Origin of the sequence: Phyllobacterium chamaecytisi (genome assembly GCF_020164455.1) — a bacterium.
Lineage (GTDB): Bacteria > Pseudomonadota > Alphaproteobacteria > Rhizobiales > Rhizobiaceae > Phyllobacterium > Phyllobacterium chamaecytisi.
Window position 1 is genome coordinate 1 of record NZ_JAIQWW010000019.1, and the last position, 57,671, is coordinate 57,671.

General features: G+C 55.9%; 50 protein-coding genes and 1 pseudogene (1 of these 51 running past the window's edge). 27 read left to right on the forward strand and 24 right to left on the reverse strand.

Annotated elements, in window-relative coordinates:
• Together LB462_RS23950 and LB462_RS23955 are read left to right on the forward strand one after the other, a co-directional pair.
• Positions 1–432 (forward strand): tripartite tricarboxylate transporter TctB family protein (locus LB462_RS23950; protein ID WP_224513196.1); only part of this gene is annotated, 432 nt, incomplete at its 5' end.
• A 9-nt stretch (positions 433–441) separates the two neighbouring features.
• The gene (locus tag LB462_RS23955; protein ID WP_224513198.1) at positions 442–1,959 is read left to right on the forward strand and encodes a tripartite tricarboxylate transporter permease; all 1,518 of its coding nucleotides are present in this window, start codon (positions 442–444) and stop codon (positions 1,957–1,959) included.
• A gap of 28 nt (positions 1,960–1,987) precedes the next feature.
• Here the strand turns inward: LB462_RS23955 and LB462_RS23960 are convergent, their stop codons facing one another.
• Positions 1,988–2,152: a hypothetical protein gene (locus LB462_RS23960; protein ID WP_181872304.1), complete on the reverse strand. Its 165-nt coding sequence runs from the start codon at positions 2,150–2,152 to the stop codon at positions 1,988–1,990.
• A gap of 268 nt (positions 2,153–2,420) precedes the next feature.
• Here LB462_RS23960 and rimP point away from each other — a divergent pair, with 268 nt between their 5' ends.
• From rimP to LB462_RS24005, 9 genes and pseudogenes are all read left to right on the forward strand, one after another.
• Complete coding sequence (gene rimP, locus LB462_RS23965) at positions 2,421–3,089, forward strand: ribosome maturation factor RimP (protein WP_224513200.1); 669 nt, start codon at positions 2,421–2,423, stop codon at positions 3,087–3,089.
• A 64-nt stretch (positions 3,090–3,153) separates the two neighbouring features.
• Positions 3,154–4,755, forward strand: coding sequence for a transcription termination factor NusA (nusA, locus tag LB462_RS23970; RefSeq protein WP_224513202.1), 1,602 nt, complete (start codon positions 3,154–3,156; stop codon positions 4,753–4,755).
• Positions 4,756–4,772: 17 nt separating this feature from the next.
• Entirely contained in the window at positions 4,773–5,426 is a 654-nt protein-coding gene (locus tag LB462_RS23975) for an RNA-binding protein (protein WP_224513204.1), read from the forward strand.
• Complete coding sequence (gene infB, locus LB462_RS23980) at positions 5,423–8,146, forward strand: translation initiation factor IF-2 (protein WP_224513206.1); 2,724 nt, start codon at positions 5,423–5,425, stop codon at positions 8,144–8,146. The genes LB462_RS23975 and infB overlap by 4 nt, the downstream gene beginning before the upstream one ends.
• A 96-nt stretch (positions 8,147–8,242) precedes the next feature.
• Entirely contained in the window at positions 8,243–8,704 is a 462-nt protein-coding gene (gene rbfA / locus LB462_RS23985) for a 30S ribosome-binding factor RbfA (RefSeq protein WP_224513208.1), read from the forward strand.
• A gap of 1 nt (position 8,705) precedes the next feature.
• Positions 8,706–9,677: a tRNA pseudouridine(55) synthase TruB gene (gene truB, locus LB462_RS23990; protein ID WP_224513431.1), complete on the forward strand. Its 972-nt coding sequence runs from the start codon at positions 8,706–8,708 to the stop codon at positions 9,675–9,677.
• A 74-nt stretch (positions 9,678–9,751) separates the two neighbouring features.
• A pseudogene (gene rpsO, locus LB462_RS23995) lies at positions 9,752–10,100 on the forward strand (30S ribosomal protein S15).
• 217 nt (positions 10,101–10,317) lie between these two features.
• Positions 10,318–12,459: a polyribonucleotide nucleotidyltransferase gene (pnp, locus tag LB462_RS24000; RefSeq protein ID WP_112526584.1), complete on the forward strand. Its 2,142-nt coding sequence runs from the start codon at positions 10,318–10,320 to the stop codon at positions 12,457–12,459.
• A gap of 81 nt (positions 12,460–12,540) precedes the next feature.
• Positions 12,541–13,557, forward strand: a complete 1,017-nt coding sequence (locus tag LB462_RS24005) for a class I SAM-dependent methyltransferase (RefSeq protein ID WP_224513210.1) — start codon at positions 12,541–12,543, stop codon at positions 13,555–13,557.
• Between the two features lie 149 nt (positions 13,558–13,706).
• Here LB462_RS24005 and fabI read toward each other — a convergent pair whose 3' ends face one another.
• The 3 genes from fabI to fabA are packed head-to-tail and all read right to left on the reverse strand — an operon-like array spanning position 13,707 to position 16,308.
• Positions 13,707–14,522: an enoyl-ACP reductase FabI gene (gene fabI, locus LB462_RS24010; protein WP_224513212.1), complete on the reverse strand. Its 816-nt coding sequence runs from the start codon at positions 14,520–14,522 to the stop codon at positions 13,707–13,709.
• A 7-nt stretch (positions 14,523–14,529) separates the two neighbouring features.
• The gene (gene fabB / locus LB462_RS24015) at positions 14,530–15,756 is read right to left on the reverse strand and encodes a beta-ketoacyl-ACP synthase I (protein ID WP_224513214.1); all 1,227 of its coding nucleotides are present in this window, start codon (positions 15,754–15,756) and stop codon (positions 14,530–14,532) included.
• Between the two features lie 36 nt (positions 15,757–15,792).
• Positions 15,793–16,308: a 3-hydroxyacyl-[acyl-carrier-protein] dehydratase FabA gene (gene fabA / locus LB462_RS24020; RefSeq protein WP_008122449.1), complete on the reverse strand. Its 516-nt coding sequence runs from the start codon at positions 16,306–16,308 to the stop codon at positions 15,793–15,795.
• Positions 16,309–16,768: 460 nt separating this feature from the next.
• Here fabA and irrA point away from each other — a divergent pair, with 460 nt between their 5' ends.
• Together irrA and LB462_RS24030 are read left to right on the forward strand one after the other, a co-directional pair.
• A complete protein-coding gene (gene irrA, locus LB462_RS24025) occupies positions 16,769–17,200 on the forward strand; it encodes an iron response transcriptional regulator IrrA (RefSeq protein ID WP_112526576.1) in 432 nt (143 codons plus the stop codon).
• Positions 17,201–17,591: 391 nt separating this feature from the next.
• Positions 17,592–18,305, forward strand: coding sequence for a DNA helicase (locus tag LB462_RS24030; RefSeq protein WP_224513216.1), 714 nt, complete (start codon positions 17,592–17,594; stop codon positions 18,303–18,305).
• A gap of 236 nt (positions 18,306–18,541) precedes the next feature.
• Here the strand turns inward: LB462_RS24030 and LB462_RS24035 are convergent, their stop codons facing one another.
• On the reverse strand, positions 18,542–19,303 hold the full coding sequence (locus LB462_RS24035) for an SDR family NAD(P)-dependent oxidoreductase (RefSeq protein WP_224513218.1): 762 nt from the start codon (positions 19,301–19,303) through the stop codon (positions 18,542–18,544).
• 160 nt (positions 19,304–19,463) lie between these two features.
• Between LB462_RS24035 and LB462_RS24040 the strand changes: the two genes are divergently transcribed.
• Positions 19,464–20,075 carry a TetR/AcrR family transcriptional regulator gene (locus tag LB462_RS24040; RefSeq protein WP_224513228.1) on the forward strand — a complete coding sequence of 204 codons (612 nt, stop codon included), beginning with the start codon at positions 19,464–19,466 and terminating at the stop codon, positions 20,073–20,075.
• Here LB462_RS24040 and LB462_RS24045 read toward each other — a convergent pair.
• From LB462_RS24045 to LB462_RS24055, 3 genes are read right to left on the reverse strand one after another with little or no spacing between them, the layout of a single operon-like run.
• The gene (locus tag LB462_RS24045) at positions 20,072–22,114 is read right to left on the reverse strand and encodes an acyltransferase family protein (RefSeq protein ID WP_224513230.1); all 2,043 of its coding nucleotides are present in this window, start codon (positions 22,112–22,114) and stop codon (positions 20,072–20,074) included. The two genes, LB462_RS24040 and LB462_RS24045, sit on opposite strands and share 4 nt — an antisense overlap.
• Before the next feature lie 18 nt (positions 22,115–22,132).
• Complete coding sequence (locus LB462_RS24050) at positions 22,133–22,351, reverse strand: hypothetical protein (protein ID WP_370637279.1); 219 nt, start codon at positions 22,349–22,351, stop codon at positions 22,133–22,135.
• Complete coding sequence (locus LB462_RS24055; protein WP_224513232.1) at positions 22,351–23,103, reverse strand: COG4280 domain-containing protein; 753 nt, start codon at positions 23,101–23,103, stop codon at positions 22,351–22,353. Before LB462_RS24055 ends, LB462_RS24050 begins: the two co-directional genes overlap by 1 nt.
• Positions 23,104–23,432: 329 nt before the next feature.
• On the opposite strand from LB462_RS24055, the gene LB462_RS24060 reads away from it, so the two are divergent.
• Entirely contained in the window at positions 23,433–24,062 is a 630-nt protein-coding gene (locus LB462_RS24060) for a hypothetical protein (RefSeq protein ID WP_224513235.1), read from the forward strand.
• 173 nt (positions 24,063–24,235) lie between these two features.
• Positions 24,236–25,072 (forward strand): ornithine lipid ester-linked acyl 2-hydroxylase OlsC, encoded by an 837-nt coding sequence (olsC, locus tag LB462_RS24065; protein WP_224513237.1) that lies wholly within the window; start codon positions 24,236–24,238, stop codon positions 25,070–25,072.
• Between the two features lie 123 nt (positions 25,073–25,195).
• Here olsC and LB462_RS24070 read toward each other — a convergent pair whose 3' ends face one another.
• The gene (locus LB462_RS24070) at positions 25,196–26,470 is read right to left on the reverse strand and encodes a polysaccharide biosynthesis/export family protein (RefSeq protein ID WP_224513239.1); all 1,275 of its coding nucleotides are present in this window, start codon (positions 26,468–26,470) and stop codon (positions 25,196–25,198) included.
• 874 nt (positions 26,471–27,344) lie between these two features.
• On the opposite strand from LB462_RS24070, the gene LB462_RS24075 reads away from it, so the two are divergent.
• The 3 genes from LB462_RS24075 (at position 27,345) to LB462_RS24085 (ending at position 30,504) form a co-directional block, all read left to right on the forward strand.
• On the forward strand, positions 27,345–27,623 hold the full coding sequence (locus tag LB462_RS24075; protein ID WP_304610453.1) for an exopolysaccharide production repressor protein: 279 nt from the start codon (positions 27,345–27,347) through the stop codon (positions 27,621–27,623).
• Between the two features lie 330 nt (positions 27,624–27,953).
• The gene (locus LB462_RS24080; protein WP_370637283.1) at positions 27,954–28,967 is read left to right on the forward strand and encodes a glycosyltransferase family 2 protein; all 1,014 of its coding nucleotides are present in this window, start codon (positions 27,954–27,956) and stop codon (positions 28,965–28,967) included.
• Positions 28,968–29,169: 202 nt separating this feature from the next.
• On the forward strand, positions 29,170–30,504 hold the full coding sequence (locus tag LB462_RS24085) for a polysaccharide pyruvyl transferase family protein (RefSeq protein WP_224513241.1): 1,335 nt from the start codon (positions 29,170–29,172) through the stop codon (positions 30,502–30,504).
• Here the strand turns inward: LB462_RS24085 and LB462_RS24090 are convergent.
• From LB462_RS24090 to LB462_RS24115, 6 genes are all read right to left on the reverse strand, one after another.
• Positions 30,451–31,911, reverse strand: a complete 1,461-nt coding sequence (locus LB462_RS24090; RefSeq protein ID WP_224513243.1) for a lipopolysaccharide biosynthesis protein — start codon at positions 31,909–31,911, stop codon at positions 30,451–30,453. The genes LB462_RS24085 and LB462_RS24090 overlap by 54 nt on opposite strands.
• Positions 31,908–33,086 (reverse strand): glycosyltransferase, encoded by a 1,179-nt coding sequence (locus tag LB462_RS24095; protein ID WP_224513244.1) that lies wholly within the window; start codon positions 33,084–33,086, stop codon positions 31,908–31,910. The genes LB462_RS24090 and LB462_RS24095 overlap by 4 nt, the downstream gene beginning before the upstream one ends.
• 49 nt (positions 33,087–33,135) lie before the next feature.
• The gene (locus tag LB462_RS24100; protein ID WP_224513246.1) at positions 33,136–34,215 is read right to left on the reverse strand and encodes a glycosyltransferase; all 1,080 of its coding nucleotides are present in this window, start codon (positions 34,213–34,215) and stop codon (positions 33,136–33,138) included.
• Between the two features lie 36 nt (positions 34,216–34,251).
• Positions 34,252–35,583 (reverse strand): UDP-glucose dehydrogenase family protein, encoded by a 1,332-nt coding sequence (locus LB462_RS24105; RefSeq protein WP_224513248.1) that lies wholly within the window; start codon positions 35,581–35,583, stop codon positions 34,252–34,254.
• Positions 35,584–35,700: 117 nt separating this feature from the next.
• Positions 35,701–36,378, reverse strand: coding sequence for a sugar transferase (locus LB462_RS24110; protein WP_224513249.1), 678 nt, complete (start codon positions 36,376–36,378; stop codon positions 35,701–35,703).
• Positions 36,379–36,839: 461 nt separating this feature from the next.
• Entirely contained in the window at positions 36,840–38,090 is a 1,251-nt protein-coding gene (locus tag LB462_RS24115) for an O-antigen ligase family protein (protein WP_224513251.1), read from the reverse strand.
• A gap of 289 nt (positions 38,091–38,379) precedes the next feature.
• Between LB462_RS24115 and LB462_RS24120 the strand changes: the two genes are divergently transcribed.
• From LB462_RS24120 to LB462_RS24150, 7 genes are all read left to right on the forward strand, one after another.
• A complete protein-coding gene (locus LB462_RS24120) occupies positions 38,380–38,748 on the forward strand; it encodes a hypothetical protein (protein ID WP_224513252.1) in 369 nt (122 codons plus the stop codon).
• 251 nt (positions 38,749–38,999) lie between these two features.
• A complete protein-coding gene (exoK, locus tag LB462_RS24125; RefSeq protein WP_304610454.1) occupies positions 39,000–39,791 on the forward strand; it encodes an endo-1,3-1,4-beta-glycanase ExoK in 792 nt (263 codons plus the stop codon).
• Positions 39,792–39,938: 147 nt separating this feature from the next.
• Positions 39,939–41,114 (forward strand): glycosyltransferase family protein, encoded by a 1,176-nt coding sequence (locus tag LB462_RS24130; RefSeq protein WP_224513255.1) that lies wholly within the window; start codon positions 39,939–39,941, stop codon positions 41,112–41,114.
• Positions 41,115–41,164: 50 nt separating this feature from the next.
• Entirely contained in the window at positions 41,165–42,169 is a 1,005-nt protein-coding gene (locus LB462_RS24135; protein WP_224513257.1) for a glycosyltransferase family 2 protein, read from the forward strand.
• On the forward strand, positions 42,169–43,143 hold the full coding sequence (locus LB462_RS24140; protein ID WP_224513259.1) for a glycosyltransferase family 2 protein: 975 nt from the start codon (positions 42,169–42,171) through the stop codon (positions 43,141–43,143). The genes LB462_RS24135 and LB462_RS24140 overlap by 1 nt, the downstream gene beginning before the upstream one ends.
• A complete protein-coding gene (locus tag LB462_RS24145; RefSeq protein ID WP_224513261.1) occupies positions 43,133–44,062 on the forward strand; it encodes a glycosyltransferase family 2 protein in 930 nt (309 codons plus the stop codon). The genes LB462_RS24140 and LB462_RS24145 overlap by 11 nt, the downstream gene beginning before the upstream one ends.
• A gap of 53 nt (positions 44,063–44,115) precedes the next feature.
• Positions 44,116–46,446 (forward strand): polysaccharide biosynthesis tyrosine autokinase, encoded by a 2,331-nt coding sequence (locus tag LB462_RS24150; RefSeq protein ID WP_224513263.1) that lies wholly within the window; start codon positions 44,116–44,118, stop codon positions 46,444–46,446.
• A gap of 5 nt (positions 46,447–46,451) precedes the next feature.
• Here LB462_RS24150 and LB462_RS24155 read toward each other — a convergent pair whose 3' ends face one another.
• The 4 genes from LB462_RS24155 to LB462_RS24170 form a co-directional block, all read right to left on the reverse strand.
• A complete protein-coding gene (locus LB462_RS24155; RefSeq protein ID WP_224513264.1) occupies positions 46,452–47,144 on the reverse strand; it encodes a metallophosphoesterase in 693 nt (230 codons plus the stop codon).
• A 356-nt stretch (positions 47,145–47,500) separates the two neighbouring features.
• Positions 47,501–49,516, reverse strand: coding sequence for an acyltransferase family protein (locus tag LB462_RS24160; protein ID WP_224513266.1), 2,016 nt, complete (start codon positions 49,514–49,516; stop codon positions 47,501–47,503).
• 116 nt (positions 49,517–49,632) lie between these two features.
• Positions 49,633–50,364 carry a TylF/MycF/NovP-related O-methyltransferase gene (locus LB462_RS24165; RefSeq protein WP_224513268.1) on the reverse strand — a complete coding sequence of 244 codons (732 nt, stop codon included), beginning with the start codon at positions 50,362–50,364 and terminating at the stop codon, positions 49,633–49,635.
• A 210-nt stretch (positions 50,365–50,574) separates the two neighbouring features.
• Positions 50,575–51,057 (reverse strand): SH3 domain-containing protein, encoded by a 483-nt coding sequence (locus LB462_RS24170; protein ID WP_224513445.1) that lies wholly within the window; start codon positions 51,055–51,057, stop codon positions 50,575–50,577.
• A gap of 248 nt (positions 51,058–51,305) precedes the next feature.
• Between LB462_RS24170 and LB462_RS24175 the strand changes: the two genes are divergently transcribed.
• Complete coding sequence (locus tag LB462_RS24175) at positions 51,306–52,307, forward strand: 2-hydroxyacid dehydrogenase (protein WP_112551065.1); 1,002 nt, start codon at positions 51,306–51,308, stop codon at positions 52,305–52,307.
• 139 nt (positions 52,308–52,446) lie between these two features.
• Here the strand turns inward: LB462_RS24175 and LB462_RS24180 are convergent, their stop codons facing one another.
• The 5 genes from LB462_RS24180 to LB462_RS24200 form a co-directional block, all read right to left on the reverse strand.
• On the reverse strand, positions 52,447–52,851 hold the full coding sequence (locus LB462_RS24180) for an aconitase X swivel domain-containing protein (RefSeq protein WP_224513270.1): 405 nt from the start codon (positions 52,849–52,851) through the stop codon (positions 52,447–52,449).
• Positions 52,848–54,104, reverse strand: coding sequence for an aconitase X (locus LB462_RS24185; RefSeq protein WP_224513272.1), 1,257 nt, complete (start codon positions 54,102–54,104; stop codon positions 52,848–52,850). The genes LB462_RS24180 and LB462_RS24185 overlap by 4 nt, the downstream gene beginning before the upstream one ends.
• A gap of 3 nt (positions 54,105–54,107) precedes the next feature.
• A complete protein-coding gene (locus LB462_RS24190; RefSeq protein WP_224513274.1) occupies positions 54,108–54,878 on the reverse strand; it encodes a molybdopterin-synthase adenylyltransferase MoeB in 771 nt (256 codons plus the stop codon).
• Between the two features lie 194 nt (positions 54,879–55,072).
• Positions 55,073–55,387: a quaternary ammonium compound efflux SMR transporter SugE gene (gene sugE, locus LB462_RS24195; RefSeq protein WP_112526822.1), complete on the reverse strand. Its 315-nt coding sequence runs from the start codon at positions 55,385–55,387 to the stop codon at positions 55,073–55,075.
• Between the two features lie 147 nt (positions 55,388–55,534).
• Positions 55,535–57,671, reverse strand: partial view of a P-loop NTPase gene (locus LB462_RS24200; RefSeq protein WP_224513277.1) — the 3' portion only. The gene runs 446 nt beyond the window's last position; 2,137 of the gene's 2,583 nt are visible here — the last part of the coding sequence; its start codon lies off the right edge, out of view — the gene reads right to left on this strand; it ends in the stop codon at positions 55,535–55,537.

The following is a 57,671-nucleotide window of genomic DNA, read 5'->3' on the forward strand; positions in this document are numbered from 1 at the left end:
CTGGCGATTGCCGTCGGTATCGCAATTGTTGCTGCGATAATCGCCTATAGTACGGCCACCGCCGTTGGCGGCAGTGCGACACGCATCGGTCCGGCAGTTTTTCCTTACACGATTGCCGGCGGTCTTTTTATTCTTGCGATCTGGACCGCGTTTGAGGCTATGCGCGGTGATTTTCCCGAACGCGAAGAACAGCAGATCCAGCCTGTTGTCTGGATTGTAGGCGGTCTCGTCGCCCAGATGCTGCTTTTACATATAACGGGCTTCGCCATTGCGACAGGACTGCTTTTTGCCGCTACTGCGCGCGGCTTCGGCAAGGGACCGCTCTGGATGACAATCCCAGTCGGCATTGTTTTATCATTCATAATCTGGGTCATTTTTGCCAAGGGACTGCAGTTGTCCCTCCCGGCTGGACCGCTTGAACGTCTCATTTAAGGACCGGCTATGGATAGTTTTACTCTACTGGCACATGGTTTTGCCGTCGCATTCCAGCCGTTCAATCTGCTTTATGCGCTCATTGGCGTAACATTGGGAACCGCCGTTGGCGTTCTGCCCGGCATCGGACCAGCCCTAACGGTCGCTTTGTTGCTGCCGGTTACTTATAAACTCGATCCTGCAGGGTCGCTCATTATGTTTGCCGGTATCTACTATGGCGGCATGTATGGCGGGTCGACCACGTCGATTCTTTTGAACACGCCAGGGGAGAGCGCGTCGATCGTCACTGCGCTCGAAGGCAACAAGATGGCTCGTGCCGGGCGAGGTGGTCCCGCCCTGGCGACAGCCGCGATCGGTTCGTTCGTGGCGGGGTTGATCGCGACAATGGCATTGGCGCTTATTGCTCCGACCATTGTCAAATTTGCGCTTTCCTTTGGCGAGGCCGAATATTTTGCCCTTATGATGTTGGCCTTCATGACGGTTTCGGCAGCGTTTGGCGATTCCACCTTGCGCGGATTGACTGCGCTGTTCATTGGCCTTGCGCTTGGTTTGATAGGAGCCGACGGTCTGTCGGGACAAGTGCGCCTGGGTTTCGGCATCCCAGATCTGACTGATGGCGTCGAGATCACAACGCTTGCCGTTGCCCTGTTTGCGATTGGTGAAACATTGAGTGTCGCTGCATCGAAAAGCACGGGCGAAGGAAAAATCGAGCCCGTCAAAGGGTCAGTCTGGATGAACAGGGAAGATTGGTCACGCTCCTGGAAACCCTGGCTTCGGGGAACATTTATCGGTTTCCCGATCGGAGCGATGCCAGCGGGCGGGGCCGAGATCGGTACGTTCCTGTCTTATTCGGTAGAGAAGCAACTTTCGAAAAAGCCTGAAGAATTCGGCCATGGTGCCATTGAAGGTGTCGCCGGTCCCGAGGCGGCCAACAATGCATCGGCCGCAGGCACACTTGTTCCCCTGCTGACACTTGGTCTTCCCACAAGCGCGACCGCAGCCATCATGCTGGCAGGATTTCAGCAGTTCGGCCTGCAGCCAGGCCCGCTGTTGTTTGCAACCAATCCACAGTTGGTCTGGGGTTTGATCGCCAGCCTGCTCGTGGCCAATTTCATGCTGCTGGTTCTGAATTTACCGCTGGTCGGATTATGGGTCCGCTTGCTATCCATCCCAAGGCATTGGCTTTATGCCGGCATCCTGGTCTTTGCGACACTTGGAACCATAGGCGCCAATCCCTCGACGTTCGAGCTTGGGATGCTGCTGCTGTTTGGTCTGCTGGGATATTTCCTGCGGCTTTTCGGCTATCCGATTGCGCCGGTTGTCGTGGGTTTGATTCTCGGACCCATGGCGGAGATACATTTCCGCCGCGCACTACAGATCAGTCAGGGTGATTTCACCGTCTTTGTCGGCTCGCCGATCTCGGTGATATTGCTGTTGCTTGCAGTATGCGCAGTTGTCGTCCCGCTTATCCTGCGGGCGCGAGGCAAGGGTAAAGTCCTGGCCGCCCTCGCTGCGAACGAGGATTGAGAAGGTCTGCTACGCCATCTACCGGAGATTAACGCCGGTAGATGGATTTGAACTGTACTGGATCGATACCGAGCGCACGCAGGTCAGACGCGACAGGCTGGTGGCCAAGTCGAGTAGCTTCGGCGACAGCGACCGCACTTCCAAACGCACGGAAGAAGTTACCAATCTTTGAAAGCTGTTGAGTTTTGGACATTTTTTCATCCTTTAATCTATATTGCACTGCAGCATAGATAAGATGAACGTGCTGATAAAATTAGGGTCAACAATGCAGGGCAGCCATGCGAAAATGCATGACGAGATCGGCGTCTGTAAACAACTCAGCAGAAAATCACCTCTGCGCTTGAAACTCGCGCACCATTTCGGTATATAAGCCTCATATTCTTGGTCGATAGAACAGGAGTGGGTCCAGACCGGTCCCGCTCTTTTTTGTTTCTTAGGGCCGTAACAGGGAAAATCTTTGCGTGACAGACGACGCTAATACGAAACAGGAAACGGCCCCGATAGAGGGTGCGGACGAACGGATCATTACTGAAACGGGTATCGATGCCCGCGTTGCCGGTATCATTGAACCGGTGCTGCAGTCCATCGGCTTTCGGTTGGTACGCGCCCGGCTTTCCGGTCTCAATGGCTTGACGCTGCAGATCATGGCCGAGCGCCACGATGGCACGATGACTGTGGAAGATTGTGAACTCGTCAGTCGAACATTGTCGCCGGTGCTCGATGTCGAGGATCCAATCGACCGGAACTATCATCTCGAAGTCTCCTCACCGGGTATTGACCGGCCGTTGGTGCGCAAATCAGATTTTACCAAATGGATCGGTCATATCGCCAAGATCGATACATCGGCCGTTCACGAAGGACGCAAAAAATTTCGCGGCCGCATAGCCGAGGTTTCCGCCGAAGGTGTCACGGTCGAGAGCGACCAGGCGAGCTATGGCGACAAACCAGTCGTAGAGGTCCCGTTCGAGCTGATTTCGGATGCACGGCTTGTCCTGACGGACGACCTCATTCGTGATGCGCTGCGCCGCGACAAGGATTTGCGCGAAGGCCGGATCCCGGAAGATAGCACTGGCCAGGCAGACGAGGCGGAAGCTTCGACGGCTGGGCAGGAACAGACAAAACAGGATTGATATTTCATACGCCCGCAGAAGCAATGCGGCGATGAACCCCAAGGGGAACTTCAAGGAGAAGAACATGGCAGTCAGTGCAAACAGGCTAGAACTTCTGCAGATCGCCGATGCGGTGGCGCGCGAGAAGTCGATTGACCGCGAGATCGTGATTGCGGCGATGGCCGATGCCATTCAGAAAGCCGCGCGCTCGCGTTATGGCCAGGAAACCAATATCCGGGCCGATATCAACGCCAAGACCGGTGAGATCAAGCTTCAGCGCCTGCTTGAGGTGGTCGACCATGTCGAAGATCCGGTCACCCAGATCAGCATGGAAGCTGCGCGGGATCGCAATCCAGATGCGCAGCCCGGCGATTTCCTTGCCGACCAGCTGCCGCCAATGGATTTTGGCCGTATCGCTGCGCAATCTGCCAAGCAGGTCATCGTGCAGAAAGTGCGCGAAGCCGAGCGTGACCGCCAGTACGACGAATACAAGGATCGTGTTGGCGAGATCATCAACGGCAGTGTCAAGCGCGTTGAATATGGCAACGTGATCGTCGACCTCGGGCGCGGCGAAGCCATTGTCCGGCGCGACGAGCTGATCCCCCGCGAAACGTTCCGTTATGGCGATCGTGTCCGCGCTTATGTTTACGATGTGCGCCGCGAACAGCGAGGCCCGCAGATTTTCCTGAGCCGCACGCATCCGCAGTTCATGGCAAAGCTCTTCACCATGGAAGTGCCGGAAATTTATGATGGCATCATCGAGATCAAGTCAGTCGCCCGCGATCCAGGCTCACGCGCCAAGATCGCTGTTATCTCCCGCGATTCTTCGATCGACCCGGTCGGCGCCTGCGTTGGTATGCGCGGTTCGCGTGTTCAGGCGGTTGTTGGTGAGCTTCAGGGCGAAAAGATCGACATTATTCCATGGTCACCTGAGCCCGCTTCGTTCATCGTCAATGCGCTGCAGCCGGCAGAAGTTTCCAAAGTTGTTCTCGATGAAGACGCCGAACGTATTGAAGTTGTGGTCCCGGATGACCAACTATCACTTGCAATCGGTCGTCGCGGGCAGAACGTCCGTCTCGCTTCGCAGTTGACCGGTTGGGACATCGATATTCTTACGGAGCAGGAAGAATCCGAGCGCCGCCAGAAGGAATTCGTCGAACGCTCGAACCTCTTCATGGAAGCGCTTGATGTCGACGAGATGGTCGGCCAGGTCCTTGCCTCCGAAGGTTTTGCCAGTGTCGAGGAAATCGCGTATGTGGATGCCGACGACATTTCCTCCATCGATGGTTTCGACGAGGATACGGCAACTGAAATTCAGCAGCGCGCCCAGGAATATCTTGGTCGTATCGAGGAGGAACGCGACGCCCGCCGCAAGGAATTGGGTGTTGCGGACGAGCTTCGTGACCTGCCAGGCATGACCAACGCTATTCTCGTTGCTGTCGGTGAAGATGGCGTCAAGACGATCGAGGACTTCGCTGGCTATGCGGTCGACGAACTGACCGGCTGGCGTGAACGCAAGGATGGTGAGACAATCAACTATCCCGGTATTCTGTCTTCGTTCGAAGTTAGCCGTGCTGACGCGGAACAGATGGTTCTTGCTGCACGCCTGAAAGCCGGATGGATCACGGAAGAGGATCTTGCTGCTGCCGAAGCTGAACCAACGGCAGAAGAAGAGGTCGCTGGCTGATTTCGAGCGATCCAGACGTGGAACCGGAAATGAACGACAGAACGTGCATTGTCACGCGGACAAGTGGTTCTGTCGATGACATGATCCGGTTTGTCGCTGGTCCCGATGGTACGGTTGTCGCTGACCTGAAGCGCAATCTTCCCGGCCGAGGCTGTTGGGTGAAAGCCCAGCGGCGCTATATTGATGAAGCGGTCAAGCGAAAACTTTTTCCGCGCGGATTGAAAAGCGGCGTCACGGCTCCCGATAATTTGGGACAGACAGTGGACCAGATGCTTACAAAATCAGCGTTGGGCAGTTTTGGGTTGGCGCGAAAGGCCGGGGTTGTGGTAACAGGGGCCGCAAAAGTGGATATTGCGATCCGCAACGGCACCGCTGCACTCGTGCTTCATGCCTTTGAAGCAGCGGAAGATGGTGTCCGCAAACTTGACCAGGCCCGCCGTTCGGTTGTTTATGCGGGCGGACCTGAAATACCCGCCCTTTCATTGTTCGAAAGCAGTGAAATGGATTTGGCATTGGGCGGGGTAAATGTGATACATGCTGCCGTACTCAAGGGGAAGGCAGCTGCCGGGTTGATAAAACGAGCCTGGCTTCTACAGCATTTTCGCGATGGCCCCACGGATGTGGCCGACGCTAAAGCGGCGACTGTCGCGAAGGAAACGGAAACGGAATGAGCGATACAAAATCGACAGACGACAAGACGCTAGGCGTCAATAAGAAGACCCTGACCCTGAAGCGGCCTGGCGTTGAACAGAGCACCGTGCGTCAGAACTTCAGCCATGGGCGTACGAAGTCTGTTGTCGTTGAAACAAAGAAGCGCAAGTTCAGCCTCCCGGATCAGAAGCCGGAGGTTGCGCCTCCTGTTGCGGCGACCCCAGCCCCAACGCCGGCAGCTGCGCCCGTGCGCCCCGCGCCCCAGCCGGCTGCACCGCAGCCAAGTGCTGCTGCGCCGGCACCGCGTCCGGCGGCTCCAGCCGCGCCGGCACCAGCGCCCCAGACGAGTGCGCGTCCCGCTGCGCCAGCCCAGCAGCGCCCCGCCCAACAGCCGTATCGTCCTTCGGGTCAGCGCCCGAATGACCGTTCCGGTATGGTGCTTAATACGCTGTCCACAGCCGAGCTCGAAGCGCGCCGCAAGGCGCTCGAAGGTTCCAAGGCCCGTGATGCCGAAGATCGCGCCAAGGCAGCGATCGAAGCCGCCCGCCGTGCTGAAGACGACGCACTGCGTGCTCAGGAACGCGAAGCTTCTGCCCGCCGTCAGGCTGAGGAAGAAGAGCGCCTGCGCAAAGAGGCGGAGGCCAAGCAGCGGGCGGAAGAAGAATCTCGCAAGCGCCAGCCTGCCGAGTTGAAGACAGCCGACGACGCAACATTGAAGGCAGCGGCGCGCAAGCCGAATGCTGCCGAAGAAGACGACGATCGTCGTGGTCCTGCTGGCGCCCGCCGTGGCACCAGTGCTGCTCCGGCCAAGCCAGAAGTCCGGGCGCCAAAGGTCGTCAAGGGTGAAGATGAACGCCGCCGCGGCAAGCTGACATTGGGCACCGCGCTCAATGATGAAAGTCGCAGCCGTTCGCTTTCCGCCATGCGCCGCCGCCAGGAGAAATTCAAGCGCGGCATGCAGCAGGAAACCCGCGAGAAGATCGCGCGTGAAGTCATCCTGCCGGAGACGATCACGATCCAGGAACTCGCCCAGCGTATGGCCGAACGTTCCGTCGACGTCATCAAATTCCTGATGAAGGAAGGTCAGATGATGAAGCCGGGCGATTTGATCGACGCCGATACGGCTCAGTTGATTGCTGAAGAATTCGGTCACACGGTCCGCCGTGTTGCTGAGTCCGACGTTGAAGAAGGTATCTTCAATGTGCAGGACGACACGGCATCCTTTGTGTCGCGTCCGCCGGTTGTCACCATCATGGGTCACGTCGACCACGGCAAGACCTCGCTGCTCGATGCGATCCGCAAGGCCAACGTCGTTTCCGGCGAAGCTGGCGGCATTACCCAGCATATCGGCGCCTATCAGGTTGAGCAGAACGGCCAGAAGATCACGTTTATCGATACGCCGGGCCACGCAGCCTTTACAGCCATGCGTGCCCGCGGTGCGCAGGCAACCGATATCGCCATTCTAGTCGTTGCTGCCGATGATAGCGTCATGCCGCAGACGATCGAGTCGATCAACCATGCCAAGGCTGCGGGTGTTCCGATCATCGTCGCGATCAACAAGATCGACAAGCCGTCTGCTGATCCGCAGAAGGTTCGCAACGGTCTTTTGCAGCACGAAGTCTTCGTGGAATCCATGGGCGGTGAAACGCTGGACGTCGAGGTTTCGGCCAAGACCGGTGCCGGTCTCGACAAGCTTCTTGAAACGATCCTGCTGCAGGCGGAAGTTCTCGACCTCAAAGCCGATCCTACCCGGACTGCCGAAGGTGTCGTGATCGAAGCCAAGCTTGATCGTGGCCGCGGTTCGGTTGCTACCGTCCTGGTTCAGAAGGGCACTCTCAGGCCGGGCGATATCATCGTCGCGGGCAGCGAGTGGGGCCGTGTTCGTGCATTGGTCAATGACCGCGGTGAAAATCTCAAGGATGCCGGACCTGCAATGCCGGTCGAGGTTCTTGGTCTAGGCGGACCGCCGCAGGCTGGTGATCGTTTTGCTGTCGTTGAAAGCGAAGCCAAGGCGCGTGAAATTTCCGAATACCGTACACGTCTCGCCCGTGAAAAGGCTGTGGCACGTCAAGCCGGTTCACGCGGTTCGCTTGAACAGATGATGAGCCAGTTGCAGGTAACCGGACTGAAGGAATTTCCGCTTCTCATCAAGGGTGATGTGCAAGGCTCGATCGAAGCCATTGCCGGTGCCCTGGATAAGCTTGGAACCGACGAAGTGCGTGCGCGCATCATCCACTCGGGTGCTGGCGGCATCACCGAGAGCGATATCGCCCTCGCTGAGGCCTCTAACGCAGCGATCATCGGCTTCAACGTGCGTGCCAATAAGCAGGCCCGTGATTTGGCCGAGCGTGAAGGCATCGAAATCCGCTACTACAACATCATTTACGACCTCGTTGATGATGTGAAGGCAGCGATGTCGGGTCTTCTTTCGCCAGAACGCCGCGAAACCTTCATTGGTAACGCGGAAATTCTCGAAGTCTTCAACATCACCAAGGTCGGCAAGGTCGCTGGCTGCCGTGTCACGGAAGGCAAGGTCGAACGTGGTGCGGGCGTCCGCCTTATCCGCGATAACGTCGTCATCCACGAAGGAAAGCTCAAGACGCTCAAGCGCTTCAAGGACGAAGTTACCGAAGTCCCGGCCGGTCAGGAATGCGGTATGGCGTTCGAGAATTACGACGATATGCGCGCAGGCGATACGATCGAAGCTTTCCGCGTCGAACATGTGACCCGCACGCTCTAAGGAGCAGCGACCAAATCACTGATGATAGGATCGCCGGAATGAAAAGCCGGCGATCCATTGTTTATTGGGATGCGAATTTTTGGGATACAGCAATTAATGGCTCGCTTTGCTACAGGAACAGGCCCTTCTCAACGTCAGTTGCGCGTCAGTGAGCAAGTGCGCCATGCGGTTTCGCAAGTGCTTGCGCGTGGCGATGTTCGTGATGACACGCTGGAAAATGCGGTGATTGCTATTTCCGAAGTGCGCATGTCGCCAGATCTGAAAATCGCTACCTGCTTTGTGTCGCCGGTTGGTGCCATCGACAGCGAAGGCGTCATCAGCGCCCTTAACAAGAATGCCAAGTTCATTCGCGGCCGGGCCGCGGCTCATCTCAAGCAGATGAAATATATGCCGGAATTCCGGTTCCGCATTGACACCAGCTTTGACAATTACGCCAAGATTGACGCTCTGTTGCGCAAGCCGGAAGTCACCCGCGACCTCGTCGACGATGAGGATGACGACGGTGGTGATCCTAATCCGGGCGACGTGCCAGGCCATGACGGCGACGGTAACGACTGAGATGACACGGCAGCGCAAGAAAAAGGGCCGTCCGGTTTCCGGCTGGCTGATCTTCGACAAGCCGAAGGGCATGGGATCAACCGAGGCCGTCTCCAAGATTAAATGGTTGTTCAAGGCCGAGAAAGCCGGCCATGCGGGCACGCTGGACCCTCTGGCATCCGGCATGCTGCCGATTGCTTTGGGTGAGGCGACAAAGACGGTTCCCTATGTCATGGACGGAACAAAGATCTATCGCTTTACAGTAACCTGGGGTGCCGAACGCTCCACAGATGATCTCGAGGGCGAGGTGACTGTGACCTCGGACTCGCGTCCGGACGAAGCGTCAATCAAAGCACTGCTACCGAAATACATCGGCGTCATCCAACAAACGCCGCCCAAGTTCTCGGCCATCAAAATCGCCGGCGAACGGGCCTACGATCTCGCCCGCAGCGGCGAAGACGTCGAGATACCGTCCCGCGAAGTGGAAATTGACAGGCTGGAATTGATCGAACAGGCCGATGCCGCTACGGCGATCTTCGAAGTTGAATGCGGCAAAGGCACCTATGTGCGCTCTCTCGCACGCGACATGGGCCGCGATCTTGGTTGCTATGGCCACATTTCCGACCTGCGCCGCATTGAGGTTGCACCGTTCAACGAGTCCGATTTCGTCACACTCGCGGAGTTGGAAGCTGCCCACCCTCCTGTCCCGACGGAAGAAGAAGGTGAGGATCGATCTTATGAGCGGCTTGCCGAGCGCTTCTCGGTGATGGATGCTTTTCTGATCGATACGGGCGCAGCGTTGGAAAGCCTGCCGCAGGTTGCAGTCTCCGATGATCAGGCGCATCGCATTCGCATGGGCAATCCCGTGATCCTGCGCGGGCGCGATGCACCTGTTGAAGCCGATGAAGCTTGCGTGACTGCCAAGGGCAAACTTTTGGCCATCGGCTTTATTGAGAAAGGCCAGTTCCAGCCAAAGCGTGTGTTTACGGCCTGAAATGGCCAGAATCATTTGCGGCTGGTAATTTGTCACATTTTCGACTATACGGCCCGCAGCGACCAGCTTTTGCTATCGCTTTAACCGGCCCCCGCTGGACGACATCCCGGCCGTGGGCATCCTGTTTTTCCTCTTCAAAAGAAAGGATATACGATGTCGATAACCGCTGAACGCAAGCAGGCAGTGATCACTGAATATGCAACGAAGCCAGGCGATACCGGTTCTCCGGAAGTCCAGGTTGCCGTTCTGACAGAGCGCATTGTCAATTTGACCGAACATTTCAAGGACCACAAGAAGGATAACCATTCCCGTCGTGGTCTGCTCAAGCTTGTCTCGACGCGCCGCAGCCTTCTTGATTATCTCAAGAAAGTTGATCAGGGCCGTTACCAGACGCTGATCGAAAAGCTCGGCCTGCGCCGCTAATAACGGATTAAACCGGCGGATACGCATTGCGTTCCGCCGGTTTCTTTCATTCCGGTGAGGAATGAATTCTACCATGAGACAGGTCATGGGGCAGGATTGCTGGCAACTCGAAAGTGCGAGTTGCAAATTGTCTTGCCCGTGATTGGTCTAAATCGAAACGGGAGATCGATGCTGCTATCCAAAGGGAAGCGCGTCTTTCTCCACTGAAGGACAAGATATGTTTAATCAACACAAAGTTGAAATCGAATGGGGCGGACGTCCGCTCATTCTCGAAACCGGCAAGATCGCCCGTCAGGCTGACGGCGCCGTTCTCGCCACCTACGGCGAAACCGTCGTACTCGCGACGGTCGTTTCCGCCAAGGCACCGAAGGCCGGTCAGGACTTCTTCCCTCTGACCGTCAACTACCAGGAAAAGACCTACGCAGCCGGCAAGATCCCCGGTGGCTATTTCAAGCGTGAAGGCCGTCCGAGCGAAAACGAAACATTGGTTTCGCGTTTGATCGACCGCCCGATCCGCCCGCTTTTTGCCGATGGCTACAAGAACGACACGCAGGTTGTTCTGACCGTTATCCAGCACGATCTCGAAAACAACCCTGACATCGTCTCGATGATCGGCGCCTCTGCTGCCCTGACGCTTTCCGGCGTGCCTTTCATGGGCCCGATCGGCGGCGCGCGCGTCGGCTATATCGGTGGCGAATACAGACTGAACCCAACCGTTGACGAAATGCCGGAATCGAGCCTCGATCTCGTCGTTGCCGGTACGGGCGACGCGGTTCTCATGGTTGAATCGGAAGCCAAGGAATTGGCTGAAGACGTCATGCTCGGCGCCGTGATGTTCGGCCATCGCGCTTTCCAGCCGGTTATCGATGCGATCATCAAGCTCGCTGAAGTTGCCGCTAAGGAACCCCGCGACTTCCAGACGGACGACCTTTCGGCCGCAGAAGCAGCTGTTCTGAAGGTTGTTGAGGCTGATCTCCGCGATGCTTACAAGATCACCGACAAGCAGGATCGCTACAACGCCGTTGATGCCGCCAAGGCCAAGGTCAAGGCGCATTTCTTCCCGGAAGGCGTTGAAGAACCAGAGTTTTCTGCCGAAGAAATCGCAACGGTATTCAAGTCGGTTCAGGCGAAGATCGTTCGCTGGAACATTCTCGACACGGGCAGCCGTATCGACGGCCGTGATCTTTCGACAGTCCGTCCGATCGTTTCGGAAGTTGGTCTTCTGCCACGCACACACGGCTCGGCTTTGTTCACCCGCGGTGAAACACAGGCCATCGTCGTTGCCACGCTGGGTACCGGCGAAGACGAGCAATATGTCGACTCGCTGACAGGCATGTACAAAGAAACCTTCATGCTTCACTACAATTTCCCGCCCTATTCGGTCGGTGAAACAGGTCGCATGGGTTCTCCTGGCCGTCGCGAAATCGGACACGGCAAGCTCGCATGGCGCGCTATCCACCCGGTTCTGCCTGCCAAGGAACAGTTCCCCTACACGCTCCGTACGGTCTCCGAGATCACCGAATCCAATGGTTCGTCCTCGATGGCTACGGTTTGCGGCACATCGCTCGCCCTTATGGATGCTGGTGTTCCGCTGCTCCGTCCGGTCGCTGGTATTGCCATGGGCCTGATCCTCGAAGGCGAAAAGTTCGCTGTTCTCTCCGATATCCTCGGCGACGAAGATCACCTCGGCGACATGGATTTCAAGGTAGCCGGCTCGGAAAATGGTATCACTGCGCTGCAGATGGATATCAAGATCGACGGCATCACCGAAGAGATCATGAAGGTTGCTTTGGCGCAGGCCAAGGACGGCCGTCTGCACATCCTCGGCGAGATGGCGAAGGCTATCACCGAAGGCCGCTCGGAACTTGGCGAATTTGCACCGCGCATTGAAGTCATGAACATTCCAACCGACAAGATCCGTGACGTTATCGGTTCCGGTGGCAAGGTCATTCGCGAGATCGTCGAAAAGACTGGCGCGAAGATCAACATCGAAGACGATGGTACAGTCAAGATCGCATCGTCATCGGCCAAGGAAATCGAAGCTGCACGCAAGTGGATCCACTCGATTGTCGCCGAACCGGAAGTAGGCGAGATCTATGAAGGCACAGTTGTAAAGACTGCTGACTTTGGTGCGTTCGTAAACTTCTTCGGCCCACGCGATGGTCTGGTTCACATCTCGCAGCTTGCTTCGGATCGTGTTGCCAAGACTTCAGACGTGGTCAAGGAAGGCCAGAAGGTCTGGGTCAAGCTCATGGGCTTCGACGAACGCGGCAAGGTTCGCCTGTCGATGAAAGTCGTTGACCAGGAAACCGGCAAGGAAATCGTTCAGGAAAAGAAGGCTCAGGAAGACGCTGAGTAGTCTCCTGAATAGGCTATAATGAAAGCGCGCCCTTGTGGCGCGCTTTTTTCTTGTCACAACATATCTATAGATGGATCCCTTATGGCCAACGGCGCCCTGCAGACGCTCTTCCTGCCTTTTGAAGACGAGATACTGGCTTTGCCAGACAAAGGCTCCGCATGGCTTTTTCTCGGTGCTGAAGTAGATCGCGATGTAGGTGATGAGTGGAGGACAAGCCTGACTTGTCTTCAACCTTTCAAACCGGACTATTTGGCATTGCAGAAGGCAGGCTTTAGCGCTGTGCCAAGGTTACCTGGCAATGAGCAGTTTGATGGCGCGTTGATCTTGCTGGGCAAGCACAAAGGACGCAATGAGAACTGGCTTGCTCAGGCACTGAAGCACGTCAAACCCGGTGGCCAGATCGCGGTTTCAGGCGACAAGAAGCTTGGGGTCGACAGCTTCCGAAAGACAGTGGAAAGCATCGTTCCGGTCGTTGACAGGCTATCAAAACATCATGCTGTTGCCTTCTGGTTCATGCGGCCAGAAACAGTAAATACTGAGCAAATTGAAGAGCTTACGGGCGAGCCGACAAAGCTCGAAGATCGCTTCACGACGGCCCCCGGCATGTTCTCGCATGCCGCGATCGACAAGGGTTCGGCCATGCTGGTCAAGCACTTCGCCGGCCGCATCAGCGGGCACGTGGCAGACTTCGGCGCGGGTTGGGGTTACCTTGCCAGCGAAGTTTTGAAGCACCCGGAAAAGCTCAAATCGCTGGCGCTGTACGAAGCTGATTTCGAAGCACTGGAAGCTGCCAAATTGAACGTCAACGGGGGCGAGATCCCTGTAAGCTTCCATTGGCATGACGTGAATAGTGAAGCGATTACAGAGATTTACGATACGATCGTCATGAATCCACCCTTCCATGCAGGGCGCAGCGCTGATCCGACGATGGGGCAAGGTTTCATTGCAGCGGCGGCCAAACGACTGAAGCCGGGCGGCAAGCTGCTTCTCGTTGCCAACCGGCAGATGCCCTACGAGGCGGGACTGAAATCACTGTTCAAATCGGTGCTGCCGGTTGAGGATGATGCCGGCTATAAAATCATCGAAGCCAAGAAGTAATTTCTACCGGTCGCAACTAAAATGCCACTCGCGGTAGTAAAAAGCATGTCAGATTCGGCATTTCTTGCATCAGTTTCGCAAGTTCTTGCGTCATTTTTGCAAAAACTTGCGCAAAATCTGTTCCGGTTCCGGGTAGGGCCGTGTCAGAATCACTCCTTGCTGTCGTCGGACTTTTTCAGCTCTTCCAGAGTTGGCATCGATACGATGTTGTAGCCGGAATCCACGTAGTGGATTTCGCCGGTGACGCCGCTCGAAAGGTCCGACAGGAGGTAGAGGGCAGACCGGCCGACGTCTTCGATATCGACCGTCCGGCGTAGGGGAGCATTGCGCTTCTGGTAGGAGAACATGGCGCGGGCATCGCCGATACCGGCACCCGCCAATGTGCGCACAGGACCCGCAGAAATTGCATTAACGCGAATCCCTTCCGGACCATAGTCAGCGGCGAGATAGCGGACCATCGCTTCAAGAGCGGCCTTGGCCACGCCCATCACATTGTAGTTGGGCATGACCCGGGTCGAACCGCCATAGGTCAGCGTCAGGATGGAACCGCCGTCGGTCATCAGCTTTGCTGCGCGTTGGGCGACCTCGGTGAAGGAGTAGGCGGAGATGACCATGGTGCGGCTGAAATTGTCTCGCGTCGTCACATCGGCATAGCGGCCCTTGAGCTGCGACTTGTCAGAAAAGCCGATGGCATGGACGACGAAATCGATCGTGCCCCATTCTTTTTCCAGCGTCTCGAAAACCGCGTCGACCGTTGCGATATCCTCGACATCGCAGGGCAGCAGCAGTTTCGAGCCAAGTTGTTCTGCCAAGGGTGCGACGCGCTTGCCGAAGGCTTCGCCCTGGTAGGTGAATGCGAGTTCGGCACCATTGTCGGCCAATTCCTTGGCGATCCCCCAGGCAATGGAGTGGCTGTTCGCGACCCCCATGATAAGGCCGCGTTTGCCCTTCATTAAATCTGCCATTGTTTCCTCAACCCTCGTAACGCTGATAAACCAGCGAAGCATTCGTGCCGCCAAATCCGAAGGAATTGGTCAGGACTGTATTCAGTTTGATGTTATCTATCCGCCGGCGCGTAATGGGCATGTCTTCGAATGCCGGATCGAGTTCTTCGATATTAGCGCTCTCCGCGATGAAATTGTGATTCATCATCAGAAGTGAATAGATCGACTCGTGCACGCCGGTAGCACCCTGCGAATGGCCTGTCAGTGATTTGGTCGCCGAAATAGGCGGGCACTGGTTGCCCGAACCGAAGACTTCGCGGATGGCCTCGATTTCCTTGAGATCACCAACAGGCGTCGAGGTGGCGTGCGGGTTGATGTAGTCGACCGGACCCTTGACGTTGGCGATCGCCATACGCATGCAGCGCGCCGCGCCTTCGCCGCTCGGTGCGACCATGTCGGCACCATCCGAGGTCACGCCGTAACCGACAAGTTCGCCATAAATCTTTGCGCCACGCGCCTTGGCATGTTCAAGCTCTTCGAGAACGAGAACGCCCGCGCCACCCGAAATGACGAAGCCATCGCGGTTCTTGTCATAGGCTCGTGAGGCCACAGATGGCCGGTCGTTGAATTTGGAGGACATGGCGCCCATGCCGTCGAAAAGCACGGACAAGGTCCAGTCGAGATCCTCGCAGCCGCCGGCGAACATCATGTCCTGCTTGCCGTACTGGATCATCTCATAGGCGTTGCCGACACAATGGTTGGATGTCGCGCAGGCCGAGGAAATGGAGTAATTGACGCCCTTGATCTTGAACCATGTGGCGAGCGTTGCCGAGGCGGTCGAAGACATTGCTTTCGGCACGGCGAAGGGACCGACCTTCTTGCTGGAACCGGATTCGATGGTCTTTTCGGCAGCCTCGACGATCGTGCGGGTGGAGGAGCCGCCCGAACCCATGATGATGCCGGTGCGCTCATTGGAAATGAGATCCGTATCGAGCCCCGCGTCAGCGATGGCCTGATCCATGGCGACATGGTTCCAGGCGGTACCGCCACCGTGGAAGCGCATTGCACGACGATCTACCAGCGTTGACGGATCGAGTGTGGGTGCACCATGGACCTGGCTGCGGAAGCCGTGCTTCGCATATTCCTCAGCAAAGACGATGCCCGATTTCGCTGCACGCAGCGATTCCAGCACCTCCCCTACATTGTTGCCGATAGAGGACACGATACCCATGCCCGTCACAACCACTCGCCGCATCGCGATCTCCTTAAAGGTAATACGTTGCCAAATTTGTCAGGCAGCGCTTTCCTTGAATAGGCCAACCCGCAGGTCAGTTGCTTTATAGATAGTCTCGCCATCGACCTTTAACCAGCCATCGGCAATTCCAAGCACCAGACGGCCGCGCATGACGCGTTTGAAGTCGATGCCATATTCGACAAGTTTGTTTTTCGGCGTGACCATGCCGGTGAACTTGACCTCGCCGGTGGAGAGGGCGCGGCCCTTGCCGGGCTCACCGAGCCAGCCGAGATAAAATCCGGTCAATTGCCACATGGCATCAAGGCCGAGACAGCCTGGCATCACGGGATCGCCAATGAAATGGCACGGGAAGAACCACAGGTCAGGCTTGATATCGAATTCAGCACGGATATAGCCCTTGCCATTCTCGCCGCCTGTTTCAGAAATCTCGGTGATACGGTCGAACATCAGCATAGGTGGTGCTGGCAACTGGGCGTTGCCCTGACCGAACATCTCTCCGCGGGCACAGGCAAGGAGCTCTTCATACCCGTAGCTTGATTTCTGTTCTGGCATTCTTTCTCCCATCGGTAACGTCAAGGCTTGCGCCTGGATGTGTTCCGGCGCGAGCGGAACCTATCATAGTGTATTTCCGCCTGAAAACGCTGCATAGAGCAAACTACGGTCAAATGGAACCCTCGCTTTTGGGAGTGTCGATATTCATCCCATGGCGGCCTGCAAATGGCATTTTTCAGCGCTTCCGGTGCTCATGTACTTTATGTACATTGCGCTCCGGGTCTCGAAAACTACCATTTTCGGCGCACCCTGACCTGAATCTCGACACCCCCAGCCCAGATTAATGCGAATTTCGTATGACGGAATATTTTCAACGGCTCCAGCTTTTTCCTTAGACAAATGGTGTAAATGCTGCCTATTGATCGATTTCGCAAGACAGCATATATCAATCATGTAACACGACGGACAATGTGTCTGTGGTGGGACTTCTGATATGAGTTAACGGAGTGGCAGACGGGCCATGCATATTTCTTATGAAATTGACGCTGATGTATCCTTGCAGGAGCGCTTGCGCTTTGCAGGATTACGGCCGACCCGTCAGCGTATCGCGCTCGCCAGCCTGATCTTTGCCAAGGGTGACAGGCACCTTTCCGCCGAGGAACTGCACGAAGAGGCGCTTGGTGCCAATGTGCCGGTTTCGCTGGCGACGGTGTACAATACACTGCATCAATTTACCCAGGCCGGAATGCTCCGCATCCTCGCCGTCGAGGGCGCAAAGACCTATTTCGACACGAACGTTTCCGACCATCATCACTTTTTCGTCGAAGGCGAAAATGAGGTGATCGATATCCCCAGTGGTTCGACCATGGTCGGCAATTTGCCTCCGGTTCCGGAAGGCATGGAAATCGTCAACGTCGACATCATCATCCGCCTGCGCAAGAAGCGCGGCTGATCTAGCCGGAAAATTCGCCAAGGCGGGCTGCAAATGGCGCTTTCCTGCGCTCCGATGCTCACGTACCCAACGTACGCTGCGCTTCGGTGCTCGAAAATCACCATTTTCGCCACGCCCTGACGGATTTTCGGTCATGCTCTTATAGGCACGAGCGCCAACGCATCGGTTGTTGCGCCTTGGGACTCGTTGTCCGATCCGCGAGGCACAAAGCTGTCATTTGTGCTTGTCGCGAATCATGATGCCCTCTAACGTCTGCGACATAGGCTTGGCCCACGCCTCCTCCCTCCTTTCGGGAAGTATCGCACATACGGGGTGACATCATCATCGAACCATCTGTTCGAGCGACGCATAAGGAGGGGTTGCGTTTCTGGCTCGCAACGGAGGTCCTTTGATGAAGCTTTCTGCCCCAATTTTCCAATTGAAACGCCGTGCCAAGCTCCTGGTCCGGAAAAATAATGTTCCCTTGCACGAAGCGCTGGACCAAATTGCGCGAGAGGAAGGGTTTGCGAGGTGGAACCTGCTTTCATCCCGGATCGCAGCGGGATCACTGTCGAAAACAGTTCTATCCCGGCTCAATGACGGCGATCTGCTGCTGGTGGCCGGTCGCCCCGGACATGGGAAGACCACGCTTGGACTTCAGCTTTTGCTCGACGCTGCCCGAGACGGCAGAAAGGCGATATTCTTCACGCTGGAGTTTACCGAGCAGCAGGCACGGGAACACATCCGCTCGTTGGACGAAGGTTATCAGGATCTTGGCGACGCTCTGGAAATCGTGACGTCGAATGAAATCAGCGCGGACTACATTATTCGCCACTTGTCAGCCTCGGACCGAGGAACAGTTGCCGTTATCGACTATCTTCAAATACTCGACCAGCAACGAAGCAAGCCAGCACTCTCCGACCAGATTCTCGCTCTTCAGGATTTCACCAGAAAGACCGGCGTTGTAATGGGGTTTATCTCGCAGATTGATCGGTCGTTTGATCCATCAATCAGGCCTCTGCCGGATATTCGGGACATTCGCCTACCCAATCTTGTCAATTTAGGGCTCTTCACGAAGGCCTGCTTCCTGCACAATGGCAAGGCCCAGCTTCAGGACATAACTTAGAGCCGGTTTTGAAACTCTACTGCGGCGGTCATCTGACGCGGTTTTCTGCGCTTCCGGTGCTCACGTACTTAATGTACGCTGCGCTCCGGTTCTCGAAAACCACGCCATCTGACTCGCCGCAGCGACTTTCCAAACAGGCTCTTAGCCTGCTCGACTACCGCTATCCCATCTCGACCGGATCAACAGGTCCTGACCCGGTCGAGTACGAAAGTGGAATGGATTATTGCTTTCGACGCTCAGATTCCGAGACCACCGCCGACGTCGATTACACCGCCGGTCATGTAGCTGGCGTCTGGCCCGGCGAGGAAGGTGACGAGCGCGGCAACTTCCTCGAGCTTTGCGATGCGGCGGATGGGGTGAAGGTCGAGGAACGCGTCGGGAGCATCAACGTCGCCCATAACCTGCCTCATCATATCGGTCGGCATGGCACCGGGCTGGACAACGTTGACGGTGATGTTGCGTCCGCCCAGATCGCGGGCAATGCCCTTCGCATAGCCGTTGATGGCAGCCTTGGTTCCCACATAGTCCGCGAGGCCGGGGAACAGGGAGCGGGTGCCGCTCACAGAACCTATGAAGATAATCCGCCCGCCATCGGGGAGCGCCGGCGCTGCCGCGCGCGTGGTCGCCACCGCGCCCATGACGTTGGTCTGCCACAGACGGTCAAGATTGACCGTATCGAGTTCGGGATCGTCGACAGTCTTGCCCTGTACGACGATTGCCGCATTATTGACGAGGATATCGAGCTTGCCGAATTCAGCAATCACCGAGTCGATCAAAGGCTTGGCGGAAGTAAGGTCGGCCTGATCGCTCTTGATCGCAATCGCGCGAACGCCCTTGGCCCTGAGCTTCTCCACGACAGCTTCGGCTTTCTCGGCTGACGCGACGTAGCTTATTGCGACATCAGCCCCCTGATCGGCAAACGCTTCCGCGATGGTGGCGCCGAGCCCGCGCGAGCCGCCGGTAACAAGGGCGACCTTGCCCTTCAATATGTTCGACATGAGAATCCCTTTCTGTGGACGATCAGGGCGCCGCCTGATCCTGGTGAGCGAAAGCGGCCTGTTTTCATAACAAGCATTACGATAACGCTTGGTATGAAATTTGACAGAGGCGGTCAAGTGTTTTAATAACGATCATTATGAAAAAGATCGGTTTGCGCTGATGGGGCGCCATCGCGAATTTGATGTGGAGAAAGTGCTCGACGCGGCGCTGTGCGTTTTCTGGCGCAAGGGCTACGAGGGCGCATCTTACGCTGACCTGACAGAGGCTGCCGGCGTTGAGAGGCCCGCCCTCTATTCTGCATTCGGCAACAAGGAAGCTCTCTTCCGCCGAGCCCTGGATCGCTACTCCGAGCGATATGTGGGCTATATTCCAGTGGCGCTACAGTTACCCACGGCGCGAGAGGTTGCTGCGCACATCCTGTACGGTGCGGCCGATCTCAATACGCGTTACCCCGGCCACACGGGATGTCTCGGTATCAACGGGGCTGTAGCGGGATCGGATGAAGCGGAACCTGTGCGACAAGCGTTGATAGATTATCGCGCGGCTGGTCAGGCGCAGCTTCGTGAGCGCTTCGACCGGGCGAAGGCCGAGGGCGACCTACCGGAGACAGCAAAACCTGAAGCCCTTGCGGCGTTCGTAATGGCTGTCACTCACGGCATGGCGGTGCAGGCCAAGGCCGGCTTCAGCCGCGACATGCTGGAGGCTGTTGCCGAGCAAGCGCTTTCCGCTTGGCCTGCGGGTCGTCGCTCTGGCCATCAGCCCGGAAGCTAGTCGATAGGGATTCCCAAGGCGCCAGCCAGTGTCTTGAACACCGGGGTATAGAGGTAGCTCAAACTGCGGGCGGTCGTGGCGGTGATATGGTCTGAGTCCCTGTACAAGGGCAGGCCGTTTCGCATGCTGTCGCAGCGGCCATTGTCGCAGATACCCTGAAGCGCATCGACGGTTATTGCCCCGTATTTCGCAGCGTATTCGCTGAGCATGTCGCGGGAGGCCGCTTGCCGTTCGGAAGTGTAGGCCCATGACGGTGCGATATCGGTAGACGTGCCTCTCGTTGCCGCTTTGGCAAGAGCTTCCGGCATATAGTGCCCCATTTCCGGCACATCCATCACAAGCACCACCTGCGTGCCATGTCGTTTGAGGTCAGCGAGGGTCTGGTCCAGAGCGGTCGCAATGGGCGCCGATTCGTCGTCAAGCTGCGGGCGGATCTTGGGATCAAAATAAAGCCCCTGATTAGGCAACTCCGAGCGGAGGACGTATTTCGGCCAATAGGCAATCATGAAGACCAACGGTATGCGCTTGCTAACGATGAGGTCTCGCACCGCCGCATTGTAATCAACGCAGCGCAGCGTGTCTTTTTCGTCTTTCAGTTCCACATCCGGAAGCGGCGGACACGAGGCCCGTGCGGCCAAAATACCACTGGCACCGGCCTTCGTCGCTGCAAGGTCGATGGCGGGTGCCATGGAACCGGAGTGCGAGTCGCCCCAAACGAGGAAATTGACACTATCCGCTCTGGGGATTCCCAGGTGGCAAAGGTTGCCCGATTGGACGTCGGAAAGGGAAGGGCCTTTTCCACTGGTGTCCTGCATGCATTCGGGACTGGAAAACCGGCTTTCGTCATAGGTGGCGTTGTAGATTTTCTGGGCAACCGGAGTGAGGCGGCTGGGAAGCCCGACTTCGGTGATGATATAATTGCCGAAAGCCACGACCGCTACGATAACCGCCGTCGCAGCGGCAAAAACCGGTTTGCGGGGAACCGGGCCGGCATGCCCGCGGAACGGTCGCTCGATGAAGTGCCAGGAAAAAACAGCCACGATAAACGAAATAGCTACGAGCAGACCGTTTTGGATGAAGGTGAGTTCGTGACCATTCAGGTAGCGCGTGAAGACGATAATCGGCCAGTGCCAGAGATAAAGCGAATAGGAAATCAGGCCGATGAACACAAGCGGCGAGGATGTGAGAAACAATCCCGCCGGTCCGCGCGAGGCTCGCCCCTGAATGATGAGAGCAGCACCGATGCAGGGAACGAGTGCGGCAAGGCCGGGAAACAATGTTCCGTCATCATAAACGAAGACCGCAAAGCCTATCAGGATGAGTCCGACGGCAGCCAGGATTTCGCCGACAAATTGCTGTTTCGGCCGGGGCACGACGCCCAATGCGAGCAAAGCGCCGAGAAGCAGCTCCCAAGCGCGGTAAGGCGCCAGGTAAAACGCCTCGACAGGCCTGTGCTCAACGGCCCAGATACTCGCTGCGAGCGATCCGACAAACAGCAGAATGAGCGCCGGCTTTATCCATTCCCGGCTGATCCTGCTCAAAAGAAGGAGCAACAGCGGAAAGACGATATAGAACTGTTCTTCGATGGCGAGCGACCATGTGTGCAACAACGGCTTCAGCTGGGCGCTGATATCGAAATATCCGCTCTCCCTGTTGAGCTGGATGTTGGAAACAAAAAGAGCAGCTGCCTTCACACTTCGAGCAAAATATTCAAATTCGACCGGCATGAAAAATAGCCATGCCATCACCGCCGACGCTGCGATCATTGCGAAAAGCGCCGGAAAAATGCGGCGAATGCGGCTTTCGTAAAACCGCCAGAGGCTGAAATCGCCCTGGTCGATTCCTCCGATGATCCGCAAGGCCATCAGATAGCCGGAAATGACGAAGAAAACGTCGACGCCGACGAACCCGCCCTGAAAGCCCGACATGCCCGTGTGATAAAATACGACCGGTAAAATCGCGATGGCCCGCAAGCCGTCGATGTCGCGTCGATAGGTCAGGCTGTCGCGCGACTGCCCGGACGTCGGTGAGCTAACCAATTCCAGTTTACTCCAGCACTATCCGTGGGATTTTTTCCGCGCCGCACGGTACGTGCTCTCTGCGAGGATGAGGATGCAGCCTGCCAATAACAGGACACCACCGGCGAATCCAGACAATCCGGCATATTCCACAGCGGTCGCAATGACGCCAATCAATGCAATTGACCAGAGTGCCAGAGCGCCGTCATCGATGAACATGCCGATCAGTTCTCGTAGTGTGATGCGTAAGATGTTCATCAGGCGACTGCCTTTACGTTGGAGCTGTAATAGCCGCGCAGCATCCGCACGGCGACAAACGAGAAGATTGCAAGCACGGCAAGGATCGCGATCAGGGACAGATCGGCGCCCGGCCAATCGGCGCCAAGGCCTTCACCAACCCAGAAGACGCCGAATGCCGTAAGTAGAAGTCCAACCACGAATTTCAAGGTGTTCTCCGGCACCTGCGACAAGGGCTTGTGCACGACGAAACCGATTATCAGCACCAGGAGGCAGGCTATAACTGCGCCAAGGGCGGCATAACCGAGCATGCCGCGTCCCGCGCCAACGGCGATGACGATGAAAACCACTTCGATACCCTCGAGCAGTACCGCCTTGAACGCAGCGGTCCCAGCTATCCAGTCCGCGCGTCGTTCGGCGTCCTGACGCTTGAGCTGATCGGTCTCCCTGGCGAAGGCTTCTGCCTCATCGTGAAGGGCGATAAAACCGGATGCGCGGAGAATAGCTTTGCGCAGCCAGCGCATTCCAAACAGGATCAGCAGGGTTCCGATGACGAATTGCAGAAGTTCGATCGGGATCAGCCCGAGCAGCGGTCCGAGGATTATGACCAGAGCGGCCAGCACGATGAGTGCGAGCCCCGTGCCGATGAATGCGGGCTTCCAGCTGCGGGAAACCCCGACGGCGAGGATAATGGTGAAGGCTTCGACGACTTCGACGAAAGAGCCGAGGAAGGCTGCAGTCATAGTCGATACTATGGTCGTGATGTTGGACATGGAGGATTTCCGTTCAGGCAGAATGAGACAAAGACTACTCGATAAAAAGTCAAGATTCAGGCGGCCAGAAGGATGAAGCGTTCGGATGGAAAAGAAAACGTGACCCGGATGTCGTTGATCTTTCGCTTAGTACGGATTTGTTTTGCTTCGGTGGGGAAGTGCAACTTGTCACGACCATCAAACGTTTTGTTACCCGGTTATGTTTTGGGATCAGTTTTTTGTTGCTCTTTGCGTGAAGGTGCATTCTGGTTGCAGATGACAGAAAATAGTAAAATAGTCGGCGATAAACAGTTCTGAAGTCTTTCCCACTTTCGACCAGGATAATGCCCTTGAACACACGGATTGATCCGCATCTTAAAATGATCCTGATCGGCGGCTCGTCCAATGTCGGGAAATCAAGGGTGGCAGGCGCATTAGCGGGGAAACTCGGCTGGCGCTGTATTTCAACGGACAGCCTTGCCAGGCACCCCGGCAGGCCGTGGCGCCAATCGAACAAGAAAGTCCCCAACCACGTGGCCGAGCACTATCTTAGTTTAAAGGCCAACGAACTGCTGGAATCCGTCATTCTGCATCACCGCAAGATGTCGCCACTCGTCGCGGAACTTGTCCGGGCAACGGTGCACGATGTAGGCATGGAGAAATTGGTGCTCGAGGGATCGGCACTTTGGCCTTTCATCACGAGTGGACACCGCATGAAGGAAGTTGGAACTGTCTGGCTGACGGCCAGTTCCGATACGTTGCGCACACGGATCTATGAAGCAAGCGGTTTCCACAATGCCAGCGAACAGAACCGTGGAATGATCTCAAGATTTCTCGAACGCACACTGCTATTCGATCGAAAGACCGCCGAACTCGTTAGCGAGCACGGCTGCAAGGTCCTCGATGTTGACGAGTACAAAACGACAGAGGACCTGATTGACGGCATAGTCGCTAGCCTCAAGCCATCTCCGACCCGCTAACTTCTGATCCGGAGCAAAAATTGACGAATGATCGAGAGCCTCGTGCGGCAATATCGGCGCACGAGGCTCTAGCATACCGGTCTATCGTCGCCTAAATAGATTCCTGTCATCGGAACCGAACGTATCCGCCACTGCGTCCCGGTCCGCAAAGCCAGCAACGCATTGGAATGATCATGACCGAAGGAACGTTGAAGGAACCAAGTCTTCAAGACTCTGAGGCTGAAGAAGTCGAGCAGGAATTCGGGACAGCCGGAATTGCGCCAATGGCTCGCCCGAGCAAGACCACACGCTTTTTCATGGGCATCGTCTCCTGGGCAGAGAAGCTCAATCTCAAATATGCCAGATTTGGCAACCCTCCAGTCTATGACAATGCGGTCTTTCCCTGGACAAGCGAGATAGAAAAAGCTTGGCCGGACATTCGCATCGAACTCGACCGCGTTCTTTTGCGTCAAAGCGAACTGCCGGCTTTTCAGGATATTTCGACGGACGTCAAAACAATCTCGACGGACAGGCAATGGAAAACCTTCTTCCTCGTCGGATTCGGCGTGAAGTCAAAACACAACATTCAAGCATGTCCCAAGACATGGGCGGCGGTGCAGAAGATCCCCAACCTGAAGACAGCCATGTTTTCGATATTCGAACCCGGCAAACATCTGCCTGCCCATCGGGGGCCTTACAATGGCGTATTGCGGCTCCATCTCGGTTTGATCGTGCCGGAGCCGGGCGACAAGCTCGCCATCCGGGTCAAAGACAGGATATGTCATTGGCAAGAAGGCAAAGCCCTGATCTTCGACGATGCGTACGAACACGAAGCCTGGAATCATACTGACAAGACGCGCGTCGTCCTGTTCGTAGATTTCGTGAAGCCGCTAAAATTTCCCGCCAGTTTCATCAATTGGGCGCTTATGAACCTGGCGATCTTCACGCCATTTATTCGTGAAGGCCTCGACAACCACAAGGAATGGGAAAAACGTTTTTACGCTGAAGCCGAGACCTTGCGAAATCAGTGATGCGCGTTAGGCGAGCTAGAGCAATTCCGTTTTACTTCGAATCGCGGAATTGCTCTGACTCTTTGTTTTTACGCAATTCCGGACGGAAAACCGGTTCCCGCTTTTCCTGGAATTGCTCCAGGTTCATGAATGCTCGGTGTCGATTTTGACCTTGACCACATCGCCGGGCAGCAGAATGGTCCCTTCTTCAGCGGTCGTCTCTTCGGTTTTTCCGTTGGAGTTGCGGACAATGCTGTATTGCATGACAACGGGATCTGAGCCGTTGCCCGCGGCCGCCGGCGCGTTGACCAGCGCTTCGGTCATCAGGTTTTTGTTCATCTGAAGCTTCAGATTGCTTTCATCGAGCGTGGCCTGTGTCGCCTGCATCTCGGTTGCCAATTCCGACTTGCGCTCATTATCAAGGTCGGTCTCGTTCTGGGTCGATTTACTGATTTCCTGCTTGGCACGCAACGACGCGGTATCAAGATCCAGAAGTTTGCCTTCCATGTCTGCAACCGAGGTTTGCAACCCGAGGAGGCGCGAGTTCACGACAAGGCCCTGATCCGCCAGTCCGCCAATGCTTGTAAGCTCCTTGCGGGTTAGATCCAGCTGCCGGTTCTGCACGCCCATTTTCTTCTCAAGCGAACTGATTTCGTTCGTATAGAGCGTCTTGAGGTCGTTCAGCCCACTGATCTGGAGATCGAGGGAATTCTTCCTTGTCCGCATGATTGCCGTTTCATCGTCGACCAGTCTCTTGAGGTTCGACTTCTCGATCAAATCGTCCGGAACCTTGATTTCCTGCACATTGGCCAATTCGGCTTGCAGTCTTGCAAGTTTGACCACCGCCCGGTCATGCGCGGCTACTATCACATCATAGTCCCCGCGCGCATTGAAATAATCCCGCTCGAAGCGCTGCCCGGTCGTTCGCGGCATTCCGCCAGCAAGGCTGACGGCCTTGAGAACCGTCATTTCCGGCTCGAATGCATATCTGCCTGGCGTCTGCACGTCGCCTGAAACGAAAATCGGCCGAAACTCGGATATCTCGACGGAGGCTTCCGGAAGATCGCTTAGGCCGAGTTTCTGCCGGAGGTTCTCAGAGATCTCCTTGGCAATTTCGGATGTGGTCTTGCCGCCAGCGGCTATTTCACCCGCGAAGGGAAGAGACAAGGTGCCTGAGGGTCCAACCCTGTAATCACCTGTGATCGTGGGCCACTCGCGAAAGGTGCCTTCTGCGGTCTGCCATTCGATCACGCGTATGGTGACCTTGTCCATCGGGCCCAACGCGTAATCCGCAGCATGGGCACCCGGCGCAAACAGCATCATGAGAAGCAGCATGCAGCCATAAAAGAACCAGCGCGTTGCAGCGGTGAAACCGCGTGGCATGCCTGAGCACGCACTTGACGGGGAAATCGGGGTCATTTCCAACAATTACTCCTGTAAATCAATCGGGATCGGTGTGGCTATTTCCGCCCTAATCTCGGCAAAGCCACCCGGCCCAAGCCTCATAAGCAGGATCGTGTGACATATATGAGGCGGGAATGATCTTGCGAACGATCACAATGTCCTTCCGAAAAGGCCAATTTCGACGGAATGCTTGTCGAAAACAAGGCATTCGTCGAAGGTAACGCTGCTGCCCTCGTGTATCCGCTCCAGTCAGCCCGGAACGGACGCGAATGATTGTTCGGAAGATAACATAAAAATTGTGCGTTGCAACAGAACGCCGCTTGCAGCATGCGAGTTGAATGGCATTTTGGCTGCATTCTTTGGTCGTAATTGCCGGAAATGACGATGTATCTTACCGGAGTGTTATGTAATTTGTGATCGCAATTCCGCTCGTTCAGGCCAAAAACATAATTACATATGCTTATATAGTTTAGTGATTGTAATTAGTTTTGTCTCCTTCTAGACAATTGGATGGGTTGTATAGCCGCGAGATAGTGTGTAATTTTTTTATTTGCGCTGCAACATAGCGTGAAAATGTGTCGTGTTTCGTTATTTTTGAGTGAAGACAAGACGTGCTTCAGCCGTCCGCGTGCGTTGTATGCTGTATTAGCGAGTCTCAATACCTCGCCGGCTCCAAAAGCGCAGAAAAATTGTGGTTACAAGGTAAGAAAACTGTTATATTCCGGCTTAAAATTAGCCGAGGTGCTTTCATCTAAACTCAAGGGGTTTGGTATAGACAAATTGGCAGTCAAAAAAACATTCATGTACGCGCATTAGCGTGTGTGGGGGGAGACAAAATGACAAGAAACGATACGCCAGCTTTTCTCCGCATAAAGAACGGGAGCTGAGCATGAGATTTCCAAATTTTTTAATTGGAATGTTCGGCGTCCTTATTGCATTTGCGATCACGACCTACGTGCTTACGCAATCTTTGTGGGCAACAATCGTCCAGACGTTGATTTGTGCAGTGGTCATCCAGGTAGGATATTTCGCGGTGGTGCTTTTCCTTGTCGCGCGCGAAAAGCCGCGGACGTCCGAGTGGAAGCAGTCCGGGACCAATGAGCCAACCGGCATTGTCGCCAACAAGCAGCCTCCATTTAAGTCAATTACACCTACAGAGACGCACTAGGTCTGTTCATATTCACGCCATGGCGGCCTGCAAACGGCGTTTTTCTGCGCTCCGGTGCTCACATACCAACATGTACGCTGCGCTCCGGTGCTCGAAAACCACCGTTTTCGCCTCGCCCTGACATGAATCTCAACAGAGTCTTAAGCGATCCGGAGCAACTTCCGGGTGTCAGAACCTTGCTCTAGAAGTCTGCCTCTTGCGGGAGGCCGAAATAATTGTATCCTTGCTGCATCGGTCTGGTGCTGGCAATACGCCCACAGACCATACGTGGTGCGCGCTAATACGCCTTCGTGCACCCAGTAGAGACCCGCACAGTCGAGGGCAGGGGCAATTACAGATAATCCGGACAATAGTGTGTGTGTGATCGTCGCTGCGAAAAATGCAGCCGACACAATCGCGGCCGCCATATCCTCCGCCTTGGCGGATACATATGTGACAGAAGTGATCGTCGTCGACGATGGCTCGACCGATGGTACTTCGGACGCCGCTAGGGAGGCCGATGACGCGAGCGGGCGGCTGCGAATCATTCGTTTCGACGTAAACAGGGGGCCATCTTACGCACGCAATCACGCCATCTCCTGTTCGTCGGCGGCCCTGATCAGTATTCTCGACGCCGACGATTTCTTTATCCCGGGGCGCTTTTCCCATTTGTTGTCAACCCGGGACTGGGATATGGCCGCCGACAACATCGTCTTCGTCGATCAACGTTGGGTTAGCCACTTCAACACAGTCGCCATTGACAAGTTTTCTCCGGAAACCTGGTTTCTCGACCTGCCGACATTCGTCGACCGCAATATATCGAGGCGCAACAAGCAGCGCGGCGAGCTCGGCTTCCTGAAGCCTGTCATCCGGCGCGAGTTTCTGGATCGCCACAGCCTGCGCTACAATGAAAAGCTGCGGCTCGGCGAGGATTACGATCTCTATACGAGAGCGCTGGCCTTGGGTGCCCGGTTTCAGATCATCAACAATTGTGGATATGGAGCCGTCGTCCGTGCGGATTCGCTGAGTGGGCGGCACAGGACGGACGATCTGAAACAACTTGCCGATGCCGACAAGACGCTTCTGAATAGCGGTATGCTGTCGGGAGGGGGGCTGGAAGCAGTCCGCGAGCATGAGCGCCATATCCGCTCCAAATTCCATCACCGGCAGTTTCTGGACATCAAGTCGCAGAACGGGCTCGCTGCAGCAGCTGTCTATGGCTTGCGCAATCCATCTGCGGTTTTGCCAATCGCAAGAGGCATCCTGACCGACAAGTTCGATGGAGCCATCAGGAACAGATCGACTGCCCCCCAAGTCAAACCGGAGCTGCGCTATCTGTTTCCGGCAACTGTCAAACCGCAGTGAGCCTGACGCGGATATCAGTTCGAATTTATTGTGCGTTGCACAAAAAGACACAATGGACTAGTCTGTTTCAAGAATAGATCAGGGGTCAATATGAGCGGATTTGCTCAGTTGGTTTCGACAACCGGGCGCGCAAAGGATGCGGTTATGATTGACTCGCAGCCAATAAACCCCATGCCGCCAATCAGATACCAGGGTTAGTTTTATGAAAATCATTGTCGAGAACACGGTCTGCCTGAATACGGGCGACGCCGCCATTCTTCTAGCGATCAGGCACATCCTGAGAAAAGTCTGGGGCGAGGATCTGCGTTTTCAGGTCTTCGACAGCCAGCCGGAAGTGGCGGCACGACTTTACCCTCGACAAGAATATCCGGATCTCGAATTTCACAAACTCCTGTCGGAGTCCGTCTTCAAGTACAGCTACGATCAAAACGTCCTGAAGAACGCCGTCAAGCCGCTCTACAACCGAATTGTCCTCGAGGCCCTGCGCCGCTTCGGCAGGGGCGGGTCCATCGACAAGATGCTGTTTAGCGACAGCGACCGCCGCTCGCTTGAGATCTACCAGGACGCTGACCTCGTCATCACGACGGGAGGAACCTATCTCGTCGAGAACTACAACCTCGAACGGCGTCTCAATCAATTCCGCATCGATGCGATAGTCGGTAAGGATCCCGTGTTCTTCACGCAGTCACTGGGGCCCTTCAACAAGGACTACAATCGCCAGGAACTGAAACCCGTTTTTGACCGGAGCCCGCTCATTCTTCTTCGCGATTCCCGGTCGAAGGACCATATTGTCGATCTCGTCGAAGACCCCGACAAATGTCACGTGGTGGCGGATGCGGTGTTCGCGCTCGCCGACACGGACCGGATTGCAGGGATTCTGGCTGCGGACCAGACACCGAAAACGGGTCGCGTCGCCATTTCCGTCCGGCACTGGAACTACGTCAAGGGTGGTGGGGACGGCATGCGCCGCTACCTTGATTCCATCCGCAATATCGTCACCACCCTTGTGCGGGACCAGGGCAAAGAGGTGACCTTCCTGTCGACGTGCCAAGGCGTGCCGGAATATGCCCACGACGATTCCAAGGCAGCCAAGGCGATCGTTGCCGAGCTCGATCCCGAAATTGCCAGCCATGTCAGCGTAGACGCGTCATTTCATACGCCAGAGCAACTGATGGCGCTGGTAAAAGGGTTCGATTTCGTCGTCGCCACGCGCATGCACATGATGATCATGTCGCTGTGCGTCGGCACCCCGGTGTTGCCGATCGCCTACGAGTTCAAGACCAAGGAAGTCGCCAAGCGTATCGGTGTGTCCGACGTCCTGCTCGACATCGACACAGTGACGGTGGAAGAAGCCGGTGAAAAGCTCGATACCTTCATCCAGAATCTGGAACATTATCGCAAGACGAGCCTCAAGGCTGTTCTTGACGAGCACGCATCGGCAATGTCGGCAACCGAGTTGCTGAGGCCGCTTCTTGTCGCTCCGTCAGCGAATATTGCTCGCAACCTTGGACCAGATAGCCGACAGAGCGCTGCGTGACTGGGGCAGCAAAAGCATCAGTGCGAACGCGAACCCATAGTTCAGCAGCACAGCCAGAATGACCGCGAGAAAATCCGAGCGGGCGATCAGCGACAAGGGTAGCAGCCAGTAGGCGAGCCAGGCCAGCAGGGCCGAAACGATGAAGAGGCCTTGCACCAGAAGCACATCCATTGCTGTCACCGGGCCGACGCGCTGCACAAGCACTGCGAGAACGGGAACACGCAGGATATATCCGCTGATGGCATAGGCGGCGGCGACGCCGACGGCACCCCAATGCAAGCCCACGATAAAAGCAACCACAGTCGTGATCGAAGAGTAGATGCCCCAGCGGAACATGGTCTTCGTCCTGTCCTGGCAGATGAAGATCCAGCCCGTGGTGCTCGAAATGGGCTGAATGAGGCCGGCAATTCCAAGCCATGCGAAAATCGGTGCGACGGGCAGCCATCTGTCGCCGAAAAGAATACCGACGACCTGTTCCGCGGTAAGGGTCAGCGCAGCGATAGCGGGTACCGTGACCGCCGCGAGTACCCAGTTGGTCTGCATATAGATATCGCGAAAGCGTTTTTTGTCGTCCTGTATTCGGCTGAGCAGCGGGATCATCAGGCGTGTCAGCGGCTGATTGATGTTCTGCAAAGGGAACAGCAGAAGCTTGTAAGCCCGGTCGTAATAACCGAGCTCAATTGCGCCTGAAAATTTGCCGATCAGAATATTATCGAGGTTGCGGGAGAAGAAGTTGACGAGGTTGAAGCCTGTAAGGTTGGCGCCGAAGGACATGATGTCCCGATCGATCTTCAAAACCGGCTTGTCCGGCCTGAATCGCGCCACACGCCAGGCTGCAAGCAATCCAACCGCCGCCGATGCCGCCGGGCCAAGCACCAGCGACCAATAGCCCATGCCGGCATAGGCGGCCACGGCCGCTGTTGCAAAGCCGGCAATGGCCGTGACGACATCGTTGATCGCGAGCTGACCGAACTGGAGATGGCGATTCATCAGGCTGAGCGGCATGGCCGCCAGACTTCCGAGGAAGAGCGGCAGCCCTGCGCCGATCGTGATCCCGACCATGCGCGCATCGCCGTAATAGGAAGCGACGACGGGAGAGAGCGCAACGACGACGGCGGTGCTGGCGAGGCCGGCAAATGCACTCATCCAGAAAACCTGGTTGAGCTGTCGCTGACTGATCTCCTTGCGCTGAACGACCGCTTGCTGGAGTCCGAGATTCTGAAAAAGCGCAACGAAGGCCACGATCGGACTGACGGAGGCGACAAGCCCGAAATCTTCCGGAATGAGCAGGCGTGCCAGCACGATGACGGAGAGGAACTGGACAACGATCTTGATGCCCTGCGCGATGACCGTCAAAAGTCCGCCGCGGAGGGCAACGCGTCCGAACTGAAGCGGTTCGGCACTCACGCGCTTAACTTCGCTTCGGCCAGATGCGTGATCATATGGGCAAACTGATCATTCAAAACATCGGCGTTGAAATCGGCCTCAATCTTGCTCCTTGCGGCCAAAGCAATGCGCTCGCACTCGGCCGGGTGTTCGGCGATCCACAGGAGTTTTCCCGCGAGGGCTTCGATATCCTTCTCGGGAACCAGAAATCCTGTCTTCTCGTCTTCTATGAGTTCGGGAATCCCCGAATGATATGTGCTGAGCACCGTAAGCCCGGCAGACATCGCCTCCATGAGGGAAACCGGAATGCCTTCCACATCTCCATCCTGTGCCGTCACGCTCGGCAGCAGGAACACGTGTGCTTCGCGCAAGCGCTGCTTGACCTCGCTGTGAGGACGCGGTCCGAGAAATGTCACCCGGTGCGCAATATTCAAATCTTTGGCGAGGTGCTTCAGCTCGTCGAACAATTCGCCGCCGCCTATGATCGTATAGGTCCAATCGAGGTCTGGATCTGAAATCGAAAGCTTCCCCAGCGCGCGCAAGGCAAACTCGATGCCCTTCTTTTCGGTCAAGCGGCAGACAGAAATGACGTTCAAGGTGCCTTGATCCCAAGAGCGCCACGCATATTCTATCTCGTTGATCCGTACACCCATGTGATGCACGACGACGTTTGCTGCCGGCGCGCCGGCGTCCACTAGCGCATTGCGGAAATAGTCGTTGACCGTCAGTTGCCGAGTACCCTGGTCGAACAGGACATTATATTGCCAGAGCGCGTTATCGCGAACAGGACGACCGACATCGCGGCCATGGAATATCGTGACCAGGGGAGCGCCAAGTTTCTTCCGTTTCAACACGCGGGCAACACGCAAGCCGTTGTTGCCGAAATGGGCGATTATGACATCGAAATTTTGGAGCTTTCGCGAAAAGACAATGTCGAATGCCGTCGAAACCTTGTCCCAGAGGGTTGTCGGCAGTTTTCGGAGGATAGGGCGCAACGGCGCCAGAGCACCCCACCAGCAATCCGTGTTTTCAGACAGCGCTTGCCAATGCTTTGTTCGAGCACTGCCCTGCTTCAGGAGGTTCTCGTTACAGACAACGCCCACCTCGATACCGCGCTCAAGAAATCCGTTTATCTGATCCACAATGAAGGTCTCGGACAATGACGGGAACTTGTCGACAACAAAACCAACTCTCATTACCGAGCATTCTTTCAATAAATTTGAATATGGATATAAGCGGCGCTTATCACGCCACTTGTTTGATATTCCGGCTGGCGGCTTGGTCAAGAACGCCGAGAAAGGTCGAAAACTGGGTCTTCGGATCCATCTGCGGCCGCTCCGAGAATCTCCTTGCAGCGGCGGAAAGCCGGTCGTATTCCCTCTTGTCAGTCCAGAGCGTGCGGATTGCGCCGACCCAATCTTCCAGTGGCGCGTTGTAATCCAGGACAAGGCCGCCTTCGCCAATCGCTTCCGGCAGTCCGCCACGGCGTGACCCAACGACAGGAATGCCGCTGCAATGCGCTTCTGATGCGACGCGGCCCCATGCCTCTTCCCATTTGCTGGGGGCGAGCAGGATCTTGGTGCGCCCATAGACCGTTTTCATGTCGCTGGTGCGATTTTCGAGCTTGACGTTCTTCAAGGGTGCGATCGTCTTTTCGATGCTGGCGCGGTGATCTTCGGCAAGCTTCCAGCTTTCGACAAAGAGAAACGGGATGTCGGGACACTGCCCGGCAATCTGGACGGCCAGTTCAAAACCCTTTTCATTGTAGGGATTGATGAACGTTACATATTCGCCGGTCGTCGGCGTTCCGTACAGGACAGGGTCGATCGTCGGAGGGATGATGGTCGAATCGATCCCGAACTTTTCCTTGTAGGTCCTCGCGGTGAATTCGGAATTCGCGATGTAGAGTGCTGAATCCAGTTCCCGCAGATCGCCGGCAAGTTCGTGGAATTCCACGTTTCTGAGGTAAATAACCAAGGGTATCCCTTCAGCTTGCAGGGCTTTCCCTATCGGAACCGATTTGTGGCATTGCACGACAGCCACGTCGGGCTTGAGCCTTTTGACCGCGAAGCCCGCGGCTTCCCAGGGAAACCAGGCCCTGACCACGGGATAACCCGGAAAACTGTCGACTGCCGCACGCTGGCCCATGATCTTCATCTTGGCGCGTGCCTTCAGTCCGAACATCCCCTGGCCAAACAAGGCAGCCAGAACCGAGGCCTCGTGCCCCTGATTGCGCAATTGTTCGACCAGATGATGCGTACTCGATTGAACGCCACCGCTGAACTGGGGATAGTAGCCGTTGCCGCCCGCAAAAAGTACTTTCATCGCGTGGCTCCTTGTATCCTGTTTTCCACCGGCGACCTATGCGGCCTGCCTGCCGATGCTGTAATATTCCAGACCATGACGGGCGATGACCTTGGGATCGTAGATATTCCGGCCATCGAAGACGACTGGCGTCGTAAGGGCGTCCTTCATGAGATCGAAGGATGGCGCCCGGAAGCTCTTCCATTCGGTTACGATCAGCAGGGCGTCGGCACCGCGCAACGCTGCTTCCTTGGTTCCGCAAAGTAGCAGGTCATCGCGCTGGCCGTAAATGCTCTGGCATTCCTGCATCGCCTCCGGATCAAAGGCTTGCACGCTGGCTCCCGCCTGCCACAGGGCCTCCATCAGCGTGCGCGAAGGCGCTTCACGCATGTCGTCGGTGTTCGGCTTGAAGGCCAGCCCCCAAAGCGCAAATACCTTGCCCTTGAGATTACCCTTGAAATAGCGGTGGACTTTTTCGAACAGGATGGACTTCTGCGCATTGTTCCGTTCATCCACCGCCTTCAGCATCTTGGCATCGAAACTGATGCCTTCTGCCGTCTGGATCATGGCGCGGACGTCCTTCGGAAAGCACGACCCGCCATAGCCTATTCCCGGATAAATGAAGTCGTAGCCAATGCGTGGATCGCTGCCGATGCCCTTGCGGACCTCTTCGATATCGGCACCGAGCCGCTCTGCCAGACCGGACATTTCATTCATGAAGCTGATTTTGGTCGCGAGGATGCAATTGGCTGCATATTTCGTAAATTCGGCACTGCGCACATCCATGACGATCATTTTATCATGATTGCGGCTGAAGGGAGCATAGAGCTCCCGCATCACCTTTTCGGTGTTATCGCTGCTGGTACCAATGATGATGCGGTCAGGCTTCATGCAATCCACCACGGCCGAACCTTCCTTGAGGAATTCCGGATTTGAGACGACATCGAAGTCCAGTTCTTCGCGCCCCCTTGCCTTGAGCACCTCCGCGATTTTCAGCCTTATCTTGTCACAGGTTCCTACCGGCACCGTCGATTTGCTGACAACGATCTTTGGCGTCTCCATTTCGCGCCCGATCGCCTCTGCCACGGCCAGCACATATTTGAGGTCGGCGGATCCGTCTTCGGTGGGCGGCGTACCGACCGCACTCATCAGGATCTGGCCATGTTTGACTGCAGCTGCGACGTCCGTCGTGAACGTGATGCGGCCCGCTGCGTGATTCTCTTTGACGAGACCCTCGAGGCCTGGCTCGTAAATCGGGATCAACCCCTGATTCAACCGTTCTACCTTGTCAGCGTCGATATCGACGCACAAAACATTGTGCCCCACCTCAGCCAATACGGCGGCCTGTACGAGACCGACATAGCCGATTCCAAAAACTGTTAAATTCATTGGATTTGTTCCTGTGCAAAGACATCGGATCGCATCCGGATCCGGTAATACCAATCATTAAAATCGCGGGCCATAAGGAATGCCCGCAACCAGGTTTTGCAATTGTCATTGAGCTGTTCAGTAACTGCCTCTGGCCATGCAAACGGCAGGCACAGTCTTGATGATGATATGCAAGTCGAGTTTCAACGACCAGTTCTCGACATAGTGCCGATCGAACTCCACGCGGCTGTCGTAAGAAACGTCGTTGCGCCCGCTTACCTGCCAAAGCCCTGTCAGGCCCGGGCGCGATTTGAGGTAGAACACTGCGGCGTTGCCATAATTCTCCAGCTCGTCGTGCACAACGGGACGGGGTCCGACAATGCTCATGTGGCCCTGAAGGATATTGATGATCTGCGGCAGTTCATCAAGGCTCAGCTTTCTCAGGACAGCTCCGACGCGAGTGACACGCGGATCATCCTTGAGCTTGCGAGTGGCTTCCCATTCGGCCCTTGCATCGGGGTTGGCGGCAAAATAGCTGGCCAGCACGCCATCGCCATCCGGAACCATCGTCCGGAATTTAAGGCAGTGGAAAATGCTGCCACCCCGTCCAATACGGCGATGGCCATAAAACACCGACCCGCCATCGGACAACCTCACGAGGAGTGCAATAAGCAGGAACAGGGGACTAAGGGCAATGAGGCCTGCCAAAGCCCCAGCAATGTCGAATCCACGCTTCAGGAATCCGCCCAAAGCAGGGTCGAAATCCGTATCAATTTGTGAATAGCTCAAATCGGTCGATTTGACTGAATCGCTCATGGCGCAACTCCGGGGTCGGGTGATCGAATGGGCTGATGCGACGGTATCAAACGGTACATCCAAGGCTACATCTAAAGTTGCATTAAAAATATGGTGCAATGCAACACAAAAAATTAACAGGCTTGAAACACTAAGTGATGGCTAGAAATTGCCCATAAGTTGCCCAATTTTTGACCTCTTCGACTATATTATACGTCTGTTAACTTGCAGACGTTTTGCCGACTATTATTCGCTATTTGCATTGTACTGTGGCGGATTCGGCAGTGGTTGCGCTTTAAGGCACGGTTCAGCGCAAAATAGGCGTCTGATACAGGTCATAACGCGAATGCGGTAACTTTTTCGGGGCCGCAAACGGGGCGTTTTGCTGCAGTGCACCTAATCCCTTCAATGCATAAAGAAGTGGCGGAGGAACGGGTTCCGCCCGTTCCATATTGTGCCTTTTTTGATCGATCACGATATTGTTATGTCTGTAATTGCGTCGGTTGCATCATTTTGAAGGGTGTGCGCTGAGGGATGGCGAGCAATCCTGCGGAATAATACAGGAGGAACGACCCGATCGTGTAAGGCTGGATGAAGTCGATCTCGAAGAACGAGCGGATCAATAGCAGCAGTGCGATGCCAAACATGAGGTGTCCTTGCGGCGTATATCCCTCCGTCAGCAGGCGCCGGAGGAAACCGATCACCACACCCCCGAGGAGCAGGCTGATCAGAACGACGCCGACGTAGCCAAGTTCGACAAGCACTTCGATATAGGTATTGTGGAAATGAAATCCTGTACGTGCAGGGATATAGAACTCTGCCCACAAACGTTCGGCCTCGGAGAAGCCTTGTACCCAGTAGGCCTGATAGCCAATGCCCATAAGCGGGGCCTCGCGCGAAGCTCTGAACCCCTCCTGCCAAAGATAGGTACGTCCGGTGAGCGTGGAATTCTTGCCAAACGCGCCGAGTACCAGATCAATGGCGCCGGCGTTGATAGCCACGGCCACGAGCACCAACGCTACCGCAACGCCGACTACAAAAAAGGACCGGCGGTGCTTCGGCGAAAATTTCAATACAACGCCGACGATCAAGGTTGCGGTGAATATCGCAATCGTTGCGATGACCGAGGTAGCCGAACTGGAAGCTAACAAGCAGTAGCCTGACAGGATTCCGCACACGACTGCGATGCATCGCCATACTTTGCTGGTTTGCAACACGAAGAAACTGGCGAAAGCGAAATAGAGACCCAAGGATGCAAAGAAGCCAAGCTGATTCTTGGACGCGAACGCGCCGACGAAACTATAGGAGCCGTCCAGCGCATCGTATTGGTATTGGCCAAAGCCAAGCGAATAAAGCAGGACCAGCGCAACACCCATGCTGACCCCGCTGGCAAAGGTTCGCGAGTCTATGATGCGGGATGCGATCAAGGCGCAGATTATCGTCGTCAGATATTGAATGCCGGCGCGCAGGGTGACCGGGGGGGCAGCCGACCATGAAAACGACATGCACGCGAAGAGGACGAAGGGCAATACCCAATAAAAACGTGCGTAATTACCAATGACTTTTCGGTAGTCGACCAAAATGAGAGGCAACCACAGCCCGTAGAAAACCAGAATGGACAGAAAACCAAAGTTTGTCGAATAGGCAAAAACGAAGACCGATAAGCCTACGGCGAGCGTTCCGTACCAAAAATTCTTGCCTGGCTCGACAAGCAGGGATTTTGCAATTCTCATCGTGACGTCCGTATGGGAGCATTGTGTTTTTCTCTTGGACGGATTTCCATTTTTGGTCGTCCAGAGATGAACTGAGCTCTATCGCTTCCTTAGGGGAAACTGGCACTATCGGCGGAATTTGTAAAATTCAAAAAAACCGCAGTCGTTTTCTGGAAGCGTCAGATACAGGGGGTTTCGTTATCTGGCTTGACAGGATTGAAACCGGAAACAACCATTACGTAACAAGTTTTGTCTACGACTCTGGTACGTTGTTGAGGGCGCGTTTGCGCCTTGGGAAATGGGGTGAAAGATGGCACTATTCCGCTTCCGGACAAGAAATCCCGAGAGAGATCGTCTGTCGGATGCCACACGTTTCCTGAGTATCAAGCGGGCGATAAGAGATGTCGTTGTTGAGACTGAACGTGAGCGCGACGGCTTTCGCCGCCGTTATGACGACGCTTCGGTCAATGCCGCATTTTCCTTTGAAAACATGGAAAACGAAGGCGAAACAGAAAAGGTGTCCGCGCAGGTGGATAATCTGACGCAGGCGCTGACAAGGTTTTCGCAGCGCATCGATTTCCTGGAAAAACAGATGGCGTTCATGCAAGAAATGGACGAGGCCATAACGACATTTGAGAATGCGAATGGCCTTGGCCAAGTGGAACCGAAATCCGATTGAAGTGTCGCTTCCGACAGGGCGAATGCGACCTTAAAAAGGCAAAGATTCTCGTGTCGAGATCGGCGCCACCCAGTTAACTCATTGAATTTGAACTAGAAAGACATTGCTTTTTTCAGTTTTTTACGCGGTTGACAGTCGTCACGGCGCGTTGTGAAATGATGCAGTGCAGCAAAGATAATATGCACTCTTAGGATTATGTCCAACTTCGGCTTCTGGCTGATGCGCCTTTTCCCACAAAGAAAGGAAGATCGATGGTCGCCCCGATTTCATCCCGGATAGCACTCGCCAGCATGGCGCTTGGCCTTTGCTTGACACCCGTTCTCGCATTTGCCCAGGAGAAGCAGCCAGGAAAATCCTTCGTCGAGAACTTTGCCAGCCTGGACAAGAAGCGCTGGTACGTTTCGGACGGCTGGTCGAATGGCGCTCACCAGAATTGCACGTGGTCCAAGGGGCAGGTGGGTCTCAAGGACAACACCTTGACCCTCGGCTTTGCGCCTCAAAAAACCAAGGATCGCGACTATGTGTGCGGCGAGATCCAGACCAATGAGCGCTTCAGCTACGGTACCTATGAAGCACGAATCAAGGCCGCCGCGGGCTCAGGGTTCAACACCAGCTTTTTCGCCTATATCGGGCCCCAGCAAAAGCAACCATGGGACGAAATCGACTTCGAGTTTCTTGGAAAGGACCCCTCCAGGGTCCAGTTGAATACCTATGTCAACGGCAAGGGTGGACACGAGAAACTGGTCGCGGTCCCTGAAGGCGCAGATCGCAAGTACAATGATTATGCCTTCGTTTGGGAAAAGGATCGTCTGCGCTACTATGTGAATGGTCAATTGGTGCACACTGTCACCGACCCCGCGGCCATCCCCACCCACCCGCAGAAGATATTTCTGAGCCTTTGGGCCAGCGACAAGATGAAATCCTGGCTTGGAGCATTCAGTATGCCTAGCACACCCGTTTCGGCCGAGTTTGGCCGTGTGGCGTTTACTGCGCTGGGTGAAGCTTGCCAGTTTCCTGAATCAGTTGCGTGCTCGCTGGATTGATTTTTTCGATGGCAACATACCTACGCCCAATTCATTACAATAATGCCGCAGGGCTCATTATGGAACTTGCTGCAGTGAAGCAAAAATGTTGCACTGCAGTAAAAGCCATACTAAGTTGCCTACGCAGATCAATCGTGGGATGACCTCATGCTGCATGTCCTGTACCTCGTGCATGATCTGTCCGACCCTGCGGTCCGGCGCCGCGTGATCATGATGCAAGCCGGCGGTGCAACCGTCACTCTCGCCGGTTTCACACGAAGCCGCGAACCGATCAGCGAGATTGCGTCAATCGTTCCGATCGATCTCGGCAGAACGAGTGACGGCAAGTTTACCCAACGCGTCGCCGCTGTTGCACGCGCCGTGTTGACACTCGGCTCGAGGCTCAAGGGTGTTGCCAGACCGGACTTGATCATCGGACGCAACCTGGAAATGCTTGCACTCGCCAATCGGGCGAAGGCTTTCTTTTCCGGTGACGTGCCAATTGTCTACGAATGCCTTGATATTCATCGGCTGCTTTTGCGCCGGGATATGACAGGTAAGGCGCTGCGCTTCGTGGAACGAACGCTCAGCAACAATGCACAGCTTCTTATTACCTCTTCGCCCGCATTCGTCAGGCAATATTTTGCACCTTTTGGCCAGATCAACTTGCCGGTCGAAGTGGTGGAGAACAAGGTTCTGGAACTCGGGCCTCAGGAAACGGTGGCCATCAGCCGTGCAGGCAAGTCCAAGGACGAGCCCTGGAAGATCGGTTGGTTTGGTGCCTTGCGCTGCCGCACTTCGCTGGAGCTCCTGTCTGCGTTCTCACGCAAGATGGAGGGCCGCGTTGAAATCGTTCTGAGGGGTCGCCCCGCCTATTCGGAGTTCGATGATTTCGACCGCTTCGTCGCCGATGAACCCTTTATGCAATTCCACGGCGCCTATGCAAATCCGGAAGATTTGCAGAAGATCTATGACGAGGTGCATTTTTCATGGGCTATCGATTTCTACGAGGCCGGACAAAATTCCAACTGGCTTCTGCCGAACAGGCTTTATGAAGGATGTCGCTATGGCTCTGTGCCAATAGCGATGCAGGGCACCGAAACCTCGCTGTTTTTGCAAGAACGCGGCATCGGTTTTTCCCTAGGTGAACCGACGGTCGAGGCTCTTGCGACCCTCTTCGATGAAATGGATACCGATCGTTACGAACGCGCCTGTGAAAATATCAAAGCACAGGAACGTGCAACCTGGGTGTTCGACCAGAACGATTGCCGCAAACTGGTGGAACGTCTTGGGCGGCTCACACGTACAAACGAACACGGCGCCGTACTTCAGGTCGCAGCTTGACCAGCCGGAATGCCGGATCGGCAAAAACGAGAACAGGAGAAGTGACGTTAATGCCAAGCGCTACAAAACCGGATTTTGTCGGCCGTTGCATTGTTGTGGTGCCTTGCCTCAACGAGGCCGAGCACATTCGCGCGCTTCTTGAAAAATTGGGTGCGGAAGCCCGGCGTTTCGACTTGAAGATTGTCGTTGCGGATGGCGGCAGCAGTGACGGAACGCAGCAGATCGTTGCGGAAATAATGCAGAACGATCCACGTGTCATTCTCCTGCACAATGAGAAACGCATCCAGAGCGCCGCAATCAATCTGGCGGTGGCGACCTATGGCGACGGGCACGACTATCTCATCCGCATTGATGCGCATGGAAAATACCCGGACGATTATTGCGAAAAACTACTCAACGAAGCGCAAGCTACGGGAGCCGATTCCGTCGTCGTCGGCATGGCGACAGAGGGGTTCGGGACCTTTCAAAAGGCGACAGCCCTCGCACAGAATTCCAAACTCGGTAATGGTGGCGCGCGGCATCGCCATGGCGCGAAAGGGCACTGGACCGATCACGGCCATCATGCCCTGATGCGTGTTTCGATGTTCCGCCAGGTCGGCGGTTACGACGAGGGCTTTACCCACAACGAGGACGCCGAGCTTGATTGCCGGCTGAAGGCTGCCGGTGCGCGCATATGGATGACGGACAAGACCTTCATGGTCTACTATCCGCGGTCATCGGTATCGGCGCTGTTCAAGCAGTATCTCGGCTATGGGAGAGGCAGGGCAAAGAACCTCCTGAAACATCGCATGATTCCGAAGGTTCGTCAGGCGCTTCCCCTTATGGTCCTTCCCGTAGTAGCGGGCGTTTTTCTCGCTGCCCTCAGCTGGTGGGCGGCGGTACCGGCCGTACTATGGATGACAATCTGCCTGGGCTACGGCGTGTGGCTGGCTGTCGGCGAACGTAATCCTTACGGTCCGCTGGCGTCCATATCAGCGATGATCATGCATCTCGCCTGGTCCACGGGTTTCTGGCTGCAACTGTTCGATTCGCGCAGACGAGGGGATACGCCCTGATGACTGGCTCGAGCAATCAATCCGGTGCAGGCGAGACCTGGATCGACATTTGTATCTGCACATATCGTCGTGAGGAGCTGAGGGCGACCCTGCTTTCGCTCGGCCAAATGCACCTGCCGGAAAAATGCCGCGTACGCGTTGTTGTCGCCGACAATGATTTCGAGCCCAGCGCCAAAGATCGGGTTGCTGATATCGCGTCGGAACTTCCGTTTGAAGTGCGTTATATCCACAGCCCGGCAGCGAACATATCATTGGCTCGCAATGCCTGCCTCGACGCCAGCACCGGCGATTATGTTGCCTTCATCGACGATGACGAAACGGCGTCGGAGGACTGGATAGAACGTCTATTGACCACGGCACGCGATACGAATGCCGATGCCGTACTCGGACCCGTACAAGCAACTTATGCAAGCGATGCGCCACGCTGGATGAGTAAGGGTGATTTCCATTCGACGTTTCCCGTATGGGTACGCGGGGAAATTCTCACCGGCTATACATGCAACGTCCTGTTACGCCGCTCCTCGACATTCATCGGGAACCGGCGTTTCAGTTTGGCGCTGGGACGAAGCGGCGGTGAAGACACACAATATTTCACCGAAATTCACGAAGCGGGCGGCAGGATTTCGTACGCACCCCAAGCCTGGGTTTTCGAACCGGTGCCGCAGGCGCGGGCCAAATTTTCGTGGCTTTGCAAACGGCGCTTTCGCGTCGGTCAGACGCACGGGCGGATGCTCAGGAGTGGATCAACCGGCATGAAACGTGCCGCTCAGATGGTGCTTGCGGGTGCCAAGGCAGCTTTTTGCGTGTCTATGGCACTCGTGACGGCCTTTTCTGCTACCCGGCGCAACCGATGGTTCCTGCGCGGCATTATGCATGTGGGTGTCGTCAGCGGCCTGATAGGCATCCGCGAGATCGAGCAATATGGAGAGGTAGCGATGGTGCCAGCGAGGAGAGATAAATCCCGTGCAGCCTGATGTCACCTTCATTATCGCCGCCTATAACGCCGCGGACACGATCCAGCGCGCAATAGAAAGCGCGCTCGCACAGCGTGGAGCGAGCGTGGAAGTCATAGTCGTCGACGACAGGTCCACCGACAATACCGCCGCCATCGCCGGCTCGTTTGCGGACGAGCGGGTACGCGTCGTCACGCTGGAAAGCAACAGCGGTCCTGGTTGCGCTCGCAACGCCGCTCTTGCCCTCGCGAAGGGCCGCTGGATTGCGGTGCTCGATTCCGACGACACGGTGTTTCCCGACCGCATTGCGGCGATGATAACGCGTGCGGAGAATACCGGCGCGAAAGCCGCCGTGGACAATATCGAAGTGATAAAGGACGGCGAGACAAAGGGCGAGACGATGTTTCCCGTCCACTATCTTGCGAAAATCCAAGAGATTACACTGGCGGATTTCATAGCTTCGAACCTCGTTTTCGTGACGACCTTCAATTTCGGCTACATGAAACCGATTTTTGAGCGCCGGTTCGTCGAGACGCATGGTCTGCGTTACGAAGAGAACCTGCGCATCGGCGAAGATTATATCTTCCTCGCATCCATTCTGGCGAAGGGAGGAAAATGCGTCGTGGAACCATCAGTCGGATATGCCTATCGTGTGCGCCCCGGCTCTATTTCGCGCGTCCTCGAAACGCATCATATCATCGCCATGTTAGAGGCGGACAAGACATTCCTGGCAAAATTCGAACTCGGTGCTGAGGCTAAGGCTGCCCAAGCGCGACGGACGCGCAGCCTGGAGGAGGCGAAATCTTTCCTCTCTCTCGTCGGTCATATTAAACGCAGATCGATCAGCGGGATCATCGAGGTGGTATTGAAGGACCCTGCGGCACTTCGCCATCTCTCTATGCCTATCGGAATACGTCTCAGGCGCTTGATCCCGTCCTAAAGGCAGGCAGGCCCAGTCAATATTTTATACGAAAGCAAACAATCGGCGGTAACATGCATCAAGGCAATCAACTCTTTAATGTTCGGCTAGCGGGAAGCCCGGAAGGGCAAGCCCACTCCGATAATTTCATTGACCTCGAGCACTTGATGACTATCGCCCGGCGGCAGGCAAAAACAGTCGCCATAACCGCTGCCGTGGGTCTGTTACTCGGCCTCATTTACATCATCGCCGCCAAACCAGGATATACGGCAGCGACCAGCATTTTGCTCGACGACAATCTTGGCAAATTCGCTGATGAACCTTCGCCTGCACCTGCCAATATGCAGACAGACACAACAATTCTCAGCCAGATCGCGATTTTGAAGTCGGCTGAGCTTGCGGAAAAGGTGGTGAGAAAGGAGAAGCTTGACGAGAACGATGGGTTTATGAACCCGCCGCGCTCCATTTTCGCAACCGCTATTTCCACAATGCGGTCCATCGTCGGGCTCTTCGGTAGCAGCAAACCGGCCAATACGGATGGCCTGTCCGCCGCGGATCTCAAGGTCGAATATGCAGCATCGCTCCTGCAGTCCAACGTTGATGTCCAAAGGCAAGGACGCAGCTTTGTCATCGATCTCACCTATACGTCAGACGACGCGGAACTCGCCGGAAGAATTGCGAAGGCCTATGCTGACGTCTATCTCTCGGATCAGCTGGACGCTAACTTCGATGCGACGCAAAGGGCGACCGTCTGGCTTCAGGGCCGCTTGAATGAACTTAAGGAAAGTTCACAGGCAGCAGCCCTCGAGACCGAGCGCTTCCGCGCCGCCAATGGTCTGACGGCGGCGAAGGGAGCGCTGGTTTCCGAGCAGCAACTCTCTGATATCAACAGCCAGCTGATCCTGGCCCAGGCTGACACCGCGCGGGCGCGAGCACTTTACAATCAATATAAGTCGATACTGGCCTCGGGTCCCGAGGGCGCTGTCAACAATGCGGCTGTTGTATCGGACCAGAGCGGCACCTCGGTGATAGGGACCCTGAGAGCGCGCTATCTGACGATCACCAAACGCGAGCAGGAAATCGTCAGCCGTTTCGGCCAGGATCATCCGCAGGCCGTCAGTCTGCGCACCGAGGAGCAGGACGTTTCCCGGCAGATTTTCCAGGAACTCCAGCAAATAACCGAAAGCTACCGCAATCAGTATGAGGCTGCGCAGTCGCGCGAGACATCCCTGCGCGAAGGTTTGGATAGTGCGACCGGCAAAACGTCCACTGCAAACGAAGCTCTCGTGCATTTGAGGGATCTGGAACAGAATGCCCAGGCACTGACCAATCTCTATCAGACCTATCTCGGGCGCTATCAGGAAGCGTCACAGCAGCAGTCCTTCCCGATCGCCAAGGCGCGCGTGATCTCGGTTGCATCGACGCCGACGGACCCATCGAGCCCGAAGAAGAAACTCGCCCTGGCGGCCTCCCTGCTGCTCGGCCTTTTTGCCGGCGCTGGCATTGGCGCATGGCGTGAATACCGTGAGCGCTTTTTCCGGGTTGGTGAAGATGTACGCTCGCTTCTCGGGGTCAAGTTCCTTGGCTTTGTGCCAAAACTCGAGGGTATAACAGAGGCCAAGAGAACGCCTGTGGCATTGGAGGGACAGCCTGCGCCGCCTGCTCGTACCAATATAATCCGCTTGGCTGTTGATAATCCGTCGTCGCAATTCGCTGAAACATTGCGGAATGTCAAAATCGCTGCGGACGTTGTGCTGCAGGGCAAGGAAAGCAAGGTGATTGGCGTCGTCTCCGTTTTGCCGCACGAAGGCAAAACCACGATTGCTGCCAATTTTGCGGGATTGCTGGCCGCAAAGGGGGCCAAGACGCTTCTCATCGATGGCGATCTACGCAATCCAGGTCTGTCCCGCGCCCTGTCGCTTTCAACCCAACGAGGCCTCGTGAAGGCGGTCATGGATGGTCAGCCTTGGCAGAATTCCGTCAAGGTCGAGAACAAGACCAAGCTGGCCATCATTCCAACGGTGCTTCACCGGAATTTGCGTCACACCAGCGAGATTCTCTCAAGCCCGGGTATGAAGAAACTGCTGGATGAAGCGCGCACTGTGTTCGACTATATTGTCATCGACCTGCCACCGCTTGGCCCGGTCGTTGATGCCAAGGCCTTCGCTCCAATGGCCGATGGGTTCGTCATGGTTGCCGAGTGGGGTGTCACGCCTCGCGCACTCGTCAAGTCCGTGCTGCAAGCGGAGGCGGAAATCGCGCCAAAGATTCTCGGACTGGTCCTCAACAAGGTCGATATGAAGCGGCTTGCAAAGTACAGCTCTTACGGAAGCACCGAGCATTTCATGGAGCGATACTCAAGTTACTATCTCGATACGCCACGAATGCCCCCAACCAAAACATAGAGCCCTTACGTCGTGAACACGCGGCCCTTCTTCTGCCAGAGCCGCAACGCACTCAGTTTGCCTGTCGAGAAGGCCCCGGTATCGAGATTGAACCGCCTTCCTTCCTGGCGGGGGGTTTCTATCGGCGTGTGACCGTGAACGACCCATTGCCGGAGCAGATGGGCGTTTTCAAAGAATTCGCTGCGGATGGAGACAAGGTCGTCATCTTTTTGATCTTTCAGCGAAAGGGTGGGCCTTATACCGGCGTGTGCAAACAGAAAGCTTCCGGCGTTGATCATGATTGGCAAGGATCGCAGAAACTGTTTATGCCGGTGGGGAATTGAAGCGCGGATGGTGTCATCGAGCATTTGGGGAGTGCGGTGGATCACCCTCAGACGCTCCACGTCAATGCCGTAGGAAAGCAATGTCGAGTTGGCTCCCATGTGCCACCACCCCGACAGGGACAGCCGTTTTTCCAGATAGTCGAGCATGGCCATATCGTGATTGCCGGTCAGGCAGATGCGCTGGAAATCGGCATGCGGCTTGTGGAGCAGGTGCTCGATAACCTGGGCGGAGGCAGGCCCGCGATCGACATAGTCTCCCAGCATGATGATGAGCTTTTTGCCGGGCAGCCCAGCAGCGTCTTCGGTGATCATGCTTTCCAGTTCAAGCAGCTGATCGTAGCAACCGTGCACATCGCCGATCGTGTAAACGGCCATCTCTGAGATATCGATTGAAAGACGGCGTCTCGCGATCCGCGACGCAGGCCTGTCGGACCTCAATAACCCAAGAAGTGTCTTCAATACTGGTTCCCCGCTCATTAGGTCCTGACCCTTAGCCAGCTATTACGATACGTACAAGCGAGTGTGGTGTCCAAGCTGGATTTGTCATCCTGGTTTTCGATAAATATGACGCTGAAAACAATGGCTTATAACGAATAAACGCGTTCAAATGCAATCTCTCCGGGCAGGCGGCAAGAGATGCATCATTCTGTGGGCTAATTGGCAATTTTGGGGCGGGCAGCAAAGCTTGGGGCGGCGATGGAGGTCATCGCCGCCCCAACAAGCTATTCCGTTTAAAGGTTTTTCTCACTGGCAGGCTGAGATTTCACAGCACCTGCTATCGCCGGTTTCAAGATTGCGCGTTCGAGTGGCGCCGCCAAGGATTCGGCGTAGGCGGTGGCAATGTGGTGACGATCCCGGAACATCAACTTTCCATCGATCGTGGCATGGCACAGCGTGTCGCTGCAGAAAAATGATGTCATATCGACATATGATGCATTCTGGATGCTGCTCACGATGCCTTTTTCAATTTTTGCATCACCCTCATTGAGCGCCGCAGCGCGTGGCGTATCGCAAATCGACGGGTCTCTGCCTTGCCAGAGAGCGCGCGCCACACATTTGTCCAAATACGCTTTGTGCGTTGGGACATCGCGCAGGAAAACGACCTTGATGCCTGCATCGACAAGCGGCTGTATCGTTGACTTTATCCCGTCAGCCCATTGTCGCCTGCGCGGCGACAGTTCGGACGAGTCACTGATCTCCTCATTGAGATGACTTATCGAAAGCTGCGAGATGATGACGAGCTGAGGCCTCATTGCGACCATTTCCTTGATCGCCAAATCTCTCCACTCATCGCACTCGGTGTAATCGCGTTTGAGTTTGATGGACCATGTGGTGACCCGCGTCGCCCGGCACGATGATTTGAGGTAGGTAACGAGGCGGATATCGTCTTTCTTGGCGATATCGATAAGAGGCGTCGACCAGTGATCGGCATGTGAGTCACCGAAAAGCACGATCGTTTGACTGGAAGATTGCGACCCGAATATGCAAGGCTTCGGCTTGACCGTCTCGAGATCCAGCACGCAGCTTTCATCCGTCGCGCGCACCGTAGACGGGCGTTCCGCTGTCTCGGCAATCATGCGTTGCTGCGACGTGATATTGTGCTTTGCAAGCGTCGCACTCGCGTAGCCAACCGTGACGCCCGTCATCGTCAGCAGCGCGGCGAAGGCGAGGGAACGGCGAGTACTGGCCATGAGCCAAGCGTTCCTGCGTATGGGATTTTCAACGAAACGATAGCTGAAAATCGACAGTGCAAGGGTCAGCAGCATGAGCAGAATACGTTGTACGCTGGTCAGATCAGGTACCAGCATCGCCGCATAGACAATGACCGGCCAATGCCAAAGGTAGAGCGAATACGACAGCTTTCCCACCCACTGAGCGGGCTTGACCGCGAGAAGGGCCTTTGGTCCGTAGGCGCTTTGGTGCACGCCGCCAAGCAGCACCATCACAGTGCCCATCGCGGGCACCAGTGCGATAAAGCCAGGAAAGGCATCCTGCTCGGATACGCGCAAATAGGCTATGGCGATCAATGCAAGGCCAATCCAGCCCATCGCCGGCGAATATTGAAACCGTTTGGCCCAATTGTTCAACAGCGCCATGGAGGCGAGACCGCCGATCGCAAATTCCCAAGCCCGGAGAGGTGAAAAATAGAACGCCCAAGGCTGGGAAACAACGGTCAGCCACGCGCAAAGCGCAAACGAAATAGCGGCTACGGCTGCCATCAGCAGAAACACACCATGTTTACCCGGACGTATCCGCGTAAACAGCAGGAGAAGTGCGGGCCAGGCGAGATAGAACTGTTCCTCGACCGATAGCGACCAGAAATGAATGAACGGGTTGTTCGTGGCGTCGACAGCGAAATAGTCGAGAGACCAACGGATGAGCCACAGGTTGATTATATACGTCGAGGCGAACAGTGCTCCCTTGGAATAAAGCTCCTGCTCGGACGGCGCGAGGATAAAATATCCAGCCACAAGGGTAACGAGAATGACGAAAAGCGAGGCCGGAAGCAGACGGCGTGCCCGCCGCGCATAGAACGTCCAAAGATTGACCGTGCCGTGCTTGGCGATTTCCTGCTGAAGATGCTGGGTAATGAGATAGCCGGATATGACGAAAAAGATATCGACGCCGACAAAACCTCCAGGCAGTCCAGAATAGCCGAAGTGGAAGGCGATCACTCCAGAAACTGCCAGGGCACGCAGCCCTTCAATGTCCGGGCGGAATGTTTTTGATGCGGTGACGGCGCTCATGGGCTTGTCGAAACTCCCAATTTCGGGAAATCTTCTACCGGGCAGCATAGGTAAATTTTGACGCGTTGCAACAATTTTTGCTGCGACGCAATATTCTGTCCGGCTGAATTGGATGGTCAGGCGATGGTGCCCGTCCGGCGAAGGATGACGTTTTCTCCGTCATCAAAAGTGAAATCCCCGCGCTGGCGCAGGAATTCATCCGTTGCGGTCCGGCATCCACCGTAGTCGTGGTAGTCATCGATCAAAATGACGCCGTTCTGGCTCAACCGGTCCGCTACCTTGTTCAGGCAATACATGACCGGATCGTACCAGTCGCAATCGATATGGGCGAAGGCCATCCGCTCCATTTTGGCATTAGGCATTGTGTTTTCGAACAACCCCTTGTGCAAATCAACGTTCGAGCTGTCGACATCGAGGCCGTATTTCGCGAATGAGCGGCAGACATCATCGTAGAGATTGTCGCGATATCCGTAATATTCGTCGCCGCCGAGCCCCGAAGACTTTCCGCTTGCGATCTTCTCGTAGCGGTCCTTCGATTTCACGTCGTCCTTTTCCGAAGTGGGAGGAGGGATCATGCCGAAAACGTCGAAGCCATGGAAGCTCCGCCCCTGGCTTGTCGCCGTCGTGGCGAGAACGATCGCGCTTCCGCCGAGGGCAACGCCGAACTCCGCCACATCGCCGGGCACCCGCCGCTTCTGGATCTCACTCAATGCACCTTCAAGGCGCCTCAGCTTGCGTGGTGACAGGTATGTAAGTCGGTCCCGCCGGACCGATCGCGCCGTATTGCTCAAAAGGGATTCGTCAATCACACGGCGGGCACGCCCGACAATAGCATGCATTCTAGCCATTACGTTCTCCTTCAGGGGTGGGCCCAGTGCTCGAATCGTCTGCTCGCATATGCAACCGCACCAATAGCAATCGGTTGTGGTGATTGCATGACGGCAGGTCCAAAGGGCTGCTAGCGAAAGAGTCGGGCCGAAATTTGACCCTCGGTGCGCAAAGGGGAATTGTGAGGCGAAATGAGCCAATGGCGACGTTGTGCTGCCACTTCCCGAAGTCTAGTCGTCGAACTTCTCGTCCGGATAGGCGCCCCAGATGTCCGACTGACGCATCCAGCCGCTGGCACCGCTGAACACGACGCGGCAAAAATTTCCATTGCAGGTCTTGAGGCTTCCCAGAACACCGGGCTGCACTTTGGCGACGATGCTCGCCGTATCGTTGGCACTGCGGTAGACGTTCAGCATCACGCCATCCTTGTCGCGCTGCCAAGGCGCGGTCATTGCCGTGCGCTTGCCAGACAGCAGCGACTGATAGACCCAGCCCTCCGTGCCCTCCGAATCCCGGATGCGCCGCCAATTATCGTATTCCTGCACTATCTCGACCGGGAGGCCGGATTTGAGAAACAGCCAGGTCACCGCGTAGTCGCGCCCAGGCCCTACGCGCAAATTGACGCGCCCCGGCTTCAGGCTGACGAAACGCGGCAGCGGCAGGCCGCTTGGGCCTATCTGCGCCGCAGCGGCGGCTCGTGCCAGCGCCGGCATGCCGAGTGGAATTGCCAGAACGATCGCAGCCGCAAAAGCAAAAAGGCGAAAATTTCGAATATTCAACAAGTCAGTCCTTCATCGTCCCGGGTTTGCAACCGCCAAATTGCGGCCGAATGGAGAACGATCCCTATTTTTCTTTGTCTTCTGTACGCCGCCTTGATAGACAGGTGCAGAACGCCACGAGCAATTGCAGTTTGCAATGACTTGGTTAAAGAGGTCTCAATGCGGCGCGAATTGGGAGGGTAATATTGGTGAGCAAAAAGCCTCTGGTCGTCATCACCCGCAAATTGCCGGATTCCGTCGAGACGCGCATGCGCGAACTCTTTGAGGCGCGGCTTAACGTCGATGATCGACGGCTGACGAGGGCGGAACTGATCGAGGCTGTCAGCCACGCCAACGTTCTTGTGCCGACCATTACCGACCATATCACCGAAGAAATTATCAGCGCAGCCGGTCCCAATCTCAAGCTCATCGCCAATTTCGGCAATGGCACCGACAATATCGATGTCGTGGCCGCCGCCAAACACGGCATTACCGTTACCAACACACCCAATGTCCTGACCGAAGACACGGCGGACATGACCATGGCCTTGATGCTGGCCGTTCCGCGGCGTCTGGTCGAGGGGGCCTCGATCCTGCTCGACGATGGCAAATGGGAAGGTTGGGGACCGACGTGGATGCTCGGCCGCCGCATCTGGGGCAAGCGCCTCGGCATTGTCGGCATGGGCCGGATCGGCACTGCTGTAGCCCGCCGCGCCAAGGCGTTCGGTCTGTCGATCCACTATCACAACCGCAAGCCGGTAAGCCCGAAGACCGAAGACGAACTTGAGGCGACTTATTGGGAGAGCCTCGATCAGATGCTTGCCCGCATGGATATCATTTCGGTCAATTGTCCTTCGACACCCGCGACCTTCCATCTCCTCTCCGCCCGGCGCATCGCGCTGATGCAGCCGACGGCATTTGTCGTCAACACCGCGCGCGGTCAGATCATCGACGAGCATGCGCTGATCGAGCAGCTGGAACACGGCAAACTTTCGGGCGCGGCGCTTGACGTGTTCGAGCACGAGCCCGCAGTCAACTCCAAGCTGCGCAAGCTTGCAAGGCAAGGCAAGGTTGTGATCCTGCCGCATATGGGTTCGGCAACGCTCGAAGGCCGCATCGATATGGGCGAGAAGGTAATCATCAACATCCGCGCCTTCATCGATGGTCACCGCCCGCCGGACCGGGTCCTACCCCGAGACCGGTGACAATCCACCCTGACGGCCATCTGATGCGGTTTTCTGCGCTTCCGGTGCTCACGGACGAATAAGTCCGCTGCGCTCCGGTTCTCGAAAAACCACACCAGCTGGACTCGTCAGGCTGAATTCTCAAACGGTCTCGCAGCACCTAGCTCGGTGTAATTGAACCGTCACCGCCAATTGCTAGCTTTGTATCCACGAACTCTCCAAATTCAGTGCGATCCAGCCGTAATGCCATCGGCGTTACGTGGCCCATCTCCTGTGCAACGATGAGACCGAGCAGCAGGATCGCGTCGGGTTCGTGCAGGATGAGCGCGGCCGGTGCGAGGCCTGCGCTGACCAGCTCCAGCAGCACGGCGGCAGCCGAGGACGAGCCGATGGTGCCGGGCAGGCACAGCACCTTGCCGCTGATCGAAATGCCATGCTGCGGATGGCGCACATCGGCAATCAGCCCGGTCTTCGGATTGACGCCGCCCCAGAAGCTGATCGGGGCGGTGAGCACAAGGGCAGGCGCATCGGCAGGTTGACCCGCGACAAGGACTTCCGCCTTCATGCCGCAACCTCGAACACCGGGCGGCCGAGAACGGCGCTTTCCACGCATTCGGCCATGGAGCCATAGATGACGCCATAGCCGGTATTGCCCGGCGCGTAGTGGGCGAACTTGCCGGAATTCGTCATCAGCACCGCGCCTTCGATATCCGGCAGAATCGGCGTGACCACGACGCAGGTGTCGGCGACGATGACGACGCCTGCTGCTTCCAGCGCCTTCCGGCGGCCATTTTTCTCTAGCGCGCCAAGCGTATGACGGCCGGTGCAGGCATAAAGCGTGACCTTGAGCTTACGCTCGCCGATCAACGCTTCCAGCTGGTCGAACTCCGCGATTGACAGATGCGGGCTGCCGATGGCGACGGCGTCGATACGATCCATGTCAAGCGCGGTGGAGAGGCGGCGGCGCGAATCCGCGATCATCCCGGCCGTGACTTTGATCACCGCCTGTGGCGGCTGATGATGCAGGGCGGTCGCAAGGTCCGGCGCTTCCGGGGTGACGCCCGCGACATGGAACAGGCCGACAGCGCCGGCCGAAGCGGATGCCGCGCCGAATGCTTTCAGCGCGTCCTCGCCGGGGTGGGCGGCGACGCCCGCAACCACGCCGACCGCATCGCCGATCTCGCGGCCATATAGACTGCCGAGGATCGGCCAGGCGACCTCGGAGCCGAGGAATGCCGGATCCAGCCCGGACACATCGAAAACCACCGTGGCGCGGCGGTTTTCCGGCCGGTGCAGGCCGTAATAGGGCGCAAAGCCGGATATGGCGCAGGCGATATCGAGAAAATCGCCATAGCGGTTGGTGCGCGCGCCAAGCACGGAATTGCAAAAAACGACGGCATTGCTCTCGCCCCAGGCGACGTCGCTGCCCAGCGCAGGGCGATGGCCAGCCTGATAGGGCGCGCAGGTCCAGCTGGGCTCGCAGCCGAGCGTGCGATAGGCATCCATCATGCGCCGGGCCATGCCGCGCTCATGGGGTGGAAGACGGTTCTTCGAGCAGCCGGTGAGATCGAGCGAGCCGACATTCAGCGTCGCGCGCACCGCAACCTTGCCGCCGCCGAGGGCCAGCTTTTCCGCAAACAGCGTACCGCTATCGCCGTGATAAAGCGCGCCGTCAATATGCGCCGAGGCGATCGGGATGAGCGATGGCGCACCCATCAGCCGCGCGGTGGCAGCGACGATGCGCATCGCCATCGCGGCACCTTCCCCGCGCGCGCCATTGGCAATCGCCTGCTGTTCGGCGGAAAGCGCGAGCGCCATTCGTCAGGCCTTGCGCGCTTTGTACTTTATGGTCTCGAAGCGCGAGGTCAGCGCATCATAAAGCAGCAGCCGCCCGATGAGCGGCTCGCCGATGCCGGTGATGAGCTTTATCACCTCGGTCGCCTGCAGGGTGCCGATGACGCCGGGCAGGACGCCGAGCACGCCGGCCTCGGCGCAGGCGGGCAAAAGCCCGGGCGGCGGCGGATTGGGGAAGAGGTCGCGGTAGGAGGGGTTCGGCTCGCCCGCCGCATTCGACGCGTAGGGCATCAGCGTCGTCACCGACCCATCGAAGCGCCCGAGCGCCGCCGAAACCAGCGGCCGCTTCGCTTCAAGGCAAGTATCCGCCAGCATATAGCGCGTATCGAAATTATCCGAGCCATCGACGACGATGTGATAGCGGCTGACGAGATCCGCCACATTGTCGGGCGCGATGCGCAGCTCATGCGCCTCGACGGTCACATGCGGGTTGATCGCGGCGATGGCGCGCGCCGCGCTCTCCACCTTGGGCGAGCCGACAAGTTCGGTGGAATGGATGATCTGCCGCTGCAAATTCGACAACGACACGCGGTCGTCATCGACAATGCCGAGCGTGCCGACGCCCGACGCCGCCAGATATTGCAGCACCGGCGCGCCGAGCCCGCCGGCGCCGACGACAAGCACGCGGGCGCGCTTCAGCTTTTGCTGGCCGGGCCCGCCCACCTCGCCAAGGATGATATGGCGGGCATAGCGCTCGATTTCGGAAGAGGTGAGGGGCGTGATCTGCTGTTCGGTCATGATGCTATTTTATCTCTCCCCTTGTGGGAGAGAAAGCGATTTCAGCATCTTAGCCCTTGCTAAGTGCTAGAAATCGCCAGAGAGGGGATTTTGAACGCATAACACTATCCCCTCTCTTGAATTTTCTAAGGCTTTAGCAAGGGCTAAAGCCAAGAAAATTCTTTCTCCCCCACAAAGGGGGGAGATAAGTGGTGCTAGGCCAGAAATTTCAGCCCGCCAATGCCGGCAACGATCAGTCCGATGCACACAAGGCGCACCACCGTTGCCGGTTCGCCGAAGATATACATGCCGAGCAGCGCCGTGCCGACCGTGCCGATGCCGGTCCACACCGCATAGGCGCTGCCGACCGGCAGATCGCGCAAGGCAAGGCCCAGCAGAACGACGCTGATGACCATGCTGCCGGCGGTGAGAACTGAAGGGGTGAGTTTGGTAAAACCATCGGAATATTTGAGCCCGATGGCCCAGCCGATTTCGAAGAGACCGGCCAAAATGAGAATAATCCAGGCCATGACGACCATCCTTTAATGTTCGATCGGGCCGTCCCGGATTGTCTGGAAACGCTTGGGAAGCGTGGAGGCCGTCCTCCAATGATTTATGTAAGGATCGGGGGAGGAATTGGCAAGGAGGCGAGAGGATGAGTAATTTTGAGGGTAATTTTACTTCCTCCACCGGCTGCGCGAGCTCCTACCTCCGCTTTCCGAAGGGCGGTTGCGCGGTATGTTGGAATTTCCACCCCATAAACCTGTTGCTATATACTGCGCTAGAGTTTCGCGTGCACGCTGCAGTGGTCCAGCAGGGTTTCGTCTTGCGAGGTCTTCGATAATCTTAAAATATCGCCTTGCTGCTTCCCGTGCTTGATCATTTTGGTTATGTTTCAATAGTGTGCCTACATGTTTTTCGGCCAGCGTAACTATCGGATACTGATCCCATTCCCAGTTTCCTTGCTCGTGCTGTCCTTCAAGCGTCTTAACGGCATCGCCGATAAGTTGAACCGCTACTGCATCGTAATTTGGTCTTGCCGTAGCAACCCGTAACTGCAAGTCTGCATATGCATGGGCAGCATAGGGATTGTTAGGATAGGCCTGCAGTGACTTGTTAAGAACTCCCAGCGCACGTTCGAGTTCTCCCATGGTCACTAGATACTGGCCATACTGGAGCCAATAGTGACCATCGAGTTGGAAATCGATTTCAAATGACTCATAGAGTCTCAGCCCTTGGTTGAAAGAATCTCTACGTTTCGCCAAGGGCGCGATGAAATTGTGATTGAGCAAGAATCGAAATAATATCCCGTCTTGCCGCCCTACTGTTTTTAAAATTGGCAAACGGTACTTAGTATAGGTCCTCAGAATTTCGACCATGCTGTCTACGACGGATTTAAGCGATGCAACATTTTCTACAATGTGCCGCATATATAATTCATGACGTGCTAGATACCGACCATTCGTATCAAGTACGACAATCCCATCCAATGGCTGCATGGCTTCTTCAAACGTTAGATTCATCTTCAGGTGATTGTAGGATTCTCTGACCGCTTCTTGAGTTACCCCAGTTCTCGCAATAGTTGGAATCCCGACGAGAAGAGCGAGAAGCCTGCTGTCGTCACTTGGGAGCTTCTGAAATTCATCAGTGATTACATCGGTAAACCGCTTCGACTCGGTAGTTTCCTTAAGAGCTATTAATAGTTGGCTGTTTGATGCATTCAACTTGGCAATTCGCGCGGCTGGTTGCATTTTCTTGAAACGAGGCGCTGGAACGTATTCTAATAATCGCTGGATGAGCGGCTCATAGTCATCCGGGACAAACCTCTGGTATTGAAACGCCGTGCAGATATCGCCAACCCGTCGTTGAATATGGTCTCTCCATTCACCAGACCGTGCACTCGTCACAATTGTCAACTTGCCTTGAGGTATACCAAGAATATCTTCAGACAGTGAATCACCGAAGATGAATGCATCGGCAACGTAAACAATCACGTGTTCGGTTTCATGGAGTCTTCGAACGAGATTGAGTGCCGCCCTAAGAGATGGCACATCGCCACGTAATTCGTAAATTGGTACGGTTGGGTTCTCCCGTGAAAACCGCAAGATAGCTTGCAATACGGCCGTCGTTTTACCGCTTCCGGACTGCCCGTACACTAAAAATAGTCTGTCGCGCTCTGTTATTGCTTTGACAAATTCTTCATAGAGCTCATCTGTATTTTTCAACCAAACGGGTATGCTGGACGCTGCAATTGCCCAAGTTGGCGGAGTTCCCTCAAGGTACAATCGTGCCGTCCGGGCTTTGTTCTGGCCCTGCATCGCGTCAGCGTCGATTTTGGCGCTTCGCCAGCTTCGGACAATGATAGAGTTTGCCGTCGCCAAATCCGAAGCATCGATCGATACCCGCTTGGTTAGTGCATTTGCGAATGCATTTACGTTTTGGGCGACATTAACGGGTGTTATAGTGTGTTGGATTTTCGAATTTAACCATGACACAAATTCTTCTAGTGTCGCCTTGATGATAACGATGTTACGCGCTTCCAGACTAGCTCGCTGTATATCTGAGAATTTATCAGGCGTGACTAAGAATGCAATTCCAAGACCAGTGCTGGAATCTGGCCGTGCTCGATCAAGCTCTGCTGCCATTATTGGTTCGTTCAATTTACTACCAATAAATACTGGGGTATGGGCAATATAGTCATCGGCGGCCGACCGATACCAGTCATGCGCATCTCGATTCAGCCGGGAATTGTAATCATAATTACTGAAAATGAAGCCGTGTTCCGGTTTTACCGCTTCACCATGTAGATGTACG

What these genes read in the sequence shown, in the direction of transcription:
- LB462_RS23955 (WP_224513198.1), top strand. Translation starts at nt 442, where the DNA reads ATGGATAGTTTTACTCTACTGGCACATGGTTTTGCCGTCGCATTCCAG.
- LB462_RS23960 (WP_181872304.1), bottom strand. Translation starts at nt 2,152, where the DNA reads ATGTCCAAAACTCAACAGCTTTCAAAGATTGGTAACTTCTTCCGTGCG.
- nusA (WP_224513202.1), top strand. Translation starts at nt 3,154, where the DNA reads ATGGCAGTCAGTGCAAACAGGCTAGAACTTCTGCAGATCGCCGATGCG.
- infB (WP_224513206.1), top strand. Translation starts at nt 5,423, where the DNA reads ATGAGCGATACAAAATCGACAGACGACAAGACGCTAGGCGTCAATAAG.
- rbfA (WP_224513208.1), top strand. Translation starts at nt 8,243, where the DNA reads ATGGCTCGCTTTGCTACAGGAACAGGCCCTTCTCAACGTCAGTTGCGC.
- truB (WP_224513431.1), top strand. Translation starts at nt 8,706, where the DNA reads ATGACACGGCAGCGCAAGAAAAAGGGCCGTCCGGTTTCCGGCTGGCTG.
- pnp (WP_112526584.1), top strand. Translation starts at nt 10,318, where the DNA reads ATGTTTAATCAACACAAAGTTGAAATCGAATGGGGCGGACGTCCGCTC.
- LB462_RS24005 (WP_224513210.1), top strand. Translation starts at nt 12,541, where the DNA reads ATGGCCAACGGCGCCCTGCAGACGCTCTTCCTGCCTTTTGAAGACGAG.
- fabI (WP_224513212.1), bottom strand. Translation starts at nt 14,522, where the DNA reads ATGGCAGATTTAATGAAGGGCAAACGCGGCCTTATCATGGGGGTCGCG.
- fabB (WP_224513214.1), bottom strand. Translation starts at nt 15,756, where the DNA reads ATGCGGCGAGTGGTTGTGACGGGCATGGGTATCGTGTCCTCTATCGGC.
- fabA (WP_008122449.1), bottom strand. Translation starts at nt 16,308, where the DNA reads ATGCCAGAACAGAAATCAAGCTACGGGTATGAAGAGCTCCTTGCCTGT.
- irrA (WP_112526576.1), top strand. Translation starts at nt 16,769, where the DNA reads ATGCATATTTCTTATGAAATTGACGCTGATGTATCCTTGCAGGAGCGC.
- LB462_RS24030 (WP_224513216.1), top strand. Translation starts at nt 17,592, where the DNA reads ATGAAGCTTTCTGCCCCAATTTTCCAATTGAAACGCCGTGCCAAGCTC.
- LB462_RS24035 (WP_224513218.1), bottom strand. Translation starts at nt 19,303, where the DNA reads ATGTCGAACATATTGAAGGGCAAGGTCGCCCTTGTTACCGGCGGCTCG.
- LB462_RS24040 (WP_224513228.1), top strand. Translation starts at nt 19,464, where the DNA reads ATGGGGCGCCATCGCGAATTTGATGTGGAGAAAGTGCTCGACGCGGCG.
- LB462_RS24050 (WP_370637279.1), bottom strand. Translation starts at nt 22,351, where the DNA reads ATGAACATCTTACGCATCACACTACGAGAACTGATCGGCATGTTCATC.
- LB462_RS24055 (WP_224513232.1), bottom strand. Translation starts at nt 23,103, where the DNA reads ATGTCCAACATCACGACCATAGTATCGACTATGACTGCAGCCTTCCTC.
- olsC (WP_224513237.1), top strand. Translation starts at nt 24,236, where the DNA reads ATGACCGAAGGAACGTTGAAGGAACCAAGTCTTCAAGACTCTGAGGCT.
- LB462_RS24070 (WP_224513239.1), bottom strand. Translation starts at nt 26,470, where the DNA reads ATGACCCCGATTTCCCCGTCAAGTGCGTGCTCAGGCATGCCACGCGGT.
- LB462_RS24075 (WP_304610453.1), top strand. Translation starts at nt 27,345, where the DNA reads ATGAGATTTCCAAATTTTTTAATTGGAATGTTCGGCGTCCTTATTGCA.
- LB462_RS24085 (WP_224513241.1), top strand. Translation starts at nt 29,170, where the DNA reads ATGAAAATCATTGTCGAGAACACGGTCTGCCTGAATACGGGCGACGCC.
- LB462_RS24095 (WP_224513244.1), bottom strand. Translation starts at nt 33,086, where the DNA reads ATGAGAGTTGGTTTTGTTGTCGACAAGTTCCCGTCATTGTCCGAGACC.
- LB462_RS24100 (WP_224513246.1), bottom strand. Translation starts at nt 34,215, where the DNA reads ATGAAAGTACTTTTTGCGGGCGGCAACGGCTACTATCCCCAGTTCAGC.
- LB462_RS24105 (WP_224513248.1), bottom strand. Translation starts at nt 35,583, where the DNA reads ATGAATTTAACAGTTTTTGGAATCGGCTATGTCGGTCTCGTACAGGCC.
- LB462_RS24110 (WP_224513249.1), bottom strand. Translation starts at nt 36,378, where the DNA reads ATGAGCGATTCAGTCAAATCGACCGATTTGAGCTATTCACAAATTGAT.
- LB462_RS24115 (WP_224513251.1), bottom strand. Translation starts at nt 38,090, where the DNA reads ATGAGAATTGCAAAATCCCTGCTTGTCGAGCCAGGCAAGAATTTTTGG.
- LB462_RS24120 (WP_224513252.1), top strand. Translation starts at nt 38,380, where the DNA reads ATGGCACTATTCCGCTTCCGGACAAGAAATCCCGAGAGAGATCGTCTG.
- exoK (WP_304610454.1), top strand. Translation starts at nt 39,000, where the DNA reads ATGGTCGCCCCGATTTCATCCCGGATAGCACTCGCCAGCATGGCGCTT.
- LB462_RS24130 (WP_224513255.1), top strand. Translation starts at nt 39,939, where the DNA reads ATGCTGCATGTCCTGTACCTCGTGCATGATCTGTCCGACCCTGCGGTC.
- LB462_RS24135 (WP_224513257.1), top strand. Translation starts at nt 41,165, where the DNA reads ATGCCAAGCGCTACAAAACCGGATTTTGTCGGCCGTTGCATTGTTGTG.
- LB462_RS24140 (WP_224513259.1), top strand. Translation starts at nt 42,169, where the DNA reads ATGACTGGCTCGAGCAATCAATCCGGTGCAGGCGAGACCTGGATCGAC.
- LB462_RS24150 (WP_224513263.1), top strand. Translation starts at nt 44,116, where the DNA reads ATGCATCAAGGCAATCAACTCTTTAATGTTCGGCTAGCGGGAAGCCCG.
- LB462_RS24155 (WP_224513264.1), bottom strand. Translation starts at nt 47,144, where the DNA reads ATGGCCGTTTACACGATCGGCGATGTGCACGGTTGCTACGATCAGCTG.
- LB462_RS24160 (WP_224513266.1), bottom strand. Translation starts at nt 49,516, where the DNA reads ATGAGCGCCGTCACCGCATCAAAAACATTCCGCCCGGACATTGAAGGG.
- LB462_RS24165 (WP_224513268.1), bottom strand. Translation starts at nt 50,364, where the DNA reads ATGGCTAGAATGCATGCTATTGTCGGGCGTGCCCGCCGTGTGATTGAC.
- LB462_RS24170 (WP_224513445.1), bottom strand. Translation starts at nt 51,057, where the DNA reads ATGCCGGCGCTGGCACGAGCCGCCGCTGCGGCGCAGATAGGCCCAAGC.
- LB462_RS24180 (WP_224513270.1), bottom strand. Translation starts at nt 52,851, where the DNA reads ATGAAGGCGGAAGTCCTTGTCGCGGGTCAACCTGCCGATGCGCCTGCC.
- LB462_RS24185 (WP_224513272.1), bottom strand. Translation starts at nt 54,104, where the DNA reads ATGGCGCTCGCGCTTTCCGCCGAACAGCAGGCGATTGCCAATGGCGCG.
- LB462_RS24190 (WP_224513274.1), bottom strand. Translation starts at nt 54,878, where the DNA reads ATGACCGAACAGCAGATCACGCCCCTCACCTCTTCCGAAATCGAGCGC.
- sugE (WP_112526822.1), bottom strand. Translation starts at nt 55,387, where the DNA reads ATGGCCTGGATTATTCTCATTTTGGCCGGTCTCTTCGAAATCGGCTGG.